Genomic DNA, 57,412 nt, shown 5'->3' with positions numbered 1-57,412 from the left:
CCGCATCCCCGCCCCCCACGAAGAAGGGGAGCCACTGGATCGAGGAGTGGGACCCGGAGAACGAGGCCTTCTGGAACGAGAAGGGCGAGAAGATCGCCCGCCGTAACCTCCTCTTCTCCGTCCTCTCCGAGCACATCGGGTTCTCGATCTGGACGATGTGGTCCGTGCTGGTGCTCTTCATGGGCCCGGAGTACGGCCTCACCCCGGCCGACAAGTTCCTGCTGACGTCGATGGTGACGCTGGTCGGTGCGGTCGTGCGGGTGCCCTACACCTTCGCTGTCGCGATCTTCGGCGGCCGGAACTGGACGATCATCTCGGCCGGCCTGCTGCTGATCCCCACGATCGCCGCGTTCACGGTGATGGAGCCGGGGACGTCCTTCAACACGTTCCTCCTGGTGGGCCTGATCGCGGGCATCGGCGGCGGCAACTTCGCCTCCTCGATGACCAACATCAACGCCTTCTTCCCCCTCCGTAAGAAGGGGTGGGCGCTCGGGCTCAACGCGGGCGGCGGCAACATCGGCGTGCCGGTCATCCAGCTGATCGCCCTGGCCGTCATCGGCGCGAGCGGCGGGCCGCGTGTGCTGCTGGGGATCTACATCCCGTTCATCGTCGTCGCCGCGACCCTCGCCTCGCTGTACATGGACAACCTGGCCTCCGTGAAGAACGACACGGGCGCCGCGATCGACTCCGCGAAGGACGCGCACACCTGGATCATGTCCTTCCTCTACGTCGGCACCTTCGGGTCGTTCATCGGCTACAGCTTCGCCTTCGGGCAGGTCCTGACGAACCAGTTCGGCCGGACGCCCCTCCAGGCGGCCTACCTCACCTTCATCGGCCCGCTGCTCGGCTCCCTCATCCGTCCCGTCGGCGGCTGGCTCGCCGACCGCTACGGCGGCGCCCGCATCACCCTGTACAACTACGTCGGCATGGCCGCCGCGACCGCCGTCCTGGTCTTCGCCAGCATGCAGAAGTCGCTGCCGCTCTTCGTCTGCGTCTTCGTGGTGCTGTTCGTGCTCAGCGGCCTCGGCAACGGGTCGACGTACAAGATGATCCCCGGCATCTTCCAGACGAAGGCCGTCGCCAAGGGGCTGACGGGCGAGGAGGCGGCCGCCTACGGCCGGCGTCTGTCCGGCGCCTCCATGGGACTGATCGGCGCGGTCGGCGCGCTCGGCGGCGTCGGGATCAACCTGGCCTTCCGGCAGTCCTTCCTCTCCTACGGTTCCGGAACCGGCGCCTTCGTCGCCTTCCTCGCCTTCTACGCGGCGTGCTTCGGGGTCACCTGGGCCGTATACCTTCGTCGTCCGTCCGGCAGGATCACCGCTGGAAGCACCGCTTCCGAGGCGAAGCAGCAGCTCAGCTACGCCGAGGTGTGACGTAACACCGGCGACATGTGGCCGAACCGAGCCTGTCACGCACCGTTGACAGGCTCGTCGGCATGTAGGTGCAAACGCGACTCGAGCGGGACGAGAGTGATGTACGAGCAACAGCAGCGATCCGACGCCGGTCCCCAGGATGCCGTCGAACACGGGCCCCTCGCGGGCTTCACCGTGGGCGTGACGGCCGCGCGCCGGGCCGAGGAACTCAGCGTGCTGCTCCAGCGGCGGGGTGCGGCGGTGCTGCACGCGCCCGCCCTGCGGATCGTGCCGCTCGCCGACGACGGTGAGCTGCTCGCCGCCACGAAGGAACTCATCGAGCAGGTGCCGGACGTCGTGGTCGCCACCACGGCCATCGGTTTCCGCGGCTGGATCGAGGCCGCCGACGGCTGGGGGCTCGGCGAGCAGCTGCTCGAGCGGCTCGGCGGCGTCGAACTGCTGGCCCGCGGCCCCAAGGTCAAGGGCGCCGTGCGGGCCGCCGGGCTGAAGGAGGACTGGTCGCCGTCCAGCGAGTCCATGGCCGAGGTGCTCGACCGGCTCCTGGAGGAGGGCGTCGAGGGGCGCCGGGTCGCCGTCCAACTGCACGGTGAGCCGCTGCCCGGGTTCGTGGAGTCGCTGCGGGTGGCGGGCGCGGAGGTCGTGGGGGTGCCGGTCTACCGGTGGATGCCGCCGGAGGACGTCTCGCCGCTCGACCGGCTCCTCGACGCCGCCGTCTCCCGTGGACTGGACGCGATCACCTTCACCAGCGCGCCCGCCGCCGCGTCCCTGCTGTCGCGTGCCGAGCAGCGCGGGCTGCTGCCCGAGCTGCTCGCCGCCCTCGCCCACGATGTGCTGCCCGCCTGCGTCGGGCCGGTCACCGCGCTGCCGCTCCAGGCGCGGGGCGTGGAAACCGTCCAGCCGGAGCGGTTCCGGCTCGGGCCGCTCGTGCAGTTGCTGTGCCAGGAGCTGCCGTCGCGGGCCCGGGCGCTGCCGATCGCCGGGTACCGGGTGGAGATCCGGGGGCACGCGGTGCTGGTGGACGGGTGTCTGAAGCCGGTGCCTCCGGCGGGGATGTCGTTGCTGCGGACGCTGTCCCGGCGGCCGGGATGGGTCGTGCCGCGCTCCGATCTGCTGCGGGCGTTGCCCGGCGCCGGGAAGGACGAGCACGCCGTCGAGACGGCGATGGCCAGGCTGCGGACGGCCCTCGGGGCGCCGAAGTTGATCCAGACGGTGGTGAAGCGGGGGTACCGGCTGGCGCTGGACCCGGCCGCGGACGCCAAGTACGCGGACGAGTAGGGGATCGCGTCCCCTGCGGGGGACCCCCCATCGTCGCGGGGGCCGCCGTCCCCGGACCTCCGCTTCGGCCCGAACGGCCTCGTCCTCGATCGCCGGACGGGCTGGTGGTCGGCACCCCGCGCTGGCACTGTGAGGGGACGGTTCCCCTAGCAGTGCCCCTCGGTTGGCGGTGACACACGCATGGACGAGCTCCGTTTCGACTCCGGGCGGATCTGTCTCGACCTGCTCGCGACCGCGCATCCCCTCGAACGGCTCGACGCCGTAGCGCCGTTGTGCGCGTGGATCCGCGGTTCCGGACTCGTCCCGCCGGACACCCCGCTCGCCCACGCCGACCCCTCCTGGCCGCCCGCCTTCCGCGAACTGCGGCGGAACACCGGACAATTGGTGCACGGGTGGCTCACCCGTAACGACCCCGGGTCGTACGACCTCGCCCTGAGCCGCGTCAACGACGCCGCCCGGGCCGTGCCCCCGGTCCCCCGTGCCGTGCGGGGCGAAGACGGCGGGCTCGTGCGCGAGTTGGCCGGGCCGCCGGCGTGTGTCGCGCTGCTGGCCGCCGTGGCCCGGGACGCGGTGGAGCTGCTCACCGATTCCGTCGCCCGGGCGGGGCTTCGGCAGTGCGCGGGGGACAACTGCCCGATCGTGTATGTCGACATGTCCCGGGGGCGCCGGCGGCGCTGGTGTTCCAGTGAGGTCTGCGGGAACCGGGAGCGGGTCGCGCGGCACCGTCGGCGGGCGGCGCTCGCCTCGCGGTCGTAACTCCCCTGCCTGGTATGCGGCTTTCGTGGAGGCGTCACCGACCGATCGTCGAAGTGATTTCGATTACACGCCGTTTACCCGCCCCGCGCGCCGGGCAGTCCGCGCGATCTTGTCGATGTGGCGAAAACGTAAAGAAAAAGCGGTGGGAATGTGCCGCCATGTCCCCGCTCGTCATGACACCCCGAAGAAAAGTGTCTCCCCGGTTTGAACGCTCAACACCCCGCTTGCGTACCCGTCGTCGAGCGACCGACTGGGGGATCCCCCGGACACCGGAGGTGGGCGTGCGCAAGGATGCGGCCGTGGCCAATGAACGTGGATCGAGGGCCCGACATCGCATGTCCCAGCCCTCGGAACCTGACGAGGAGCTGATGCGTGCTCTGTATCGGGAGCATGCCGGACCCCTGCTTGCGTATGTCCTGCGCCTGGTTGCCGGAGACCGGCAGCGCGCCGAGGACGTCGTGCAGGAGACGCTCATCCGTGCCTGGAAGAACGCCGGTCAGCTCAATCGTGCGACCGGATCTGTACGCCCCTGGCTGGTGACGGTCGCACGCCGCATCGTCATCGACGGCCACCGCAGCCGGCAGGCCCGGCCGCAGGAGGTCGACCCGTCGCCGCTGGAGGTCATTCCTGCGGAGGACGAGATCGACAAGGCGCTGTGGCTGATGACGCTGTCCGACGCGCTCGACGACCTGACCCCGGCCCACCGGGAGGTGCTCGTCGAGACGTACTTCAAGGGGCGTACCGTCAACGAGGCGGCCGAGACGCTGGGTATACCCAGTGGCACCGTGCGCTCACGGGTCTTCTATGCCCTGCGGTCGATGAAGCTGGCTCTGGAGGAGCGGGGGGTGACGGCGTGATGAGCGTTTACGGGGGATTCGGAGCAGGTGGTTCGGGTATGTCTGGACCCATGCAGGGATCTACGGGATCTCCGAGCCCGAGCGAACACGAGACCGTCGGCGCCTACGCCCTCGGGATTCTCGACGACGCCGAAGCAACCGCTTTCGAGATGCATCTCGCCGGCTGCGAGTGGTGCGCCCAGCAGCTCGACGAGCTCGCCGGCATGGAACCCATGCTGGCCGCCCTCGCGGACCTGCCGGGCACCGGCACCCCCGCGATCGGCGAGTCCCTGTCCGCCCGGCCCAGCCCGCGGCTCGCGGAACGGCTGGTCGACGAGGTGTCCGAGCGCCGCGCGGTCAAGCGCCGCCGCTCCTTCTTCCTGGTGGCGGCAGCGGCCGCGCTGATCATCGGCGGCCCGCTCACCGTGCTGGCGGCGACCGGCGGCGACAGCGGGACCAAGGGGACCGAGGCGAGCTCCCCCAAGTCCGCCAACTCCGCCAAGACCACCTTCGCGACGCTCACCGACCGGGTCTCCGCGACCGACTCGGCGAGCAAGGTCTCCGCGACCGTCGCCATGGGCGAGAAGGCGTGGGGCACGGAGATCGGCGTCGAGCTGAAGAACGTGACGGGCCCGGAGAAGTGCTCGCTCATCGCCGTCGGCAAGAACGGCGAGCGTGAGACGGTCTCGTCCTGGTCGGTCCCGGAGTGGGGCTACGGCATCGCGAACGCCAAGACCGAGCAGGCCAAGAACCCGCTCTACGTCGTGGGCGGCGCCGCCTTCAAGACCAATGAGATCGACCACTTCGAGGTCATGACCTTCGATGGCAAGAAGCTCGTCCAGATCGACGCGTAACTTCCTACAGCGGGTCCCCTTCGCGTACGGTTGACGGCTGCCCAGCACGTCAGAAGGGGGCCCGGTGGCCGTTCAGGCACAGCAGGAAACCGCGGTCGGATCGGTTCGGCATTCCGCGCCGGATTCGGTGCGGGACCGAGAGATCGGCATCGAACAGGAACACCTCGACCGGGTGTACCGGCGTCTCGAGGAGAAGATCCACGAGGCGGAGTTCCTCATGCACGACGCGGCCAAGCGCGGGCAGGTCGGCACGCCCGGCGCCCTCGCCGAGCGGGACGCCCAGGTGTTCCGCGCGGGCGTTCACCTCAACCGGCTCAACAACGAGTTCGAGGACTTCCTGTTCGGGCGGATCGACCTGCTCGCGGGGAAGGACGGCAAGAAGGGCCCGGACGGCGCCTACACCGCCGTGGAGCCCGCCGAGGGGGCCGTCCGCCCCGACAACACCGCCGACATCGCGGAAACGCTCCACATCGGCCGTATCGGCGTCCTCGACTCCGACTACGCGCCGCTGGTCATCGACTGGCGGGCACCGGCCGCGGCGCCCTTCTACCGGTCCACCCCGGTCGATCCGGGGCGCGTCGTACGGCGCCGGGTGATCCGCTCGAAGGGGCGCCGCGTCCTCGGCGTCGAGGACGACCTGATGCGTCCCGAGCTGAAGGCGGTCCTGGACGGCGACGAACTGCCCGTCATCGGCGACGGCGCCCTCATGGCCGCCCTCGGACAGGCCCGCAGCCACACGATGCGCGACATCGTCGCCTCCATCCAGGCCGAGCAGGACCTCGTCATCCGCGCTCCCGCCGCCTCCGTGACCTATGTCGAGGGCGGGCCGGGCACCGGAAAGACCGCCGTCGCGCTGCACCGGGCCGCCTATCTGCTCTACCAGGACCGGCGCCGGTACGCGGGCGGCATCCTGATCGTCTCGCCCACGCCGCTGCTGGTGGCGTACACCGAGGGCGTGCTGCCCTCGCTCGGCGAGGAGGGCCAGGTCGCCATCCGTGCCATCGGCTCCCTCGTCGACGGCGCCGAGGCCACCCTGTACGACTCCCCGGCGGTGGCCCGGGCCAAGGGGTCGTACCGGATGCTGAAGGTGCTGCGGAAGGCGGCGCGCGGCGCGCTGGAGAACGGCGGCCGGGCCGCGGCGCAGCTGGCCTTCGGCGACCCCGACGAGGAGGCCGGCGAGGCCCCCGCGCCCACCGGGACCCCCACCCGGCTGCGGGTCGTCGCCTTCGGCCGCCGGCTGGAGCTGGAGGCCGCCGACCTGGACCGCGTCCGGCAGAGCGCCCTCAGCGGCACCGCCCCGGTGAACCTCCTGCGCCCCCGCGCCCGCAAGCTGCTCCTGGACGCCCTGTGGGAGCGCTCCGGCGCGGCCGGCCGGCACAGCGACCCCGAGCTCGCCGCCGAGCTGCGCTCCTCCTTCGACGAGGACGTGACCACCGAGGACTCGTTCATCGCGTTCCTCGACGCCTGGTGGCCCGAGCTGACTCCGCAGGCCGTCCTCACGGCCATGGCCGACGAGCGGCGGCTCGGCCGCTGGGCCCGCCGCATCCTCAACCCGGGCGAGGTCCGCAAGGTCGCCCGGGCCCTCAAGCGGGACGGCCGCTCGGTGCACGACATCGCCATGCTCGACGAGCTCGAGGCGCTCCTCGGCGCGCCGTTCCGGCCGAAGAAGCGGCGCGAGTACGACCCGCTGGACCAGCTCACCGGGCTGGACGAGCTGATGCCGGTGCGCGAGGAGACGCAGCGCGAGCGCGCCGAGCGGCTCGCCCAGGAGCGCACCGAGTACGCGCACGTCATCGTGGACGAGGCGCAGGACCTCACCCCGATGCAGTGGCGCATGGTCGGCCGCCGCGGCCGGCACGCCACCTGGACGGTCGTCGGCGACCCGGCCCAGTCCTCCTGGTCCGACCCCGACGAGGCCGCCGAGGCCCGTGACGAGGCCCTCGGCACCCGCCCGCGCCGCCGCTTCCAGCTGACGGTGAACTACCGCAACCCGGCCGAGATCGCCGAGCTGGCCGCGAAGGTGCTGGCCCTGGCGATGCCGGGCGCCGAATCCCCGTCGGCGGTCAGGTCGACGGGGATCGTGCCGCGCTTCGAGGCGGTCACCGGCACCCTGGGCGCCACCGTCCGCGCGGAGGCCGGGCGGCTTCTGGAGCGGGTCGACGGCACCGTCGGCGTCGTGGTCGCCATGAACCGCCGCGAGGAGGCGAGACGCTGGCTCGCCGGGCTCGGCGAACGGGTGGTGGCCCTCGGCAGCCTCGAGGCCAAGGGCCTGGAGTACGACGCCACGGTCGTCGTCTCACCGGCGGAGATCGCGGACGAGAGCCCGGCCGGCCTGCGGGTGCTGTACGTGGCCCTCACCCGGGCCACGCAGCAGCTCACGGTCGTCTCCGGGGACCGTGACGAGCCGGACGCGAACGGCGTCCCGGACCTTCTGAGGGACTGAACAGCTGACGGTTTCCTGTGAACTGCCCGGACGGGAATGGTCTTCCGGCATCCGTTTGTTAGCCTGGTCGTGACACCGGCTCGATCCAAGCCCCCGGGCCCAACCTTCGTCGCTACGAGCGACCACTTGCCGCGAGGCGAGCATGGCGGGTCGGTGTCATGAACGCGAGAGAGGCCCACGTCACCTGTGATGTGGGCCTCTTTCGTCGCCTTCTTCCGCGCCTGTGGCGACTTGATTGAGAACAAAACGATCGCAATCCGGGGCGGCTTTCACGTACTCGTGGGTAGGTGCGACGATCGGACGGCAAACCCGCGACCCAGCAGTGCAGAGGAAGTCGGCCATGGCAACGGCGCCCAGCGTCTCCTACTCGATCACGGTCCGTCTGGAGGTGCCCGCGAGCGGAACGGCGGTCTCCCAGATCACCACGGCCGTGGAGTCCCACGGAGGCTCGGTGACCGGCCTCGACGTCACCGCGTCCGGCCACGAGAAGCTCCGCATCGACGTCACCATCGCCGCCACCTCCACCGCCCACGCCGACGAGATCGTCGTGCAGCTGCGCGGCATCGAGGGCGTCACCCTCGGCAAGGTCTCCGACCGTACGTTCCTGATGCACCTCGGCGGCAAGATCGAGATGGCGTCCAAGCACCCCATCCGCAACCGTGACGACCTCTCGATGATCTACACGCCGGGCGTGGCCCGCGTCTGCATGGCGATCGCCGAGAACCCCGAGGACGCCCGCCGCCTCACCATCAAGCGCAACTCCGTTGCGGTCGTGACGGACGGCTCGGCCGTGCTGGGCCTCGGCAACATCGGCCCGAAGGCCGCGCTGCCGGTCATGGAGGGCAAGGCGGCCCTCTTCAAGCGGTTCGCCGGCATCGACGCCTGGCCGCTGTGCCTGGACACCCAGGACACCGACGCGATCGTCGAGATCGTCAAGGCCATCGCCCCCGGCTTCGCGGGCATCAACCTCGAGGACATCTCCGCGCCCCGCTGCTTCGAGATCGAGGCCCGGCTGCGCGAGGCCCTCGACATCCCCGTCTTCCACGACGACCAGCACGGCACCGCGATCGTCGTCCTCGCCTCCCTCACGAACGCCCTGCGCGTCGTGAACAAGGGCATAGGGGACGTGCGGGTCGTCATGTCCGGCGCCGGCGCGGCCGGTACCGCCATCCTCAAGCTGCTGCTCGCGGCCGGCGTGAAGAACGCGGTCGTCGCCGACATCCACGGTGTCGTGCACGCGGACCGCGCGGACCTGGTCGACGCGGCCCCGGACTCGGCGCTGTGCTGGATCGCCGACAACACCAACCCCGAGGGCCTCACCGGCACCCTGAAGGAGGCCGTGCGCGGCGCGGACGTCTTCATCGGCGTCTCCGCCCCGAACGTCCTCGACGGCGACGACGTGGCCGCCATGGCCGACGACGCCATCGTGTTCGCGCTCGCGAATCCGGACCCCGAGGTCGACCCGGCCATCGCCCGCCAGACGGCCGCCGTCGTGGCCACCGGCCGCTCCGACTTCCCCAACCAGATCAACAACGTGCTGGTCTTCCCGGGCGTCTTCCGCGGCCTGCTGGACGCGCAGTCCCGCACCGTCAACACCGAGATGATGCTCGCGGCCGCGAAGGCCCTCGCGGACGTCGTGAGCGACGACGAGCTCAACCCGAACTACATCATCCCGAGCGTCTTCAACGACAAGGTCGCCGGCGCGGTCGCGGGTGCGGTGCGGGAGGCCGCGAAGGCGGCGGGAGCGTCGGCCTCGTAGGCTGCTCCACGTCGGCCCCATGGTTTGCGCGGTACCGGGTATGCGGGGCTGTGAGGATCGCCACGGCGGTCCTCACAACGGCGCGTCGTGGAACCTCGCGCCGTGGACGGCCCTCTAGGGTTGCGCCCGACCGATCGCCCCTCGTGTGACTCCCAAGGGTTGTCTCACGACTCCGAGCGGGTGCCGGATTGGCTTTCGCGCCGCTGGTAGGGGCAGGATGCGTCTCTGGGCGCGTGCACAACGACTTCGCTGTGCCCAACATGCGGCTCCGCCGCGTGGCACGCCGCAACGGCAAGAAGAACACGGGAGTAACAACATGAACCGCAGTGAGCTGGTGGCCGCGCTGGCCGACCGCGCCGAGGTGACCCGCAAGGACGCCGACGCAGTGCTGGCCGCGTTCGCCGAGGTCGTCGGCGACATCGTCTCCAAGGGCGACGAGAAGGTCACGATCCCCGGCTTCCTGACCTTCGAGCGCACCCACCGTGCCGCTCGCACCGCCCGCAACCCGCAGACCGGCGACCCGATCCAGATCCCGGCCGGCTACAGCGTCAAGGTCTCCGCGGGCTCGAAGCTCAAGGAAGCGGCAAAGGGCAAGTGACCTTGCCGTCTACGCCTCACCGGCCTCACGGGACGGTGTACGGCGCGTAGGCAACGTGATGGGGCGGCACCCGGTCTTCCGGGTGCCGCCCCATCGTTGTGCCCTGACAACGGCCTGGAACGTCGGCCGGGCCGGTGTGTGCCGGCCCGGCGCGGACGGGTGCTAGCCCAGTGCCTTCCCCGGCAGCTCGACCTTCGCGCCGAGCTCCACGAGCTTCTCCATGAAGTTCTCGTAGCCGCGGTTGATGAGGTCGATGCCGTGCACCCGGGAGGTGCCCTGGGCCGCGAGGGCGGCGATCAGGTACGAGAAGCCGCCGCGGAGGTCGGGGATGACCAGATCGGCGCCCTGGAGCTTCGTGGGGCCGGACACGACCGCCGAGTGCAGGAAGTTGCGCTGGCCGAAGCGGCAGTTCGAGCCGCCCAGGCACTCGCGGTACAGCTGGATGTGGGCGCCCATCTGGTTGAGCGCGGAGGTGAAGCCCAGGCGGGACTCGTAGACCGTCTCGTGGACGATCGAGAGGCCCGTGGCCTGGGTCAGGGCGACGACCAGCGGCTGCTGCCAGTCCGTCTGGAAACCGGGGTGGACGTCCGTCTCCAGCGCGATGGACTTCAGGTTGCCGCCCGGGTGCCAGAAGCGGATGCCCTCGTCGTCGATCTCGAAGGCGCCGCCCACCTTGCGGTAGGTGTTCAGGAACGTCATCATCGAGCGCTGCTGGGCGCCGCGGACGTAGATGTTGCCCTCGGTCGCCAGCGCCGCGGACGCCCAGGAGGCGGCCTCCAGACGGTCCGACAGGGCGGCGTGGTTGTAGCCGCCGAGCTTGTCGACGCCGGTGATGCGGATCGTGCGGTCGGTGTCCATCGCGATGATGGCGCCCATCTTCTGGAGCACGCAGATGAGATCCTCGATCTCCGGCTCCACCGCCGCGTTCGAGAGCTCGGTGACGCCCTCCGCCAGGACGGCCGTCAGCAGCACCTGCTCGGTCGCGCCGACCGACGGGTACGGCAGCACGATCTTCGTGCCGCGCAGCCGCTGCGGGGCCTCCAGGTACTGGCCGTCCTCGCGCTTCTCGATCTTCGCGCCGAACTGCCGCAGCACGTCGAAGTGGAAGTCGATGGGCCGGCCGCCGATGTCGCAGCCGCCCAGGCCCGGGATGAACGCGTGGCCGAGGCGGTGCAGGAGCGGGCCGCAGAAGAGGATCGGGATCCGGCTCGAGCCCGCGTGGGCGTCGATGTCGGCGACGTTGGCGCTCTCCACGTAGGTCGGGTCGAGCACCAGCTCGCCCGGCTCCTCGCCCGGCCGGACCGTCACACCGTGCAGCTGGAGCAGGCCGCGTACGACCCGCACGTCACGGATGTCCGGAACATTGCGCAGCCGACTCGGCTCACTGCCCAGCAGGGCGGCGACCATGGCCTTGGGTACGAGGTTCTTCGCACCGCGGACACGGATCTCGCCCTCGAGCGGGGTGCCGCCGTGGACAAGCAGTACGTCGTCAGAGCCGTTGACGGTCATGTATCTCGCGTTCCATGGATGGTGGATTGGGGCAAGGGCCGTTGGTGTCGGGGGCAAGGCCAGATGAGACAGAGTAATCGCCGTCGCCCCCTGTCCTGTAAGCCCAGGGACCACCCAGCTACGTCATAGCTGTGTCACAACACGAACGGTTTCCCACCGGGCACATGGGGTCACCGCCGGTCGCTCCCGCGAGCCCGTGCGCCCGGACCGCGCCCGTGCGCGTCCCGTGTGCCCGCATTGCCTCCCCACTTCGCGGGAAGATGCGGGATCATGTCTGGCATGACCGAGGTGTCCTCGCTCACGGGGCGGCTGCTCGTGGCAACCCCCGCCCTGGCGGACCCGAACTTCGACCGTGCGGTGGTGCTCCTTCTCGACCACGACGAGGAGGGCTCCCTCGGTGTCGTCCTCAACCGGCCCACGCCGGTGGGCGTGAGCGACATCCTGGAGGGCTGGGCGGATCTCACCGGTGAACCCGGCGTCGTCTTCCAGGGCGGCCCGGTGTCCCTCGACTCGGCCCTCGGGATCGCCGTCATCCCGGGCGGCGCGGCCGTCGACGGCACCCCGCTCGGCTGGCGCCGGGTGCACGGCGCGATCGGCCTCGTCGACCTGGAGGCCCCGCCGGAACTCCTGGCCTCGGCCCTCGGCTCCCTGAGGATCTTCGCCGGTTACGCCGGCTGGGGTCCGGGGCAGCTGGAGGACGAGCTGGGCGAGGGCGCCTGGTACGTCGTGGAGTCCGAACCGGGCGACGTCTCCTCGCCGTCCCCCGAGAGACTCTGGCGCGAGGTGCTGCGCCGCCAGCGCAGCGAACTCGCGATGGTGGCGACCTATCCGGACGACGCTTCGCTCAACTGACGGGTGTGAGCTTCGGGACCCGGCTTCAGTACCCTTGGCGCCATGAGCACTCTTGAGCCTGAGACCCAGCCCCAGCGAGGCACTGGGACGGGAACCCTCGTAGAGCCGACGCCGCAGGTGTCGCACGGCGACGGGGACCACGAGCGCTACGCCCACTACGTCCAGAAGGACAAGATCATGGCGAGCGCCCTCGACGGGACGCCCGTCGTGGCGCTGTGCGGCAAGGTCTGGGTGCCCGGCCGCGACCCGAAGAAGTACCCCGTCTGCCCCATGTGCAAGGAGATCTTCGAGTCCATGGCGGGCGGCGGGGACGACAAGGGCAAGGGCGGCGACAAGAAGTAGCCGTAGGGACCCGTAGGGGCCCGTAGGGACTTGCGAGGCCCCCGGGGCGCGATGAGCGCGCCTCGGGGGCCTTTGCCGTCTTGTGCGGCCTTTGTCGTTGCGCGGGGTGCGTCAGCTGGTCACAGAGTGGTTGAGACCTCTTGTCGGCGTGTTCATGTAGTCCCTAGCCTCCGTGGTGTTGTGCAGAGCGAAACACCCATTGCGTATGTTGCAACGCTCGGAGGATCGCGCCATGAAGCTCCCCACCCGGCTCGCCGCGCTCGCGGCCGCCGCCCTGGTCGTCACCGCCTGCGCCCCCCAGACATCCGACAACTCCTCTTCCGACACGGACGACAAGGCGGGCACCCTGCGCGTCTGGCTCTTCCAGGAGGTCGGCAACCAGCCCAAGGAGCGGGTCGTCGACTCGGTCGTCACCGCCTTCGAGAAGGCCCACAAGGGCGCGAAGGTCGACGTCGAGTACATCCCGGTCGACACCCGCGCCCAGCGCGTCAAGGCCGCGTTCAACGACCCCGGCTCCGCTCCCGACGTCATGGAGTACGGCAACACCGACACGGCCGGCTACGTCCACGACGGCGGACTCCTGGACGTCACCGAGGACTTCGGCGACTGGAGCGAGGCCAAGTCGACCGACCCCACCGCCAAGCAGTCCGTCACCGTCGACGGAAAGCTCTACGGCGCCCCCTTCTACGTCGGCGTCCGCGCCCTCTACTACCGCACGGACGTCTTCGAGGAACTCGGTCTGCGGGTCCCGAGGACCATGGCCGAGCTGGCGACCACCGCCCGGAGGATCCGCGCCGCGAAGCCCGATCTGTACGGCCTGGTCGTGGGCGGCGCCTACACCTACGGCGCGATGCCGTTCGTGTGGGCCAACGGCGGCGAACTCGCCACCGGCAAGAGCGGCTCGTACGCCTCCGGCATCGACAGCGCGGCCGCCCGGAAGGGCATCACCGCGTACACCTCCCTCTTCTCCGACGACAACTGTCCCGCCGCCAAGTGCGCGGGCATGGGCGGCAACGACACCATCACCGCGTTCGCCGCGGGCAAGGCGGGCATGGCGATCGGCGGCGACTTCAGCCACACGGCCGTGGAAGCAGGCAAGGTGAAGGGCGAGTACGCCGTCGTCCCGCTGCCGGGCGTGACGTCCGGCTCGATCGCCCCGGCCTTCGCGGGCGGCAACAACATCGGCGTCCTGAAGAGCACCTCGCACCGCACCCTCGCCGTCCAGCTGATGGAGGCCCTCGCCGCCAAGAAGACCCAGGCCGCGCTGTTCGACGCGATGGGCTTCCTGCCCACCTTCACGGACGTCCGGGACCAGGCCGCCACGAAGGAACCCTTCGTGAAGCCCTTCGTGCAGACCCTGACCGCCGGGACCAGGTTCGTGCCCGCGTCACCCGCGTGGTCGCAGATCGACTCGTCCCTCGTCCTGCCGACGATGTTCCAGGAGGTCGTCAGCGGCAAGAAGGACGTGGCCGCGGCTTCGGCGGAGGCGGCGAAGAAGATGGACGCCGCGTTCGGCAGCGTGGGCTGAACCGGTGACCGTGACCGACACGGCGGTCGTGGAGAAGCGCGCTACGCCCTCCGCGCCGCCGGTACGAAGGAGGCGGAGCCCGGCCGGCCCGACCCCCTGGCTCTACCTCGCGCCCGCACTCGTCGTGCTCGCCGCGCTGCTCGCCTACCCCGTCTACCAACTCGGCCTGATCTCGCTCTTCCGGTACACCCAGGCCCAGGTCAGCGGCGGGGAGCCGACCGCCTTCCGGGGCTTCGGCAACTACGCGGACGTCTTCTCCGACGACCAGTTCTGGCAGGTGCTCCTGTCGACGGTCGTCTTCGCGGCGGCCTGTGTGATCTCCACCCTCGCCGTCGGCTGCGCGCTCGCCGTCCTCCTCACGCGGGTGCGCGCCGTGCCCCGGCTCGCGCTGATGCTGGCCGCGATGGGCGCCTGGGCGACCCCCGCGGTCACCGGCTCCACGGTCTGGCTGTTCCTGTTCGACCCCGACTTCGGCCCCGTCAACGCGCTGTTGGGCCTCGGCGACCACTCGTGGACGTACGGCCGCTTCAGCGCCTTCTTCCTCGTCCTGCTCGAAGTGGTCTGGTGCTCCTTCCCGTTCGTGATGGTCACCGTCTACGCCGGGATCCGCTCCGTGCCGTCCGAGGTCCTGGAGGCGGCCGCCCTGGACGGCGCCTCGCAGTGGCGGATCTGGCGGTCCGTGCTGGCCCCGATGCTGCGGCCGATCCTCGTGGTCGTCACCATCCAGTCGGTCATCTGGGACTTCAAGGTCTTCACCCAGATCTACGTGATGACGAACGGGGGCGGCATCGCCGGGCAGAACCTCGTCCTGAACGTCTACGCCTACCAACAGGCGTTCGCGTCCTCGCAGTACGGCCTGGGCTCGGCGATCGGCGTCGTGATGCTGCTGATCCTGCTCGCCGTGACGCTGGTGTACCTGCGGCTGCTGCGCCGGCAGGGGGAGGAGCTGTGAAGGGGAGAAGCGTGGGTGCTGTGCGGGGTCCGGTGGCCCGTCCGTGGCGGTTCGCCGCCGAGGCCTGCGCGCTGCTGGTCGCGGTGGTCGTCGCCTTCCCGCTCTACTGGATGGTGCTGGGCGCCTTCAAACCGGCCGGGGAGGTCCGCTCGAGCGAGCCACGCCCGTGGACGCTCGCGCCCTCTCTGGATTCCTTCCGGCGCGTCTTCGGGCAGCAGGAATTCGGCCGCTACTTCCTCAACAGCCTCGTCGTGGCCGGCGCGGTCGTGATCGCCTCCGGGGTGATCGCGTTTCTCGCCGCGACCGCCGTGACCCGATTCCGGTTCCGCTTCCGGACCACTCTGCTGATCATGTTCCTGGTGGCCCAGATGGTGCCCGTGGAGGCGCTCACGATCCCCTTGTTCTTCCTCATGCGGGACTTCGGCCAGTTGAACACCCTGGGGTCCCTGATCCTGCCTCACATCGCCTTCTCGCTGCCCTTCGCGATCTGGATGCTGAGAGGGTTCGTGAAAGCGGTTCCGGAGGCGCTGGAGGAGGCCGCGTACCTCGACGGGGCGAGCCGTGCGCGCTTTCTGTGGCAGATCCTTTTCCCGCTCGTCCTGCCGGGTCTGGTGGTCACGAGCGCGTTTTCCTTCATCTCCGCCTGGAACGACTTCCTGTTCGCCAAGTCCTTCATCATCAGCGACACCTCGCAGTCGACCCTGCCGATGGCCCTGCTGGTCTTCTACAAGCCGGACGACCCCGACTGGGGCGGCGTGATGGCGGGCTCCACGGTCATGACGATTCCGGTTCTGGTGTTCTTCGTACTCGTACAGCGACGGCTGGTCTCCGGGCTGGGCGGAGCGGTAAAGGACTGACATGACCTCACTGATTCCCGTGCCGCGACGCGTCGTCGCCGGCTCCGGCGAGGTGCGGCTGACGGCGCGCTCCCGGCTCTACGCCGGTACCGCGACCGAGGGCGTCGGCCGGTGGCTGCGCGCCGTTCTCTGGCAGGCGACCGGCCTGCCGCTGCCCGAAGGGCGGGAGCTCGACGACACCGACGGGGACGGCATCGGGCTCCAACTGGACCCCGGGCTCGGCATCGAGGAGTACCGCCTCGTCAGCGACAGGACCGGCATCCTCATCGAGGGCGGCAGCGCGGCCGGGGTCTTCCGGGGCGCCCAGACGCTGCGGCAGCTCCTCGGCCCCGACGCGTACCGCAAGGCCCCGCTCGGCGACCGCATCTGGGCCGTGCCGCACGTCACGATCGAGGACGCCCCCCGCTTCCGCTGGCGCGGCCTCATGCTCGACGTCGCCCGGCACTTCATGCCCAAGGACGGCGTCCTGCGCTACCTGGACCTGATGGCGGCGCACAAACTCAACGTCTTCCACTTCCATCTGACGGACGACCAGGGCTGGCGCATCGAGATCGAGCGGTACCCCCGGCTGACCGAGGTCGGTTCCTGGCGGGCGCGCACGAAATTCGGCCACCGGGCCTCACCGCTGTGGGAGGAGAAGCCGCACGGCGGTTTCTACACGCGGGACGACATCCGGGAGATCGTCGCCTACGCCGCCGAGCGGCATATCACCGTGGTCCCCGAAATCGACGTCCCCGGCCACTCGCAGGCCGCGATCGCCGCGTATCCGGAACTCGGCAACACCGACGTCGTCGACACGACCGCCCTCTCCGTGTGGGACACCTGGGGGATCAATCCCAACGTACTCGCCCCCACCGACAACACCCTGCGCTTCTACGAGGGGGTCTTCGAGGAACTGCTGGAGCTGTTCCCCTCGGAGTTCATTCACGTCGGGGGCGACGAATGCCCCAAGGACCAGTGGCGGCGGTCGCCGGCCGCGCAGGCCCGCGTCGGGGAACTCGGACTCGCCGACGAGGACCAGCTCCAGTCCTGGTTCATCCGGCACTTCGACACGTGGCTCTCCGCGCGCGGGCGTCGGCTCATCGGCTGGGACGAGATCCTGGAGGGCGGGCTCGCGGAGGGTGCGGCGGTGTCGTCCTGGCGCGGCTACGCGGGCGGGATCGCCGCCGCGCGGGCCGGGCACGACGTCGTGATGTGCCCCGAGCAGCAGGTGTACCTGGACCATCGGCAGGACGGCGGCGCCGACGAGCCCGTGCCGATCGGGTTCGTGCGCACCCTGGAGGACGTCTACCGGTTCGAACCCGTTCCCTCGGAGCTGACGCCCGAGGAGGCGGAGCACGTGCTCGGCGCGCAGGCCAACCTGTGGACCGAGGTGATGGAGGACCACACGCGCGTGGACTACCAGGCCTTCCCCCGGCTCGCCGCCTTCGCCGAGGTCGCCTGGAGCGCCCTGCCCGACCCGCGGGAGCGGGACTTCGCCGACTTCGAGCGACGGATGGAGGCCCACTACGAGCGGCTCGACGCGCTGGGCGTCGGCTACCGCCCGCCCACCGGCCCCAGGCCGTGGCAGCGGCGGCCGGGCGTCCCGGGGCGCCCGATCGACGGCCCGCCCCCGAACCGGTGATACCGCACGACCTGGACAACCCCCGCCATGGTCACCGAAGAGTGGCAATTCGCCCGCACCGGTGATGCCGTACAAAACGGACCATCTCCTCGATGAGGTGGGCGAATGCCTCCTAGCGGACCCCCGCGTTCGGGTGTTGCGAAGATGTGCCAGAGTTGCCACGTCCGCCCTGTCAGCACGTACCGTACGGCAGCACAGGTGGGACCAGGTGGGGCAGCGGGAAGGGGCAGCCGGTTTTGACCACGCACGCACCGCAGGCGGGGCAGGCCGTCACGCTGCCCACGACGCTGGACGAGGCCGTGGCGGCGCTCGCCGCCATGCCCGCCGCCGTGCCCGTGGCCGGCGGCACCGATCTCATGGCCGCCGTCAACTCGGGACAGCTCAGGCCCACCGGACTGGTCGGCCTCGGCCGCATCAGCGAGATCCGCGGCTGGCAGTACCAGGACGGCCACGCGCTGCTCGGCGCCGGACTCACCCACGCGCGCATGGGCCGACCCGACTTCGCCGCCCTGATCCCGGCGCTCGCCGCGGCCGCCCGCGCCGCGGGCCCGCCGCAGATCCGCAACGCGGGCACCCTCGGCGGCAACATCGCCTCGGCCGCACCCACGGGCGACGCGCTGCCCGTGCTGGCCGCGCTGGAGGCGACCCTGATCATCGTGGGCCCGGGCGGAGCCCGCCGCGAGATGCCGGTGTCGCACCTGCTGGCCGGCATGGAGATGCTGCGCGGCGGCGAGCTCATCGGGTACGTGCGCGTGCCGCTGCTGCACGCGCCGCAGATCTTCCTGAAGGCGACCGGCCGCACCGGACCGGGCCGTGCGGTGGCCTCCGTGGCGCTGGTCCTCGACCCCGCCCGGCGGGGCGTCAGGTGCGCCGTCGGAGCCATAGCGCCGATGCCGCTGCGGCCGCTGGAGGCCGAGCAGTGGGTCGCCCGGCTCATCGACTGGGACAACAGCCGCACCATCGTCCCCGAGGCGCTGACCGCCTTCGGGGAGTACGTCGCCGCCGCCTGCATCCCCGACCCGGTGCCGGGCGTGGACGGCTCCGTACCGGAACTTCCGCCCGCCGTACTGCACCTGCGGCGCACTGTCGCCGCGCTGGCCCGACGAGCACTGGGGAGGGCGCTGTCGTGAGCGACGACCAGCACGGACCCGGACACGGACAGGAAGACGGGCAGGGCCAGGGCGCGCCGCAGGGCGGCGGCCGCTGGGACCCGCTGCCCCAAGGGGACTACGACGACGGCGCGACCGCCTTCGTCAAGCTCCCCGAGGGCGGCATCGACGCCTTCCTGGCCGCCCGCGGCGACAGTCCGCTCGCCGCGCCCGGCCACGGGTACGTGCCGCCGCAGATAGCGGTGGCGCCCCCCACGGACGGCACCGGAACCTGGGCGGCCCCGGCCGGCGGCTCCGACTGGCCCGCCCCGCAGGGCACCCCGCAGACGGTGGGCGACGACCGGTTCACGTACCACCCCGGCGCGACCGGCCAGTGGGCCTTCGAGGACACCTCCGGGTCGTCGGGCGCACCGCGGTCCGCGCCCGGCCACGACGTGACGGGCCAGTGGTCGATCCCCGTCGCGGGCGGCGACCTGCCCGACGAGTCGGGCGAGTTCACCACCTCGGCCCTGGTCGAGCAGTGGGGCGGCACGCCCCCGGCCACCCTGCCCGGCGGCGCGTCCGCGCCCTGGGCGACGGAACCGGCCGGTCCGGCGGACCACGGCGCGAGCGACCGGACGTGGGGGCGGCACCCCGACGAGGCCGACCAGGCCGCGCGGCCCGCGACGGACCTGCCCGCGTTCGGGCACGCGCCGGAGCACGGCCCGGGGGCCGTGGACCCCGACCGGCACCACCCCACCGCCGAGCACACCGGGCAGCACCCGCACCCGACCGGGACGTTCGCCCCGGAGATCTCCGCCGAGGCGTACACGGTGGCCCCGAACGGGCCCCTGGAAGCCGCCGAGCGAGCCGCTCAGCGGGCCGCTGAGGCCGAGCGGAGCGCCGAGGCGACCGAGGACGCCCACCGCGCCCACGAGGCCGCTCACGAGCCCGCTGAGGCCGCCCACGGCCCCGCGGAGCCGCCCGTCGAACCCGGCGCCCCGCACGGAGCCGCACGCGGCCCGGCCGAGGCGCCCGAGGACCGGTCCGCCACCGCGGACACCGCACACGATCCCGAGCCGGACGCGGCCCCCGACACCGCCCCCCCGCGGTCCACCGAGGCCGCCGAGTCCGACGGGCCCGTGGAGCAGGCGGAGGAGACGGACGAGACGGACGACGCCCCGGCGCCGTTCCACGAGGAACACCCCCTCGCCGCCTACACGCTGCGCGTCAACGGCTCCGACCGCCCCGTCACCGACGCCTGGATCGGCGAGTCGCTGCTCTACGTCCTGCGCGAGCGGCTCGGCCTCGCGGGCGCCAAGGACGGCTGCTCGCAGGGCGAGTGCGGGGCCTGCAACGTCCAGGTGGACGGGCGGCTCGTCGCCTCCTGTCTGGTCCCGGCCGTCACCACCGCCGGCAGCGAGATCCGCACCGTCGAGGGCCTGGCCGTCGACGGACAGCCCTCGGACGTGCAGCGGGCGCTCGCCCGGTGCGGCGCCGTGCAGTGCGGCTTCTGCGTGCCCGGCATGGCGATGACCGTGCACGACCTGCTGGAGGGCAACCCCGCCCCCACCGAACTGGAGGCCCGCCAGGCCCTGTGCGGCAACCTGTGCCGCTGCTCCGGCTACCGGGGCGTCCTGCGGGCCGTCAAGGACGTCGTCGCCGAACGCGAGGCGATCGCCGCCGCCGACGCCGAGTCGGACGGCGACGAGGCACGTATTCCGCACCAGGCGGGGCCGGGCGCCGGAGGCGTCCACCCGTCGGCGTTCGAGAACCCTGCACAGCCCCACCCGCATGACCCGGCATACGGGCAGGGCCAGGACGGAGGCCAGGCGTGAGCAACGAGACGGTCACCACGACGACCGCCGTGGACCCGACCCCGGCCTCCGAGCCGATCCCGCACGGCCTCGGCGCCTCCCTGCAGCCCGCCGACGCGCGCGCCAAGACGGAGGGCACCTTCCCGTACGCGGCCGACCTGTGGGCCGAGGGCCTGCTGTGGGCGGCCGTGCTGCGCTCGCCGCACCCGCACGCGCGCATCGTGTCCATCGACACGTCCCACGCGCGGGAGATGCCCGGCGTCCGGGCCGTCGTCACCCACGAGGACGTCCCCGGCCGCATCCTGCACGGCCGCGGCAAGGCCGACCGCCCGGTGTTCGCCTCCGACGTCGTACGCCACCACGGCGAGCCCATCGCGGCCGTCGCCGCCGACCACCCGGACACCGCGCGGATGGCCGCCGCGGCCGTCATCGTCGAGTACGAGGTGCTCGACCCGGTGATCGACCCCGAGCAGGCCTTCGAGGCGGAGGCGCTGCACCCCGACGGCAACCTGATCCGGCACATCCCGCTGCACCACGGCGACCCGTCCGCGTCCGGCGAGGTCGTCGTCGAGGGCCAATACCGCATCGGCCGCGCCGACCCGGCCCCCATCGGCGCCGAGGCCGGCCTCGCCGTGCCCCGTCCCGACGGCGGTGTGGAGCTCTACCTCGCCTCCACCGACCCGCACGCCGACCGGGACACCGCCGCCGCCTGCTACGGCCTCGAACCCGAGCGCGTGAAGATCGTCGTCACCGGGGTGCCCGGCGCCACCGCCGACCGTGAGGACCAGGGCTTCCAACTCCCGCTCGGCCTGCTCGCGCTGAAGACCGGCTGCCCGGTGAAACTCACGGCCACGCGCGAGGAGTCCTTCCTCGGCCACGCCCACAGACATCCGACGCTGCTGCGCTACCGCCACCACGCCGACGCCGACGGCCGGCTGGTGAAGGTCGAGGCGCAGATCCTGCTGGACGCGGGCGCGTACGCCGACACCTCCGCCGAGGCCCTGGCCGCCGCCGTCTCCTTCGCCTGCGGCCCCTACGTCGTCCCGAACGCCTTCATCGAGGGCTGGGCGGTACGCACGAACAACCCGCCGTCCGGCCATGTGCGCGGCGAGGGCGCGATGCAGGTCTGCGCCGCCTACGAGGCGCAGATGGACAAGCTGGCGAAGAAGCTCGGCGTCGACCCGGCGGAGCTGCGGCTGCGCAACGCCATGGCGACCGGGGACGTCCTGCCGACCGGCCAGACGGTGACCTGCCCGGCCCCGGTGGCCGAACTCCTCCAGGCCGTCCAGGAGTTCCCCCTCCCGGCGCTCCCCAAGGACACGCCCGAGGACGACTGGCTGCTGCCCGGCGGCCCCGAGGGCGCGGGCGAACCGGGCGCGGTGCGCCGGGGCGTCGGCTACGGCCTCGGCATGGTGCACATGCTGGGCGCGGAGGGCGCCGACGAGGTCTCCACGGCGACCGTGAAGGTCCAGGACGGTGTCGCCACGGTCCTGTGCGCCGCGGTGGAGACCGGCCAGGGCTTCACGACGCTGGCCCGCCAGATCGTCCAGGAGACGCTGGGCGTCGACGAGGTCCACGTGGCCCCCGTCGACACCGACCAGCCCCCCGCGGGCCCCGGCTGCCGCGGCCGCCACACATGGGTCTCGGGCGGCGCGGTGGAGCGCGCGGCGAAGATGGTCCGCACCCAGCTGCTCCAGCCCCTGGCGCACAAGTTCGGCATGTCCACGGAGCTGCTGCAGATCACGGACGGCAAGATCACCTCGTACGACGGCGTCCTGTCGACGACCGTCACCGAGGAGATGCAGGGCAAGGAACTCTGGGCGACGGCCCAGTGCCGCCCGCACCCGACCGAGCCGCTGGACGCGGCCGGCCAGGGCGACGCCTTCGTCGGCCTTGCCTTCTGCGCGATCCGCGCGGTCGTGGACGTCGACATCGAGCTCGGCTCGGTCCGGGTCGTCGAACTGGCGGTCGCCCAGGACGTCGGCCGGATCCTCAACCCGGCGCAGCTCACCGCCCGCATCGAGGCCGGTGTGACGCAGGGCGTCGGCATCGCGCTCACCGAGAACCTCCGCACGCCGAGGGGCCTGATCCGCCACCCCGACCTCACCGGCTACGCGCTGCCCACGGCCCTGGACGCCCCGGACATCCGGATCGTCAAGCTGGTCGAGGAACGCGATGTGGTCGCCCCGTTCGGGGCGAAGGCCGCCAGCGCGGTCCCGGTGGTGACCTCGCCCGCGGCGATCGCCTCCGCCGTGCGGGCCGCGACGGGCCGCCCGGTGAACCGGCTGCCGATAAGGCCGCAGGCGGCGGTGGTGACGGACCGGTGAGCGAGCCGGAGCCGGACTCCCCGTCGGACTCCCCGCGGTACGAACCCCCGCCCAGCGTGGGCAAGCTGCTGGGCTGGATCCTGCTGTTCGTGGTGGCGGCGCTGGTCGTGGTGCTCGGCGGCGTGTACCTCACCTGAGGGGCGATCGGGCCGGAAAGGGAACCCGCGAGGCCGCCCGGACGTCTGTCAGTGCGGACCGGTGTCGGGTGTGCTGGGTGCTTGTCAGGGTGCAGGGTGCTGTCGCTGGTCAGAGCCGTTGTCAGTGGTGCCGCATAGGCTGCGGAGCAGTGGGACGGCGCACGCAACTTCCGCACGGGGGACCCGATGGGCACGACCAGGACCAGGACCAGCACGACCACCACCGCCACTTCGACGATCGTCTTCACCGAGGACGAGCTGTACCCGTACGTCACGCACGCGCCGACGCGCCGCTGGCTCACCGGCCCCGGCCTGCCGGCGACCGCGGGTGACGGCGGCCTGCTGACGTTCGAGGCGCTGCGCACGGACGGCCTGCGCACGGTCGGGGACTCCACGGGCGACCCCGACGGCCGTCTGGCGGCGGAGCTGCGCGACCGGCTGGTGATAGGCGGGCTCCTGGGCGCCGACGGCCGGGAGACGGAGTCCGTCCTGCTCGACGGCATGACGGGCGAGATCTCCACGACGTACTTCCTGCACGACCGCCCCGACCTGATGGACCTCCGCCCGCTCGCGCCCTCCCTGGAGAAGCTGGTGCGCTTCGCGACCGCGGTGGACGAACTGGCGGCCCTGCGCGGCCAGTTCGCCTGCTACGCGAGCCGGCTCGGGCCGAAGGCGGTGGCGGAGGCGTCCCGGCAGCTGCTGGCCGTCTTCGAGGAGGGCGCGAAGGACACGGGCGGCGCGTCCGGCCCCTTCTGGAAGCTGGCCGCGGTGATCCGCCCGCTGGCCCTGGTCGCGGGCCCCGGCACGACGTCCGGGCTGGCCCTGGACCTGCCGGTCCGCCTCCTGGACGAGGAGTTCGGCTCGGGCGAGGTCGTCCGCTTCGAGGACGTCGACTGCCCGAGGGCGCTCACGCACGCCCCGACCCGCCGCTTCCTGCGCGAGGTGGGCCTGCCGGAGGAGGTCGTCTGGTTCTCGCTGGAGACGGACATGCCGCTCCAGACCCTCGCCGAGTACTACGCGGACGACCGCGGCGGCGCCCTCACCGAGGACCGGCTGCCCGCGAACGCCGACCGGCTGATCCGGCTGGGCCGTCTCCTGGAGGACACCAGCCTGGTCGTCGACGGCGCCACGGGCGCGGTGCTGAGCTGGAGCGAGCCGGACCTCGGCCTGCGCCCGCTCAACGCCGACACCTCGACGCTGGCGTTCACCCTGTGGCTGATACGCCGTGAGCGGGCCCTGGACGCGGTGCACCGGCTGACCGATGCCTACGACCAGCTCGCCGAGACGATGTCCCGCACCCTGGCCGCGGTCGACCCGGTCGCCTGCGACCCGACCCCGGTGGCCGCCGTCCCCACGGACGACGGCCTGCGGTACTGGCCGGGCGTCTTCGAGGACGAGGCGGGCGGAGGCCTGTACGCGTAGCCCCGCGCCCACATCGATCGTCCTGCTCCACGGTCAGCCCTAGCGGCACCGGCTGACGTCGATCCGTACGACCTGCGGGTCGTGATCGCTGGCCTGGTCGGCGAACTCGGCGTTGATGTGCACCACGTCGTAGTCGTAGTGCGTGACGGCCGGGCTCGTGAGGATGTGGTCCAGGGTCTGCGAGTTGCCGTCGTAGACGTAGGTGTACCGCTCGGCGGCGGGCAGGGTGGTGATCAGCGGCTTGAGGACCTTGCCGGCCGTGAGGGTGGTGACGGTCTGCGAGAACTCGTAGTCGTTGAGGTCGCCGAGCACCACGGTCTTGGCGTTCTTGTCGGCCGCGAGCAGGGACTTGACGAAGGAGTTCACCTCGGCCGCCTGCGCCTGGCGCTGCGTCTCGGAGCTGCGCGACGGCGGCTGGTAGCGGCCGTGCAGGGGCTGGTCGCCGCCCTTGGAGGTGAAGTGGTTGGCGATCACGAAGACCGTCTCACCGTGGAAGACGAACTCGCCGACCAGCGGCTTGCGGCTGTTGTCCCAGGCGTCGGAGGCCGGGTCGATGCGCCCGGGGGAGGCGGTGAGCCGCACGCCCTTCCTGGTCTTCACCACGCTGGTGGCCGTGACGGCGTCACCGCCGGCCCGGTCGGTGAAGGAGACCCGCTTGGGGTTGAAGAGGAAGACCTGACGGATGTTGCCGCCGGGCTCGCCGCCGTCCTGGTTGTCGGTGGGGGCGATGTAGCGCCACTGGTAGCGGGGGCCGCCGGCGGCGCGGATGGCGTCGGTGAACCGCTTGAGGGTGGCCTCGGAGGTGACGGTGCCGTCGCTGGTGGCGCCGTTGTCGTCCTGGATCTCCTCCAGGGCGACGACGTCGGGGGAGTTGAGATTGACGGCGACACCGTGCGCGAGCCGGTCGATCTTCTCCTGGGCGTCCAGCGCGTCCAGGTTCTCCACGTTGTACGTGGCGACCGCGAGCTCGTCGCTCTTCTGCCGACGCGTCACTTCCTGCTTCAGCCCGTTGTCGACCAGGGTGCCGAGCTGCGTGGCCTGGACGTTGTAGCCGCCGTAGGTGGAGTAGTCGAGCGGCCCGGTGGTGGTGCCGGACAGTTCGTCGCCGACGTCGGCCGAGGGGAAGGAGGCGGTGGCGTCGAGCGACATGACCTCCAGCCGACCGGTGTTCGGCTGGTCGTAGGAGGAGTAGAGCGTCCCGCCGCGGGTCGTGGCGTTCTCGTCCGGCTTGACGGTCACCCACAGCTCGCCGTACGCGTCGCTCGCGCCGACGACACGGGCGTCGGAGAACGCGACCCGCATCCCCTCCGTCGACTCGTAGAAGTCCTGGGCGTACACGCCCGGTTCGAGCGCGAGCGACTCGATGCTGCCGCCACCGGCGGTGGGGATGTACGCGGCGGGCACGTCGGCGGCGTTCAGGGCGACGGCGGCGGGCAGCGCGTTGCCGCCGGACAGCACGGTCACGGTGGGCGCGGTGAGCTCGGTGACCGACTGGCTGGTGCTGCTCGGGTAGTACTCGCTGACCTTGCCGCCGACCAGCACGGAGTCACCGACGGTGACGGTGGGCGTGACGGAGCCGGTGTACACGAACACGCCCTCGCTGGTGCGGGAGTCGGCGTCCGCCGCCGGATCCTGGATCCAGTACCCCTTGGACCCGGAGGTCCGCACCCCGGTGACGATGCCCGGCACCCGGCTGACGGTCTGCCCGGCGAGCGGGGAGAGCCGGGTGGTGCCCTGGATGTCGTGGACGCGGACGGTACCGGGCGTGGTCGGATCGCCGTCACCGCCCCCGCCGCCGTCCCCCGAACCGGGCGTCTGTCCGGCGGAGTTGACGGGCGAGGGGGTGCCGGCCGACAGATCGACGGCGTTGTCGTCGGTGTCGCCCAGCGCGGCGCCCCGCGCGACGGCGGCGGTGTTGGAGGCCCCGGTGGCAGGCCCGCTGCCCTCCCGTACGAGGGCGCTGCCGTAACCGACCAGGTCGACGATCCGCCCGTCGGCGGCGCAGTCGGCGGCGGTCTTGCATGTCAGGGCGGTGGTGCCGGAGACGAGCGCGATGGTGCCGCTGGTGGCGCTCATGGCGACCGACCCGGTGGCGTCGGCGGTGGGCAGCGCGGTGCTCCCCCCGGTCCCGGCGGCCTCGGCGACGAGGAAACGCCCGCCGGGCGCGACGGCCCCGCTCAGCGCCGTGACCTGCCACAGCGAGGACGCCGAGGGCGTACCCGGCAGGTACTGCACGCTGTACCCGCCCAGGTCATAGGCGGCCGACCCCGCGTTGCCCAGCTCGACGAAGTCCCGGGTCAGGGTCGCCCCCGAGTTCCCGCCGCCGCCGTACACCTCGGAGATCACCGCGGTGGCGGACGGCGTCGCGTAGGCGGCGGGCAGCGAGGTGATGGCGAACGCGCTCGCCACACCCACGGATATGAGCGCGTAGGCGGCACGGCGGGGTCTGTTCCCTACGGATCTGGACACGCTGGAGATCTCCTCGTACGTCGTCGTGTACGGCCGGTGGCGGTGTGGGGGAGTCGGCTCAAGTTACGCGCGTAGAGAGGGGCTTGTTAAGGGGTCGTAGGTTAAATCGGGGGAACGGAAAGGTGTGTTGCTCCGGTGGGGGAGTGTGCGCCGCCGAAACAGGGAGGCCTGCCTGATGCCGATGGATCCGGTCTCACATGAGGTCACTGTCCCGAGCGGGCCGGTGAGTCTGGCCGGTTCCCTGACGCCGCCGGGCCGCGACGCGGGGTGGCCGGGCGCGGCCACGCCGGATGCGGTTGGGGCGGATGCCGCCAGGGCGGATCGGACGGGGGCGGATGCGGCTATGGCCGATACGGCTACGGCGGGGCATGGCCTGGGCGGCATGACCATGGCGGGTGAGGTCATGGCGGGCGTGGTCATGGTCGGTGGGTCCGGGCCGTCGGACCGGCACAACGACACATACTTTCCGCCGATCCGCCGATACCTCGTGGACGCCGGTATCGCCGTGTTGTCCTACGACAAACGCGGTGTCGGCGGATCCTCGGGCGAGTGGCGCGACGCGACCCTGGACGACCTGGCGGCCGACGCGGTCGCCGCGCTGGACTTCCTCCGTGCGCAACCCGGCGTGCGGCCGGAAGCGGCGGGCCTGTTCGGCCACAGCGAGGGCGGCTGGGTCGTGCTGCGCGCGGCAACCACCGCCCGGGTCGGCCCGCCCTGGGTGATCACCAACAGCTGCCCGGGGGTGACTCCGGCCGCCCAGGAACGCCACGCGCTGTCCAGCGCCCTGCGTGAGCGGCGATCAGCGCGGCAGGACGTCGACATCGACGGCTCCCTGGCCCTCTTCGACCGCCTCGTCGAAGCGGGCCGCCGGGGCGCCGGCTTCACGGAGGTGCAGCGCCTCGTCGAATCCGCTGGGAAGGCGGCCTGGTTGGGCGACTACTGGGCCGAAGTGGACGACCGGCTCTGGGAGTTCCTCAAGCGCAAGCAGGACCACGACCCCGTCCCGGACACACTGCGTCTACGCTGCCCGCACCTGGCGATCTTCGGCGGCGCTGACCCGCTGGTACCCGTCGCCGAGAGCATCCACCGGTTCGGCACCGCGGCCTGCCGCCCCGACCGCCACCACCGGGCAACGCTGACCACAGAGGTGTTCCCCGGCGCCGACCACCGCATCCGCCCGGCCCACGGCACCCGCCCGGCACCCGGTTACCTCACCGGCCTGACCCGGTGGATCACAGGCCACGCGGGCGGCCGGCAGCTCCTGTAGCACCCACCCGAGGGGGCCAATAGGCTGGTCGTAGGGGGTCGGCATGGTTCGATTCGAGGAGCTTCCATGAGGAAGAACGGAAAGGGCGCCTGGCGTGCGGCGGGACTCGTCACCGCACTGGCCACGGCCGCCGCGATCGCCTCCGTCGCACCGGTTCAGGCTCAGTCCACCGCTCAACTGTCCGCGTGGGTCAGCGACGGCTGGGGCGGCGGCACCATCACCAGCCAGCCCGCCGGCATCCACTGCCACCAGTCGGCGTGGGACCCGTACGCGACCGACCCCGAACCCCAGCCCTACCCGACCGGCACCTGCACCGCGAGCTTCGAGGTCGGCACGACGGTCACCTTCACCGCCACCCCCGACTCGGGTTCGCACACCAACGACGGCCCCACGCCGAACCCCGTCACCATCCGCACCGGTTACAACTTCACCTGGGTGATGTTCTGCCCGGACGGCGGCCTCTGCTCCGCAGGCTGACAACAGGGAGGGCGGCACCCCCTTGGGGGTACCGCCCTTCGTTCCCGTACGCGCGCTGGACCAGGCATGGCTGAGCGAACGGCCCTGGACGCTCGGGCACGGCGATGAATGAGACGGAAACTGAGACGGCCCTTGGGTCCCAGGCGGGGCGCGTACGGCGGTGAACGGGGCGCTAAATGGGTTGGTCGACGACCGCAATGGCCGCTCGCTATCAGCACATGGTCGATGCCGTCCGAAAGGGCATCGCGAGGCAGGTTGATGTTCTTATTTGGCAGCCGAGTAAGAGCGGCTCAGGCGGCGAGGAGGAAGGGCCGGCCAATAGCAGTCGCTGGGTAATAGTGAAACAGGCACGAGAGGGGCTGCGGCGGTGGCCTCACTCCGACCCCGTCTCGGGCGGCCTCGTCAACCGGCAGGTCGCCCGAGACCCGTAAGGCGTGGCGTAGTCGTCGAAGTCCGTTGGTGACGTGTTCAACCAACGAGGCTGTAGCAGATCCTGTGCAGTGTGGGGCTCCAGGAAAACGCGACGTCACAGTAGTACCTCGTCAGCGTCTTTCCTTCATTGTGTGCCGTGCAGAGGATGGCCCCAATCGGGTCCCTTGCAGGATTGGGGCACGGGGCCTTCGCTGAAATGGTCGGTACGGACGCCGTTGGAGACGCTGTGGCTGCAGTGGATGGGACAAGCACCATCAGAGACGCTGCCGCCGCCAGACCGACAATCAGTGCGAGGAACTGTTTGACTCTCATGATCTGGCCTCCTTCTCTGGGAGTCTGGGTCAAGTCTTAGATCGAAGATGTGGCCCAGTTGGTCATTTATGTAATTTCATGGTAGGTACCGAATCAACGCCTGTCATCTCGGTAGCCCTTGTTCAAAATTCCATCTCTTATGGCTCAAGTTGCTGTACATGCGCAATTATGCCGGATGTTTTCCTTGTGACTTGGTGTCAGCTGAGCAGCTCAACGCACCTCCCCATGTAGCTTTCTGGGGCGTATGAGTGTCACGATCCTCGCGGACATCAGTGTCTGATGAGCATTCAGGAATCGTGCGGGTGGGCGGCTGTGAACTGGGCTCCCGCGGGAACTGAGACGGACCACCAAAAGGGCGGCACCCCCGAAGGAGTGCCGCCCTCTCGTTCTGTCTGGTCAGGCCAGTCAGAGGCCGTGGCGGGAATTGAACCCACGTGCCTCGCTTTGCAGGCGAGTCCCTAAGCCACTCGGGCACACGGCCAGGTCGGGTGTGGGGGTGTCAGGCCCCGTTCCGAACTTGGTACGTCGACCGTACGGGTGGGGCGGGAAAGGGATCAAGGGGGACGCGGGGGCTGCAATGGGACTGCCACACGCCGTTCATGAAACGGGGGTGCGGGACGGTGGTCGTAGGACCATCGTCCCGGGCGCGGACCGTCTTCCGACAGGGGTCAAACTCGGTCGTGGACCTTACGCTGGCGACCATGGCTGCCCTCGAACCCCGCGACACCGGTGTCGCCGACGACGTCCTGTCCTGCGCCGCCGCGGAGCGGGACGGTGAGACCGACGAGACCGTCCTCGGGCGTTCCCACCGGGCCCTGACCATCGGGATCGTCTCCGTGGTGCTGCTCATCGCCTTCGAGGCGACCGCCGTGGGGACCGCGATGCCGGTCGCGGCGCGGGAGCTCGACGGGGTGGCGTTGTACGCGTTCGCGTTCTCCGGCTACTTCACCACCAGCCTGTTCGGGATGGTGTTCGCCGGGCAGTGGTCGGACCGGCGGGGCCCGCTCGGGGCGCTGGGCGGCGGCATCGCGGCCTTCGCGGCCGGGCTGCTCCTCTCCGGGAGCGCCGGGGGCATGTGGGTGTTCATCCTCGGGCGGGCCGTGCAGGGGCTCGGCGGGGGGCTGGTGATCGTGGCCCTGTACGTCGTCGTCGGGCGGGCCTATCCGGAGCGGCTGCGGCCCGCGATCATGGCCGCGTTCGCCGCCTGCTGGGTCGTGCCGTCCGTGGTCGGGCCGCTGGCCGCCGGCGCGGTGACCGAGCGGCTGGGGTGGCGGTGGGTCTTCCTCGGGATACCCGCCCTCGTGGTGCTTCCGCTCGCGCTCGCGCTGCCCCAGATACGGCGGCGGGCGAGCGGGCCGGTGGCGGGCACGGCACCCGGCGCCTTCGACCGGCGGCGGATCCGGCTCGCCCTCGGGATCTCCCTCGGTGCCGGACTGCTCCAGTACGCCGCCCAGGATCTGCGGCCGGTCTCCCTCGTCCCCGGCGCCGCGGGACTCGCGCTGCTCGTGCCCGCCGTGCTCGGGCTGCTGCCGCGCGGCACCTGGCGGGCGGCCCGCGGGCTGCCGTCCGTCGTGCTGCTGCGCGGGGTGGCCGCGGGTTCCTTCATCGCCGCCGAGTCCTTCGTGCCGCTGATGCTCGTGACGCAGCGGGGGCTGAGCCCGACGCTTGCCGGGTTCTCGCTCGCGGCCGGCGGGGCGACCTGGGCGTTGGGGTCGTGGGTGCAGTCACGGCCGTGGGCGGTGCCGTACCGGGAGCGGCTGATGGCGCTCGGGATGGTGCTGGCGGCCGCCGCGATCGCCGCGGCGCCCAGTGTCCTGCTCCCTTCCGTGCCGGTCTGGACCGTGGCCGTCGCGTGGGGCTTCGGATGCCTGGGGATGGGGCTGGTGATCTCCTCCAGCAGCGTGCTGCTGTTGCAGCTGTCCGCCCCTGAGGAGGCCGGGGCGAACTCCGCCGCCCTGCAGATCTCGGACGGGCTGTCCAACGTCCTGCTGCTGGCCGCGGGAGGCGCCGCTTTCGCGGCGCTCGGCGGCGGGAGCGTGGCGCACGCGACGGCGGCCACGACGGCGGCCACGACGTCCGGTGGTTCACATCCGGCCGCCTTCGCCGCCGTCTTCCTGCCGATGGCGGCCGTCGCGCTGTTCGGGGCCTGGGTGACGACGCGGCTGCGGACGGAATCGCGCTGACACCACGTGGTACCGGGCGGAATCGCGATGACACCACGTGGTACCGGACGGTACCGTCGCGGCATGGCCGGACTGAACCTGCGCTTCACGGACGAGGAACTCGACGCCCTGCGTGAGCGCGCACAGGCGGAGGGACGCAGCATGCAGGCCTTCGCGCACGACGCGGTGATCAAGGCCGTGAACGAGCACGCGCGGCTCTTCGAAGAGGCCGCCGAGCACGTGCTGAAGGCCAGCGCCGAGTTGAACCGGAGGCTCGCCTGATGCACCACCTCACCCTGTCCGAGCTGCTGAACCTCACCCAGCGCCTCGGGGCGGACGAGGTGCGCGACTACGGACTGCTGGACTCCGCGCTGGCCCGCCCCCGGGCGAGTGTGTTCGGGCAGGACGCGTACCCGGACGTATGGCGCAAGGCCGCGGCGCTGATGGAGTCCCTGGCCCGCAACCACGGCCTCGTCGACGGCAACAAGCGCATCGCCTGGTACGCGACCTGGGTCTATCTGCACCTGGACGGTCATCCACTGGCTGTGGACTTCGATGTGGACGAGGCCGAGCGGTTCGTGCTGGACGTGTGCCAGGGCGCCCTCGACGTGCCCGGGATCGCGGCCCGGTTGCCGCGCTTCGCCCGCTGATCCGGCGCCGCCCGTCTTCTGTGACCTCGATCCCACCCGCACACGACCCGCCCTCGTTCGCTCGTTGACGGCGTCGGGCCGCCGGTAGGGTGGCCCGGTTGTCATACGTAGCCGACAGCCCCACCGCCCCGTCCGACGCGCTTCGCGCGGCCCCTCTGATTCGACCCCGAACCCGGAGACCGTGACTACCACCGCCGCTTCCTCCACCTCCCACTCCCACCACCTGTCACCGGCCTTCCCGGGCCGAGCCCCCTGGGGCACCGCGAGCAAGCTGCGGGCCTGGCAGCAGGGGGCGATGGAGAAGTACCTCCAGGAGCAGCCGCGCGACTTCCTCGCCGTCGCCACGCCCGGCGCCGGCAAGACGACCTTCGCGCTGACCCTCGCCTCCTGGCTGCTGCACCACCATGTCGTGCAGCAGGTGACCGTGGTCGCGCCGACCGAGCATCTGAAGAAGCAGTGGGCGGAGGCGGCCGCGCGGATAGGGATCCGGCTGGACCCCGAGTACAGCGCGGGCCCGCTCAGCAAGGACTACCACGGCGTCGCCGTGACGTACGCGGGTGTCGGCGTCCGCCCGATGCTGCACCGCAACCGGAGCGAACAGCGCAAGACCCTCGTCATCCTCGACGAGATCCACCACGCCGGTGACTCCAAGTCCTGGGGCGAGGCCTGCCTCGAGGCCTTCGAACCCGCGACCCGTCGCCTCGCGCTCACCGGCACGCCGTTCCGCTCCGACACCAATCCCATCCCCTTCGTGACGTACGAGGAGGGCAACGACGGGATCCGGCGCTCGGCCGCCGACTACACGTACGGCTACGGGTCCGCGCTCGCCGACCAGGTCGTCCGGCCCGTCATCTTCCTCTCCTACAGCGGCAACATGCGCTGGCGGACCAAGGCGGGCGACGAGATCGCGGCGCGGCTCGGCGAGCCGATGACCAAGGACGCGATCAGCCAGGCCTGGCGTACGGCGCTGGATCCGCGCGGCGAGTGGATGCCGAGCGTCCTGCGCGCCGCCGACCAGCGGCTCACCGAGGTCAGGAAGGCCATCCCGGACGCCGGCGCGCTCGTCATCGCCTCCGACCAGGACTCCGCCCGCGCCTACGCCAAGCTGATCCGGGAGATCACCGGGACGAAGGCGACGCTCGTCCTGTCCGACGACACCGGCGCGTCCAGCCGCATCGACGACTTCAGTGGCGGCAACGACCGCTGGATGGTCGCGGTGCGGATGGTGTCGGAAGGCGTCGACGTGCCGCGGCTCGCCGTCGGGGTGTACGCGACGACCATCTCCACGCCCCTCTTCTTCGCCCAGGCCGTAGGGCGCTTCGTGCGATCCAGGCGGCGCGGCGAGACCGCCTCCGTCTTCCTCCCGACCGTGCCCGACCTGCTCACCTTCGCCAACGAGATGGAGGTGGAGCGCGACCACGTCCTCGACAAGCCCAAGAAGGAGGGCGAGGAGGATCCGTACGCCGAGTCCGAGCAGGAGATGGACGAGGCGAACAAGGAGCAGGACGAGGACACCGGCGAGCAGGAGCAGTTCGCCTTCGAGGCGCTGGAGTCCGAGGCCGTCTTCGACCGGGTCATGTACAACGGCGCCGAGTTCGGCATGCAGGCCCACCCGGGAAGCGAGGAGGAGCAGGACTACCTCGGCATTCCGGGTCTGCTGGAGCCCGACCAGGTGCAGATGCTGCTCCAGAAGCGGCAGGCCAAGCAGATCGCGCACAGCCGCAAGAAGCCGGACACCGAGGCCGATCTGCTGGAGCTGCCCGCCGAGCGGCGGCCGGTCGTCTCGCACAAGGAGCTGATGGAGCTGCGCAAGCAGCTCAACACGATGGTCGGGGCGTACGTCCACCAGAGCGGCAAGCCGCACGGGGTGATCCACACCGAGCTGCGGCGGGTGTGCGGTGGTCCGCCGAGCGCGGAGGCGACGGCGGGACAGCTGCGCCAGCGCATCGCCAAGGTGCAGGAGTGGGCGACCCGGATGAAGTGAGGTCCTGGTCGGTGATCCGCGCCCCCTGGCCCCTGACAGGGGCGCGAGCCATGGCGTCACGCTCCGTACGTATCGGGATAAATGCAAGTAGTCCATCCCGGCCAATGACCGGATTCTGGACGGAGCCTTCCGCTCAGCGAACCTGCTTCGCTACTGTCCCGCTACGCACACGCCCCGTGGCAGCGCCGCCGCGGAGCGCAGCCGTGAAGCGACTGGGCCCGGACACGCCGGGCCCATTTGTCGATCGGCGGCCTCTGAAGCGCGTCACTGACGGGACTCGGTGACGCATCCGCCGCGACGGAGGTTGCCGACCTCACCACTTAAGGAGTGGGCGTCGTGACCGCGGAGACCTCCCAGACGCTCGATCGAGGGCTGAAGGTCCTCAAGCTGCTGGCCGATACCGACCACGGGCTGACCGTCACCGAACTTTCCAACAAACTGGGCGTCAACCGGACCGTTGTGTACCGGTTGCTCGCCACACTGGAGCAGCACGCACTCGTACGGCGTGACCTGGGCGGGCGAGCCAGGGTCGGCCTCGGGGTGCTGAGGCTCGGCCGCCAGGTGCATCCGCTGGTGCGGGAGGCCGCGCTGCCCGCACTGCGGTCGCTGGCCGAGGACATAGGCGCGACCGCGCATCTGACCCTGGTGGACGGGACGGAGGCGCTCGCCGTCGCCGTCGTCGAGCCGACCTGGACGGACTACCACGTGGCCTACCGGGCCGGGTTCCGCCACCCGCTGGACCGGGGCGCCGCCGGCCGGGCGATCCTCTTCGCACGGCAGAACCCGGCGCGTCCGGCGGACGAACCCGGCTACACGCTGACGCACGGAGAGCTGGAGGCCGGCGCGAGCGGAGCCGCGGCTCCGCTGCTGGGCGTGACCGGCGTCGAGGGCAGCGTGGGCGTGGTGATGCTGGCCGACGCGGTGCCCGAGCGGGTGGGGCCACGGGTCGTGGACGCGGCGCGGGAGGTGGCGGAGGCCCTGCGCTGACGACGCACCGCGCCGAAGCCCGGCGCTGACGCCGGGAGGGGCTCGCGGTCGGCCGGACGACATCCAGCCGCGAGCCGGAACACGTCGTCACGTTAGATTGACCTCGTGCTCTCACGCCTCTCGCGCCCCAAGGCCCTCACCGTCTGCGCTCTGCCGCTCGTGGCGCTGCTCGCGACGGCCGCGTTCGCGCCGCTGCCGTTCTCGGTGGCGCAGCCGGGCATGACGGCGAACGTCCTCGGCGAGAACAAGGGCACCCCGGTCATCACGATCACCGGCGCGCCCGTCCGGAGCACGAGCGGGCAGCTGCGGATGACGACGATCGAGGCGACCAACCCCGACACCGAGGTCAGGCTCTCCGACGTCGTCGACGGCTGGTTCCGTGCCGACCAGGCGATCATGCCGCGCGACTCCGTCTACCCCAGCGGGGAGAGCACCAAGGAGATCGAGCAGCACAACACCGAGCAGATGCGGCAGTCCCAGGACGCCGCGACCGAGGCCGCGCTGAAGTACCTCGACCGTACCGACGACGGCATCAAGGTCACGCTGAGGCTGTCCGACGTGGGCGGCCCCAGCGCCGGGCTGCTGTTCTCGCTCGGCATCGTCGACAAGCTGGACGGCGACGGCAGCGGCGGCGACCTCACCGGCGGTCGCACGATCGCCGGCACCGGGACCATCGAGGCCGACGGCACGGTCGGCGCGGTCGGCGGCGTGGCCCTGAAGACGCAGGCCGCCCGGCGCGACGGGGCGACCGTCTTCCTGGTGCCGAAGGCCGAGTGCGCCGACGCCAAGGCCGAACTGCCCAAGGGCCTCCGCCTGATCCCGGTCACCACCCTGAAGAGCACGGTGACCGCACTGACGGCCCTGGAGAAGGGGAAGGGCTCGGTCCCGAGCTGTTAGCGGCCACTACCAGGCGACGGCCGGGTGTTCGCGTCGACTGACCGGGCCGTAAGGCCCCCGTGGCTTCGCTACTTGACGAACCCTTCCTGCTTCATCCAGTCCAGGGCCACCTGGTGGGGGTCCTCGCCGTCGACGTCCACCTTGGCGTTGAGGTCCTGGGCCACCGTGTTGTCCAGCTTCTTCGTCACCGGGTCGATGACCTTCGCGATCGCCGGCCACTTCTTCAGCGTCTTGGAGTTGATCACCGGAGCCGCGTTGTAGTTGGGGAAGAACTTCTTGTCGTCGGCCATCACCACCAGGTTCATGGACTTGATGCGCCCGTCGGTCGTGAAGACCTCCCCGTAGGTGCAACTCCCCTTCTGGACCTGGGTGTAGATGATCCCGGTGTCCATCTGCGTGATCTGTGACGCCGACACGGACATCCCGTACGCCTTCTCCATGCCGGGCAGTCCGTCCGCGCGGTTGGCGAACTCGCTCTCCACGCAGAGCGTCACGGCCTTCGGTTCGGACTTCGACAGGGCGGCCACCTGCGACAGTGTCCTGGTGCCGTACTTCTTGAAGTTGGCCTGGTTCATGGCCAGCGCGTAGGTGTTGTTCAGCCGCGACGGAGGCAGCCAGGTGACGTTGTTCTTCAGGTCGGCGTCGTGCACGGCCTGCCACTGCTGCTGCGGATCGGGGATGGGCTTGCTGTTGCCCTGGTAGGTGATCCAGGCGGTGCCCGTGTACTCGTACATGCCGTCGGCGTCGCCGTTCCTGATCGCCTCGCGCGAGCCGATGGAGCCCTGGATGCCGGTGCGGTCCAGGACGTCCGCGCCGGCCGCCTGGAAGGCGATGCCCATCATCGCGCCGAGGATGAGGTTCTCGGTGAACGACTTGGACGTCACGGTGAGATGCGCGCCCTTGAGCGGCTCGCCCTGTCCGATCGACCCGGGTGAGACGTCGTCGACCATGGGGGAGCCGCTGGTGAGCCCGCACCCGGTCAGTCCGTAGCCGGTCAGCGCGCAGCCGGTCAGTGCCGCCAGGGCCCCGGCGGTCGCCAGGCGGTAACGCTTCACGAGTCCACCTCCAGCCCCCGCGGCCGCAGCAGCACTTCCGCCAGCGAGGCCAGCCAGTCGACGAGCAGCGCCAGCGAGACGGTGAGGATCGAGCCCAGCACCAGCACCGGCATGCGCTGGTTGGTGATGCCGGTGGTGATCAGCACGCCCAGGCCGCCGCCCCCGCCGAAGGTCGCCAGGGTCGCCGTGCCGACGTTGAGGACGAGGGCCGTCCGCACGCCGGCCAGGATCAGCGGGACGGCCAGCGGCAGCTCGACCTTGCGCAGCACGCCAACCGCGGACATCCCGATGCCGCGGGCCGCCTCCAGCAGCGTCGGGTCGTTCGACTTCAGGCCGGCGATGGTGTTGGCGAGCACCGGCAGGATGGCGTAGGCGATGATGCCGATCAGGGCGGCTTTCGTGCCCGTGCCCAGCCAGATCACCAGCAGGGCGAGCAGACCGATCGCGGGGGTCGCCTGTCCCATGTTGGCGATGGCCATCGCGAACGGCGTGGCTCTGCGCAGCGAACCCCGGGTCAGCAGGATGCCGAGCGGGATGGCGATGATCAGCACGAAGAAGGTGGAGATCACCGTGAGCTGCACCTGCTGCCACAGCGCCTTCGACACCTGCCCGTTCGACAGCGCGTTCTCGGAGATCGGGTCCAGGTCCGCCTGCTGGAACCACAGCCAGGTCGCGAGCAGCAGGGCGACGAGGAAGGCGGGCAGGAAGGTCAGCTTCTGCCAGGTGAGGCGGCGGCGGGGCGGCGCCGGGGGCGGGGTCCTGGCCTCCTTCGGCTCGTCCTCGGCCTCGCCCAGCGGCCCGGTTCTCCCGTCCGGGCCGCCGCTCTTGTCCAGGTCGGGAGTGCTCATGCCTTCGCCTCCCCGCCCGGGCCCTCCTGTTCCGCGTGCGTCTGCGCGGCCCGGGCCTCCTCCAGCTCGTGTTGCGCCTCCAGCGCCTCCAGCCGGTCGGCCTCCAGCAGCTCGTGCACGGAGTTCAGCAGCGTCTCCATGTCGACGACCCCGGTGTACTCGCCCCGCCGCCCGGTGACCACGACCCGCCCGGTGTTGTCCGTGAGCACCGCCTCCAGCGCGTCCCGCAGGGTGGCGTCCCGGGTCACGGTGTCGCTGACCAGGGTTCCGGCCCGCGCCAGGGAGCCTCTGGCCCGCATCAGGTCCCCGCGGCGCAGCCACTTGTAGGGCCGTCCGCGCTGGTCGAGGAGCAGGATCTCGTTCGTGCCGCTGGAGCGGAGCTTGTTGAAGATGGTCTGGAGCGGGTCGTCGACGGTCACCGTCGGGTAGTCGGTGATCTCCACGTCCCGTACCCGGCTCAGGTTGAGCCGCTTCAGCGCCGCCCCCGCCCCCACGAACCCGGACACGAAGTCGTCGGCGGGGTTGGTGAGGATCGCCTCCGGGGTGTCGAACTGGGCGATGTGCGAGCGTTCGCGCAGCACCGCGATCCGGTCGCCCAGTTTGATCGCCTCGTCGAAGTCGTGGGTGACGAACACGATCGTCTTGTGCAGCTCGTGCTGGAGCCGGATCAGCTCGTCCTGGAGGTGGTCGCGGGTGATCGGGTCGACCGCCCCGAACGGCTCGTCCATCAGCAGGACGGGCGGGTCCGCCGCCAACGCCCGTGCCACACCGACCCGTTGCTGCTGGCCGCCGGACAGTTGGCGCGGATAGCGGCCGTGGAACTCGCCGGGGTCGAGCCCGACCAGGTCGAGCATCTCCTCCACCCGGTCCCGGATCCGCCCCTTCGACCAGCCGATCATCTTCGGCACGAGCGCGATGTTCTGCGCGACCGTCATGTGCGGGAAGAGCCCGGACGACTGGATCGCGTACCCGACCTTGCGGCGCAGCTTCACCGGGTCGATGTCGGTGACGTCCTCGCCGTCGATCCGGATCCGGCCGCCGCTCGGCTCGATCAGTCGGTTGATCATCTTCAGCGTGGTCGACTTCCCGCAGCCCGACGGGCCGACGAAGATGACGGTCTCGCCCGCCTTGATCTCCATGGTGACGTTGTCGACGGCGGGGTGGGGACTGCCCGGATAGCGCTTGGTGAGATTCACCAGCTCGATCGTCGCGCCGTGGGCGTCACCCCCGGACTCGGTCTCGGACACGGATCCCCCTGGGAACTCAGACACGGATCCCCCTGGGAATCGTCAGCCGTCCGATGAGGACGTACGCGGCGTCGAACAGCAGGGCCAGGACGATGATCCCGAGCGTGCCCGCCAGGACCTGGTTGAGCGCGTTCTTGCTGCCGAGCGAGGCGATGCCCCGGAAGATCTCGTTGCCCAGGCCGGGCCCGGAGGCGTACGCGGCGATGGCGGCGATGCCCATCAGCATCTGTGTCGAGACCCGGATCCCGGTCAGGATCGGCGGCCAGGCCAGCGGCAGCTCGACCCGCAGGAGCCGCATCGCCGAGGACATCCCGATGCCCTTGGCCGCGTCCACGAGCGTGGGATCGACGCCGCGCAGCCCCACGATCGCGTTGCGCACCACCGGCAGCAGCCCGTACAGGGTCAGCGCGATGACCGTCGGCGGCACACCCAGCCCCACCAGCGGGATCAGCAGACCGATCATCGCGAGCGAGGGGACGGTGAGGATCGCGGAGGTGCCGACGGTGGCGAGGTTGCCCGCCCAGCCGCTGCGATAGGTGACCACCCCGATCACGACGCCCAGCAGGGTCGCCACGACCATGCACTGGAAGACGACGCTGGCGTGCTGGTAGGCGTCGGTGAGCAGCTGCTGATGACGGCTGCCGACGTACTCCCAGAAGCTCACACGCCCTCACCGCCCCATGTCCACCAGGTCCGGACCAGTTCCGGGTCAGCTCCGGGTCAGGTCCGCTGGGTCAGGGCCCGGCCCGGTCGTCCTCGGCGGCCTGCTCCACCAGCGGGATGATCCGCAGCGGAACGGGGTTCTCCATCACGATCGCGGTGGAGGCCCGGACAATGCCATCAAAACCGACGACCAGGTCGATCACCCGCTGGAGATCGGCGTTGGAACGGGCCACCAGCCGGCACAGCATGTCCCCGCCGCCGGTCGTGGTGTGCAGCTCCAGCACCTCCGGCACGGACCCCAAGTGGGCCCGCACGTCGGCTCCTTGCCCCTGCCGGATCTGGAGCGTGGCGAACGCCGTGACCGGGTAGCCGAGCGCCGCCGGATCGACCTCGGGGCCGAATCCCCGGATGACTCCATTCGACTGAAGCCGGTCGAGCCGCGCCTGCACCGTCCCCCGGGCCACCCCCAGCCGCCGGGACATCTCCAGCACCCCCAGGCGCGGTTCCCGGGCCAGCAGCACGATGATCCGGCCGTCCAGTCGGTCGATCGCCATACCCGCCCGCCTCCACGATGGTCACCCTGTACAGACAGCCCGCCGAAACCCTCGTACTGCTGAACACATTGCCCAGTGATGAAGCGAACTATTGCGCACCTTGCTGCCCGGCGCGAGGCTTCGACCATGACGCAGACCACACACCACACTCCCGACACCGCCCGGCAGGCCGACCCCTTCCCGGTCAAGGGAATGGACGCGGTCGTCTTCGCCGTGGGCAACGCCAAGCAGGCGGCGCACTACTACTCCACCGCCTTCGGCATGAAGCTGGTCGCCTACTCCGGACCGGAGAACGGCAGCCGCGAGACCGCCTCGTACGTGCTCACCAACGGCTCGGCCCGCTTCGTCCTGACCTCCGTCATCAAGGCCGCCACCGCCTGGGGCCACTTCCTCGAGCGGCATGTGTCCGAGCACGGCGACGGCGTCGTCGACCTCGCCATCGAGGTCCCCGACGCGCGGGCCGCGTACGCCTACGCGATCGAGCACGGCGCCCGCTCGGTCGCCGAGCCGTACGAGCTGAAGGACGAGCACGGCACCGTCGTCCTCGCCGCCATCGCCACCTACGGCGAGACCCGCCACACCCTCGTCGACCGCTCCGGCTACGACGGCCCCTACCTCCCCGGCTTCGCCGCCGCCGAGCCGATCGTCGAGCCGCCCGCCCACCGCACCTTCCAGGCGATCGACCACTGCGTCGGCAACGTGGAACTCGGCCGGATGAACGAGTGGGTCGGCTTCTACAACCAGGTCATGGGCTTCACGAACATGAAGGAGTTCGTGGGCGACGACATCGCCACCGAGTACAGCGCCCTGATGTCGAAGGTCGTCGCGGACGGCACGCTCAAGGTCAAGTTCCCGATCAACGAGCCCGCCATCGCCAAGAAGAAGTCCCAGATCGACGAGTACCTGGAGTTCTACGGCGGCGCCGGCGTCCAGCACATCGCGCTCAACACCAACGACATCGTGGAGACGGTACGGACGATGCGGGCGGCCGGGGTCCGGTTCCTCGACACCCCCGACTCCTACTACGACACCCTCGGCGAATGGGTCGGCGACACCCGCGTCCCCGTCGAGACCCTGCGCGAACTGAAGATCCTCGCCGACCGCGACGAGGACGGCTATCTGCTCCAGATCTTCACCAAGCCGGTCCAGGACAAGCCGACCGTCTTCTTCGAGATCATCGAACGGCACGGCTCGATGGGCTTCGGCAAGGGCAACTTCAAGGCCCTGTTCGAGGCGATCGAGCGCGAGCAGGAGAAGCGCGGCAACCTGTAGCGGCGCCGACCACGAGCGACGCGCCGACCGGGAGGGCGGCGGTGGGACCCCTACTCGGGCAGCTCGGCCGGGGCCGGCTCGTCGCCCAGCCGGGCCACCGCCGCCCGGGCCACCGGGCCGAGCAGCGGCGAGAAGTACGGGTTGATCTGCAAGGCCTCCCTCAGGTGACGCCGGGCCGGCCCCGCCATCTGCAACTGCCGCTCGATCATGGCCCGGTGGTACATGTACGGCGCGCTGTACATGGCGCCCCCGTGCACCCGGTCGGTGGCGATCATGGCGAACTTCAGCGCCTCCTTGTCGTCCCCGGCCCGGTGCAGCGCCCAGCCCAGCGCGTCCGCGACCGCGATGCCCGGCTGTTGCCGCCACTCGGCCCGCAGCCGCCGTACCGCCGAGGCCGGATCGCCGTGGTCCGCCTCGAACCGGCCGAGCACCAGCTCCCCGTCCACGCCGCCCGCCGCGTCCTGGCGGACCCGCGCCCGCAGCAGGTCGTACTGCACCCGTGCCGCCTGGGCGAGCCCCAGCGACTCGTACAGCTCGCCCAGTTCCAGCGCGTAACCCGGTGACGGCTGCTTGGCGAGCGCCACCTGGTACGCGTTCAGCGCCTCCGAGGTCCGCCCCAGAGCCGCCAGCGCCCGCCCCTGCCCGGCCTGCGCGGCCCGCTGGTCGGGGTCGATCCTGACCGCCTCCTGGAAGTGCCACAGGGCGTCCGCCCGCTCACCGCGCTCCCAGGCCAGCTGCCCCGCCCGCTCCAGCCAGGCCGCCTGCTCGGCGGGGGAGGAGGCACCGGCCGCCGCGTCGGCCAGCGCCGCCTGCGCGTCCTCGCGCCAGCCCCGGTCCCAGTAGACGCCCGCCGCCCGGGCCCGCACGGCGGGACCGGAGTGGAGCGCCGTCAGCGAGTCGAGTGCCTTGCGGGCCTTCTTGTAGTCGCCGAGCCCGGTGTACGCGTCGATGAGCTGCGCATACGTCGTCCAGCGCTTCGGCGCCAGCTTGCGTGCGGCCTCGCCCCAGGACTGCGCCCCCCGGAAGTCGTGGCGCGCGTTCGCCAGCGCGGCCAGACCGTCGAGAGCCTCGGCGTTGGCCTTCGGGCGCACCTTCAGCGAGGTCCGCAGCGCCTTCTCGGCCTTCGGGTACAGGACGGCGGCGTCGGCGGTGCGCCGGCCCTGCTCGACGTAGGCCGTGCCGAGCACCGCCCAGGACCGCGCGTCCCGTGGATGCGCCCGCACCCGGCTCTCGCGCTCGTCGATCAGCACCGCCAGATCCGGCAGCGCGGCCGGCACCCCGGCACGGACCGCGGTGCCCGCCTGCGCCCCGGGAGCCGGCGCGGGCGCCCGCCGCGCCGCGGGCTCCCCGCCGGGCAGGCACAGCAGCAACCCGCCGCCCAGCGCGAGGCACCCCACGAGCGAGCCGACGAGCAGCCGCCGACGCAGCCGGGAAACCTTGCCGGCGGCCGCGGGAGCCGCGTCGCCCGCGGCGGCCTCTTCGGGGGCGGTGCGCTCTTCGGCGGCGCGCTCCGCGTTCTCGATGGCGCTGTTCTCCATGGCGCTCACTGTGCGTCAGTACGACGACCGTACGACGTCGGCCCAAGGGCCGGGCGGACGGGGTTCACACCGATGGCCCCGGGTGCGAACCTGTGATCATGAGCCGTCACCTCGTCGACCGTCTGCTCGGCGGCCTGCCCGCCGAGGCCGTCCTCACCGACCCGGACATCACGGGTTCCTACGCCAACGACATGGCCAGTTTCTGTCCGGCCGGCACCCCCGCCGCGGTGGTGCTGCCGCGCACCGTCGAAGAGGTCCAGCACGTCATGCGCACGGCGACCGAGCTGCGCGTCCCGGTCGTTCCGCAGGGCGCCCGGACCGGTCTGTCCGGGGGCGCCAACGCCTCCGAGGGCTGCGTCGTCCTCTCCCTGACGAAGATGGACCGGATCATCGAGATCAACCCGGTCGACCGGATCGCCGTCGTCGAACCGGGCGTCGTCAACGCGACCCTCTCCCGCGCGGTGAACGAACTCGGCCTCTACTACCCGCCCGACCCCTCCAGCTGGGAGATGTGCACGATCGGCGGCAACATCGGCACCGCCTCGGGCGGCCTGTGCTGCGTCAAGTACGGGGTGACGGCCGAGTACGTCCTCGGCCTGGACGTCGTGCTCGCCGACGGCCGCCTGATGACCACCGGCCGCCGCACCGCGAAGGGCGTCGCCGGATACGACCTCACCCGGCTGTTCGTGGGCTCGGAGGGCTCGCTGGGGATCGTCGTCGGGGCGGTCCTCGCCCTCCGGCCGCAGCCGCCGCGGCAGCTGGTGCTGGCGGCCGAGTTCGCGTCCGGGGCCGCGGCCTGCGACGCGGTCTGCCGGATCATGGCCGGCGGTCACGTCCCGTCCCTCCTCGAACTCATGGACCGTACGACGGTCAGGGCCGTCAACGACCTGGCGCACATGGGCCTCCCCGAGACCACCGAAGCTCTGCTCCTTGCCGCCTTCGACACCCCCGACCCGGCCGCCGACCTGGCCGCCGTCGGCGCGCTGTGCGAGGCGGCCGGGGCCACCCAGGTGGTTCCCGCCGACGACTTCGCCGAGTCCGAACTCCTGCTCCAGGCGCGACGGTCGTCGCTCGTCGCCCTGGAGGCCGTCAAGGGCACGACGATGATCGACGACGTGTGCGTGCCCCGGTCCAGGCTCGGCGAGATGATCGAGGGCGTCGAGCGCATCGCGGAGAAGCACCGGCTGACCATCGGGGTCGTCGCCCACGCGGGCGACGGCAACACCCACCCCACGGTCTGCTTCGACGCGGCGGACCCCGACGAGTGCCGGCGCGCCCGCGACTCCTTCGACGAGATCATGGGCCTCGGCCTGGAACTCGGCGGCACGATCACCGGCGAGCACGGCGTGGGCGTGCTGAAGAAGGAGTGGCTGGCGCGCGAGATCGGCCCCGTGGGCGTGGAGATGCAGCGGGCGGTCAAGGCGGCCTTCGACCCGCTGGGCATCCTCAACCCGGGCAAACTGTTCTGACGCCGCACGGACCGGGACGGGGACCGAGGCGGGGGCCGAGGCGGGGGCCGGGACCGGGACGGGGGCCGGGGCCTAGACAGGGACAAGGGCCGGGTCCGGGGCCTCACTCCCCGTCCTTGGACTCGTCCGACGGCCACGGGTCGCACAGCCACAGATCGTCCGCGGGAGTCGGGGCGAGCAGCTCGGCCAAGCCGTCGTCGATGCCGAGCCGCTCACCCTCGGCCCCCGGGGGCACCACCCGCAGCGTCCGCTCCAGCCAGGCCGAGACCTGGGCCGCGGGCGCCTCGAGCAGGGCGTCCCCGTCGGGCGAGCTCAGCGCCATCAGCACGACGCCGCGCCCCTCCACCTTGGTCGGCCACACCCGCACGTCCCCGTGCCCGCACGGCCGGAACACGCCCTCCACGAGCAGCTCGCGGGCGAACGTCCAGTCGACCGGGTGCTCGGAGTTGATGTGGAAGGCGACGTGGACGGCGAACGGGTCGTCGCTGCGGTAGCCCAGCCGGGCCGGTACCGGGACGCTGCGCTCCGGCGACAGGATCAGCTTGAGCTCCAGCTCGCGTTCCACCACGGTGTGACGCATGTCGGTTCTCCTCTCGAGACGGACCTCGCGCGGGCCCGCGGCGGGCCCGTACGAGTGGAGAGGGGCTGGACCCGGAACCATTACGCGGGTTCGGAGGACTTTTTCCGGCGCGTTCCGGCCCCGGGCATCGGCGGGCGGTTCCGAACGTGTGAAGAGCGTGCACGGGGTTGCCCGGAAAGGGGCGGGTCCGACAGGACTGGCCATGGGGCTTGCGTCCGTCTGATAGATGTGGAGCCCCCCAACCCACCCCCGAGCAGATACGGGACGACGGACATGAGCGCCCCAACCCCGGCACCCGGCGACGACAGGCCCCGCGAGGGGTACTACCCGGACCCGTCCATCCCTGGATACGTCCGGTACTGGAACGGTGCCTCCTGGGTACCGGGCACCAGCCGGCCTGCGCCCTCCGACGGCCGGCCGCTCACCTCTCCGCCCGGCTCGCCGCCGGCCTCCGTGGAGGAGACCGGCCCGCACTTCTTCGACGAGGACCCGGCGCCGGCGGACCCGTACGGCGGCCGTCCCGAGCCCGCCTCCGCGTGGGGCGCCGACCGCGCCCACCAGTCCGGCTTCGGCGGCGACCAGGACCGCCGGGTCTCCTGGGGCGCGCCGCAGGGCGCCGACCCGAGGGCGCCCTCGCCCGCACCGGCCCAGCCCGAGGGCCTGTCGACGAGCACGGACGGCACGTCGACGATCCCGCCCGCGGAACCCGAGGACGGCGCCGGCGCGGGGGACGTGGTCTCCGGGGGCACGTTCGTCTTCCGCCGGCCGACGCCAGGCGCCGCCGCCCCCGCGTCCGGTCCCTCCGGTCCGCCGGGACTCGTCCCCGACGAGGGCACGGTGACCTTCCGTCCGCCGGCCCCGCGCGGCCACCAGGACGGCGCGTCCGGCGCGCGGCCCGCGGGCACGACCGGCCCGGCGGGCAACGCGGCCGCGTTCCCCGCCGCGGCGCAGGAGCCCGGCCCCACGGCGGGAACCGGCCCCGGCGCGGCCGCCTTCGGCGCTCAGGGTCCGGTCGGGGCGCCGGCCGGACCCGGTGCCGCCCCCGCCACGCCCGGTTTCGGCGCCGGCAAGGCGGCCGCCGAGCGTGCGGCGGTGGCTCAGCCCCCGGCCTTCCCGGCCCCCCAGGGCCCGGCACACGTCGCGGCTGCCCCACCGACGCCGACCCCTGCTCCCGCCCCTGCACCCGCCGCCCCCGCCGCCTCTGTTCCGGCTCCCGCCCCTGTTCCGGCTCCCGCCCCGCAGGGCCCCGCGGCGTTCCCGGCCGCGCCGTCCGGTGCTCAGCCCGGCGCTCAGCCCGGCGCCCAGGCGTCGGCGTCCGCCCTCTCCGGCCCCCGGCAGGACGCTCCGAGCGTGCCGCCGCAGGCCGCCGGCCCACAGCCGCAGCCCCCGCAGGCCGCCGCGCAGGCCGCTGTCCCGATGGCCGCGGGGCCCGGCGGTGGGCAGCCCTCGTGGGCCCAGCAGGTGCACCAGCTCGCGGGCGCCGAGGACGGCCCCGTCGCGCCCTGGAAGCCGCCGGTGGACGACATCTTCCAGGCGGCCGCACGGCGGGCGGCCTCGGCCCGTCCCGCGGGCCTCGGCAAGCGGCTGGCCGCCCGCTTCGTCGACACGCTCGTCCTGGCGGCCGTCACCTCCGCCGCCGCCGTGCCGCTGGGAGTGAAGGCCCTCGACCATGTGACCGCGAAGGTCGACGCCGCGAAGCTCACCGGAGAGACCGTCACCGTCTGGCTGATCGACGGCACGACGTCGGTGTACCTCGGGATCGTCCTCGCCGTGCTGCTGGTCTTCGGGATCGTCTACGAGGCCGTGCCGACCGCGAAGTGGGGCCGCACGCTGGGCAAGAAGCTGTTCGGCGTCGAGGTGCGGGACATCGAGGGCGGCGGGCCCCCGTCCTTCGGGGCGGCGCTGCGCCGCTGGCTCGTCTACAGCGTGCCCGGTCTGCTCGTCGTCGGTGTGGTGGGCGTCGTATGGGGCCTGTTCGACAAGCCCTGGCGGCAGTGCTGGCACGACAAGGCGGCGCACACGTTCGTCGCCGGCTGACCCGTACCCGCGTACTTCCGCACCTCCGTACCCGCGTCGCCGTACCGGCGCCCCCGTCCCCCGGACGGCCGCTCGCCGGATGCGGAGCCCGCGGGTTCGCGGTCGACTCGGGTGCATGACCACCGAACCGCCCTCCGGCTCCGGCGGCGGCGAGCCGCCGGAGGACGACCCGTTCAGGAAGCGGCCCCCGCGGCAGGAGCCCCCGCAGCCCCCGTACGGTCAGGGTCAGCCCCCGTCCGGTGCGGGGCAGGGCTCGCCGTACGACGCGTCGCGCGATCCGTACGGCGGTGGGTCGGGCCAACCCCCGCCCTACGGCGGCGGCCCGTACGGCGGGGGTCCGCAGGGCGGCGACCCCTACGGCGGCTACCCCGCCGACCCGCTCTCCGGGATGCCCCCGCTCGCCGACAGCGGCAAGCGCACGCTGGCCCGGATCATCGACATGATCCTCGTCTTCATCGTGGTGACCCTGCTGGCCTGGGCCTTCGGGGTCGCGCAGTACACGGTGGACGCGGACGAGATCGAGTTCGGCAAGACCTTCGGGCGGGAGCTCCTCGCCGCGATCCTGTACGTCGCGTACGACACGATCCTGACCGCCAAGTCCGGCCAGACGCTGGGCAAGAAGTGGCTCGGCCTGCGCGTGGCCAACCTCGACAACGGCTCCACGCCCTCCGCGCAGACCTCGCTGATCCGCGCCCTGGTGCTGTGGGTGCCGTTCGCGTTCTGCTGCGCCTGTGTGTGGACGGCGATCTGCGGCGGCTGGAGCTTCTTCGACAAGCCCTACAAGCAGGGTCTGCACGACAAGGCGGCCAAGACGGTGGTGGTCAGCACGCGGTGAGCCGGCCGCGCGCACGACGGAGGGCCCGCGCCACGAGGCGTGGGCCCTCCGTCGTGCGCGCGTGTGTCAGGGGGCCGTGGGCTCCCGGACGGGCTCGGGCGCCGAGCCGACCGAAGCCGGGACCGACGCGTGCACGGGGGCGCGCGCGGCGGGAACGGTGACGGGCTCGGGCCGGTTCGCGGGCACGCTCGCCGTGGAGCGGGCCGCGGGTCGGATCACGGAACGGGGCGTGGAGCGGGCCACGGGGGCGCGCGACGGCTTCGGTACCGGCACCGTCATGGCGACGAGCACGCCGAGTGCGACCGCGGCGACGACGACGACCGCGATCCCGGGGCCCGAACTCGTCTGTGACAGCAGCAGCATGGCGAGCGTCGAGCAGATGACGGTGCAGGAACCGTACGTGAGCTGTGCGACAGTCGGACGAGGCATGGCAATCGGTGTCCTCGGAAGCGGGGGCGGTCTCGACTCTATTCGCCTGCATGCCCGAGCGGGACGAGCGGTAAGCGTGACCTAACCCACGGTGCCGGTGCACAGGGGGCGCACGGAGTCATGACGTCCACCAAGTGGACTGTCCCGCGCGCCCGTCGCGGCCTCCGCCACGTTACCTTCACATGTCCGCAATACGAACACCCGCTCCCAATAATGCAGTTGACTTGTCCAAGTCAAGGTCTGTCTTTTCTCGTAAACCAGTAGTCAAATGGCGTCACTTGACTACACGCGTATAACAGCGCGCGGACCTTCCTTGACAGGGATCCCCCCTTTCCGCGCGTCCGGACGCGTGCCCGGGAGGACATCAAGTGACCAGTAGATCCTGGACGTTCAGGACGGCCGCCACCGTCGTCGCCCTTGCGGCGGCCTCGGCGACGTTCTCGACGTTCGCCGTGGCACAGGCCGCCGACAACACCTCGGCGAAGGCCCCGGCGGTGGACCGGCAGGACCCGCAGCCGGCCAAGGCCAAGGAGCACGACTTCGACGGCCCGCTCAGCAAGACCCAGGAGGCGCAGCGAGAGGAGGCTCTCCAGCAGGTCATATCCGGCGAGGCGTCGGTCAAGGACCGGGACGGCTCGAAGGTCGTCCAGCTCAAGAGCCGTAAGGGCGACAGCAAGTACGTCGAGCTCGGCCGCGAGAAGACCGACAAGATCTTCACGATCCTCGTCGAGTTCGGCGACCAGGTCGACAGCCGCTACGGCGGCACGGCCGGTCCGCTGCACAACCAGATAGCCGCGCCGGACCGCGGCAAGGACAACTCCACCGCCTGGCAGGCGGACTACAACCAGAAGCACTTCCAAGAGCTGTACTTCGGCACCGGCAAGAACACCGAGTCGCTGAAGAAGTACTACGAGAAGCAGTCCTCGGGCCGCTACTCGGTCGAGGGCGAGGTGACCGACTGGGTCAAGGTCCCCTACAACGAGGCCCGGTACGGCTCCAACGCCGCCTCCACCGGCGCCTGGTACGCCGTCCAGGACGGCGTCAACGCGTGGGTCGCCGAGCGTGAGGCGGCCGGCGCCACCGCCGCCGAGATCAAGGCGGAGCTGGCCGAGTTCGACCAGTGGGACCGCTACGACTACGACGGCGACGGCGACTTCAACGAGTCCGACGGCTACATCGACCACTTCCAGATCGTGCACGCCGGCGAGGACGAGTCCGCGGGCGGCGGCGCCCAGGGCGCGGACGCCATCTGGGCCCACCGCTGGTACGCCTTCGGCACCGACGCCGGCGCCACCGGCCCGGACACCAACAAGCTCGGCGGCACCCAGGTCGGCGACACCGGCATCTGGATCGGCGACTACACCATCCAGCCGGAGAACGGCGGACTCGGCGTCTACGCGCACGAGTACGGCCACGACCTCGGCCTGCCGGACGAGTACGACACCTCCGGCGGCGGCGAGAACTCCACCGGCTTCTGGACGCTGATGTCCTCCGGTTCCTGGCTCGGCACCGGCAAGGAGGCCATCGGCAACCTTCCCGGCGACATGAACGCCTGGGACAAGCTCCAGCTGGGCTGGCTGGACTACGACGTGGCCGCGGCGGGCAAGAAGTCCACCCACACCCTCGGCGTCGCGGAGTACAACACCAAGAACGCCCAGGCCCTCGTGGTCCAGTTGCCGGAGAAGAAGGTCACCACCGAGGTGGTCGCCCCGGCCCAGGGCGCCACGCAGTGGTGGAGCGGCAGCGGCGACGACCTGCGCAACACCCTGACCCGTGCGGTCGACCTGACCGGCAAGACGTCGGCCTCGCTGTCCCTGGACGGCTGGTGGGACATCGAGCAGGACTACGACTACCTGTACACCGAGGTCTCCACCGACGGCGCCAACTGGACGCCGGTCGACGGCACTCTGGCCGACGGCAGCGCCATCCCGCGCGACGGCAGCGGCAAGCCCGCCCTCACCGGCACGGTCGACGCCTACCAGAAGCTGACCTTCCCGCTGAACGCCTACGCGGGCCAGAAGATCAGCGTCCGCTTCCGTTACGCCACCGACGGCGGCGTGGCCCTGAAGGGCTTCGCGGCCGACGAGATCACGGTCACGGCGGACGGCGCCACGCTCTTCGCCGACAACGCGGAGACCGCGGACGCGGCTTGGACGGCGACCGGCTTCTCCCGCATCGGCGCGTCCATCACGGACGACTACGCCCAGTACTACATCGCCGAGAACCGCCAGTACGTGTCGTACGACAAGACCCTCAAGGTCGGCCCGTACAACTTCGGCTTCTCGACGACCCGTCCCGACTGGGTGGAGCACTACCCGTACCAGAACGGTCTGCTGATCTGGAAGTGGGACACCTCGCAGGCGGACGACAACACCAGCCAGCACCCGGGTGAGGGCCTGATCCTCCCGATCGACTCGCACCCGACCGCGCTGAAGTGGGCCGACGGCTCCGTGATGAACGCCCGTCTGCAGAGCTTCGACTCGCCCTTCAGTCAGTACCGCACCGACGCGATCACGCTGCACAGGGCGGACGTCGCGGTCAAGATCAAGTCGCGTCCGGGTGTCCCGGTCTTCGACGACGGCAAGTCGACGTACAGCGACGCGGCGACCCCGCTCGCGGGCGTCAAGGTCACTGACACCAACACCTCCATCAAGATCGTCAACGAGGCCCTCAACGGCTCGACGATCAAGGTGAAGGTGGGTCCGTCGGCTAAGTAGTCGACGTTTCAGCAGGTCAGACGCGTATCGGCGGCAACCCCTGGCGGGTTGCCGCCGATCGTGTTTAGGTGCCTCCTGTGCCCTTCTTATTGACACCGACAGTGACGCCGACCTCGACAGCGACCTCGGCGACGACCTCGATACCGACTCGCACGGGGGTGTGACCGCATGGCCGCAGGAGGCTTCTGCAAGCTGCCCGACGGCATGGTGGTGGTGGCGCTGAACCTGCCCAGCCCCACCGCCCGGGAGGGCCTGCCGGGCCCCTCCGCGGGCGTCCGCGTGCTGGTCCATGCCCACAACCGGGCACGGGCCCTGACCAGGCTCCGCAATCTCGGCCTGCGCGCCGTCTACCTGCGCGGCAACGCGGCGCCACCCACCCCGGACGAGGTCACGGCGGTGCTCCACCACCCGGACGGCCTGATCTGGCGCACGGCCCCTGACAACGGTGTCCCGATCGTCGGCGTCGTGGTCGTGCCGGAGCTGTGGCGCCCCATCCGGTCGCTGCTGCGGGGCGCGGCGGCGGCGTAGGCGGGGCGGCGACGCGGCGGCGGCCCGACGGCGGCTGGGCGTGGGCGTAGGCGTGCGCGCGGCGGTCGTGTGGGCGCGGTCGGCGCCTCAGTACGCCTCGACCACCCGCACGTCCTCCTCCGTGACCACCGTGTCCACGATGCGGAACGAGCGGAACTGGAACTCGCCCCCGCCGTCCGTGTCCGCCGTCGACACCAGCACGTAGTGCGCGCCCGGCTCGTTGGCGTACGAGATGTCCGTGCGGGACGGGTACGCCTCCGTGGCCGTGTGCGAGTGGTAGATGATCACCGGATCCTCGTCGCGGTCGTCCAGCTCGCGGTAGAGCTTGAACAGGTCGCCCGAGTCGAACTCGTAGAACGTGGGCGACATGGCCGCGTTCAGCATCGGGATGAAGCGTTCCGGGCGGTCCGTGCCCGCCGGACCCGCGACCACGCCGCACGCCTCGTCGGGGTGGTCCTTGCGCGCGTGGGCGACGATCTGGTCGTGCAGGGCCTGGGTGATGGTCAGCATGGTCGCCAGGATAAGCAAAGGGGCCGCCCCGTACCGGTGGGTGGTACGGAACGGCCCACATCGCGGACGTCCTGAGCGGCTGCCGCAGGGGGCGCCACGAGTGCTCCCTGCGGCGGGACGTCCCGGGGATGGTCGACGGGTCGGTCAGCCGACCTTCTCGAACTCCGGCTCGCGCCGGGCGGTGATCTCCGGGTTGCGGCCCTTCAGGACCACCCAGCCGATGCCGAGCGCGACCGCCCAGCCCGCCATCACGTACAGGCAGATCCGGGAGTCGGCGTCGTACGCGATCAGGCCGGTCACGAAGAGCAGGAAGACGATGGCCACCCAGCTGAACGCCGAGCCGCCCGGGGCGGGGAAGGACGAGGCGGGCAGCCGGCCCGCGACGACCGCGCGGCGGTAGAGGACGTGGCTGATCAGGATCATCAGCCAGGTCCAGATGCCGGCGGCGGTGGCCACCGAGGTGACGTAGCCGAAGGCCTTCTCGGGGACGACGTAGTTCAGGATCACGCCGATGCCCATGAACAGGACCGAGACCGTGATGCCGAAGGCCGGGGTCTTGGTCGACGACAGCTTCCGGAAGACCGCGGGGGCCTCACCGCTGTCGGCCAGGTTCCGCAGCATGCGGCCCGTGGAGTACATGCCCGAGTTGCAGGAGGACAGGGCCGCCGTCAGCACGACGAAGTTCACGATGCCGGCGCCCGCCGGGATGCCGATCTTCGCGAACGCCTCGACGAACGGGCTCACGCCCGGCGCGAACTCCGTCCACTTCACGACGCAGAGGATGACCGTGAGCGCGCCGACGTAGAACAGCGCGATGCGCCACGGCAGGGTGTTGATCGCCTTCGGGAGGGTCTTCTCCGGGTCCTGCGACTCGCCGGCCGTGACGCCGACCAGCTCGACCGCGAGGTAGGCGAACATGACGCCCTGGAGGGTCATCAGGGACGAGCCGACGCCCTTGGGGAAGAAGCCGTCGAAGGCCCACAGGTTGGAGACCGCGGCCGTGTCGCCGGCGCTGCTGAAGCCGAACGTGAGGACGCCGAGACCGATGACGATCATGCCGATCAGCGCGGTGACCTTCACCATCGAGAACCAGAACTCCAGCTCACCGAAGAGCTTCACGGAGATCAGGTTGACCCCGAACAGGATCACCAGGAAGACCAGCGCGGTCACCCACTGGGGGACGGCCGGGAACCAGTAGTTGACGTAGATCGCGGCGGCCGTCAGCTCGGCCATGCCGGTGACGACCCACATCAGCCAGTACGTCCAGCCGGTGAAGTAGCCGAAGAACGGGCCGAGGAACTCGCGGGAGTACTCCGCGAAGGAACCCGAGACCGGGCGGTAGAGCAGCAGCTCGCCCAGTGCCCGCATGATGAAGAAGATGATCCCGCCCGCGAGGGCGTACATCAGGATGAGGCTGGGACCGGCCTTGGCGATGTTCGCCCCGGCGCCCAGGAAGAGCCCGACGCCGATGGCGCCGCCGATCGCGATCATCTGGACCTGGCGGCTGCCGAGCCCGCGTTCGTACCCCTCTTCGGGAGTGTCAGTGACAGCGGTGTCAGTGACCTTCTCAGAGGTCATGTGTGGTGCGCCTTTCTCCATGCCGAACCGGGCCTCTCGTCGGCCTCGGATCGGGTTTCGATCCCCCCGGATTGATGGAGCGATGCCTGGCCGGCGATCAACCGGCTCGGTGGCGCACCCGGCCGAACATACGGGTGGTGTTCGCCGGGCGGTCGTGAAGATTTATCACGCCCGCAATATTGATCACCGGGGTGGCCTGTGGCGCACGACACAAGAAGAAGCGGATGAACGAGACACAAAGAGGACACTCCCGGCCGTCGCGTTGACGCGATCGTTATCCGGATTTGAGCGTCCTCTGAGCGAACGAAAAAGCGAAGGAATCAGGGCAGAAGGGTCGTCACGAGCGTCTCCTGGAGCCCGCCCAGCCACAGGTACGCCATCACCATCGGCTTGCGCGGGTCCTCGTCCGGCAGCCGGTAGAGGAGGTCGGTGTCGTCCTCGTCGGTGATCTCCAGACGGGAGCCGATCGCGAGGCGCAGGTCGTTCAGTGCGCGGAGCCACTGCTGGGACTCCTGCGGCGTCAGCTTCAGCACCGCCCCGCCCGCACCGGCCGCCTCGGAGGTCAGCGCGTCCAGCGAGCGGACCACCGCGAGGGCGTTCTCGCGCTTTCCGGCCCGCAGGTCGTTCTCGGTGAAGCGGCGGAACTCGGCGGAGTGCGCCTTCTGCTCGTCCGCCCGTGCGGCTCCCGGGGTGCCCTCCGGATCGGTGTAGGCGTCCGGGAAGAGACGGCGCAGCACCGGGTCGGCGGGGGGCTCGCTCGGCCCCTCGGCGAAGAGCTCGGCGAGCGGGTCGTCGGGGGCGTCCTCGGCGGGGCCGGGGCCGATGAGCTCCAGGAGCTGCACGGCCAGCGACCGGATGATGGAGATCTCGACGTCGTCGAGCGCGACGGCCGCGCCGCCGCCGGGGAGCGGTTCGAAGTGTCCAGGCATAGGAGGGCAGGCTACTTCCGGTCCTGCTGGAGGGTGGCCCACAGGCCGTACCCGTGCATGGCCTGCACGTCGCGCTCCATCTCCTCGCGCGAGCCGCTGGAGACGACCGCCCGGCCCTTGTGGTGGACGTCCATCATGAGCTTGGTGGCCTTGTCCTTGGTGTACCCGAAGTACGACTGGAAGACGTACGTCACGTAGCTCATGAGGTTGACCGGGTCGTTGTGGACGATCGTGACCCACGGGACGTCCGGCTCGGGTACGGCGAAGACCTCCTCCGCCGACTCGGTACGTTCGATCTCAAGGGGAGCGGGTGACGTCACAAGCCCATGCTGCCACGCATCCGGGAAATCGTCACACCGACGAAAAGGGAGTACTATCCGTTGCCAGGCTGCACACACCGGGGGACGGCCCCCGGGCCCCCGGCCGCGCCTGGGGTAGCCGGAGAGTCACGGACTGGGTGAGGTAAGTGGACGTTGCGGACCTTGGGCTGCCAGAAGAAGAAGGGCGCGAAGCGCTTCCTCGGAAGGGTGGTGGTGGGCGACGGGTGGGCGTTCCGTCGACGGCGCTCTTCACGGACCAGTACGAACTGACGATGCTCCAGGCCGCCCTGAAAGCGGGCACGGCCGAACGGCACAGCGTGTTCGAGGTCTTCACCCGGCGGCTGCCGGACGGCCGGCGCTACGGCGTCGTCGCGGGCACCGGGCGGGTCCTGGACGCCGTCGAGAACCTCCGCTTCGACGCGGACGTCCTCGGCTTCCTGCGGGAGCGGAACATCGTCGACGACGAGACCCTGCAATGGCTCGCCGGATACCGCTTCTCGGGTGACATCTGGGGCTACCCGGAGGGCGAGGTCTACTTCCCCGGCTCGCCGATCATGCGGGTCGAGGGCTCCTTCGCCGAGTGCGTGCTCCTCGAGACCGTGATCCTCTCCATCCTCAACCACGACTCCGCGATCGCGGCCGCCGCCTCCCGGATGTCCTCCGCCGCCGGCGAGCGCCCCCTGATCGAGATGGGCGCCCGCCGCACCCACGAACTGGCCGCGGTCGCCGCCTCCCGCGCCGCCTACATCGGCGGCTTCGCCACCACCTCCGACCTGGCCGCCGGTTTCCGCTACGGCATCCCCACCGTGGGCACCAGCGCCCACGCCTTCACCCTCCTGCACGACAGCGAGCGGGACGCCTTCCAGGCCCAGGTCGACTCGCTCGGCCGGGGCACCACCCTGCTCGTGGACACCTACGACGTCGCCGAGGCCGTCCGCACGGCCGTCGAGGTCGCCGGGCCCGAGCTCGGCGCGGTCCGCATCGACTCCGGCGACCTGCTCCTCGTCGCCCACCGGGTGCGCCAGCAGCTCGACGAGCTCGGCGCGACGAACACCCGGATCATCGTCACCTCCGACCTCGACGAGTACGCCATCGCCTCGCTGGCCGCGTCCCCCGTCGACGCGTACGGCGTCGGCACCCAGCTGGTGACCGGTTCCGGGCACCCGACCTCCTCGATGGTCTACAAGCTGGTCGCCCGCGCCGGATCCACCGACCCCGAGGCGCCACTGGTGCCGGTGGCGAAGAAGTCCACCGGCGGCAAGACCTCCATCGGCGGCCGCAAGTGGGCGGCGCGCCGGCCCGACGCGTACGGGGTGGCCGAGGCCGAGGTCGTCGGCACCGGGCCCGTCCCCGCCGCACTGGCCGACCACCAGCTGCTCCTCGAGCTGGTCAAGGGCGGCGAGGTCGTCGGCCGCGAGCCCCTGGACGCCGTCCGCGACCGCCACGCCGCGGTCCGCGCCGGCCTGCCCCTCTCCGCGACCCAGCTGTCGCGCGGGGAACCCGTCATTCCCACGGAGTATGTACAGGGCCTGTCGGGTAACTAGGGCGTGTGCCCGGCGCACACCGGGCGACGCCCCCTCCCGCGGGGCCGACAAAGTCTCTAGGCTCAATTACTTCACCCTCAGTCGAAGGACACCGCCCATGCGCCGCGCCTTGATCGTCGTAGACGTGCAGAACGACTTCTGCGAGGGAGGCAGCCTCGCGGTGACCGGCGGCGCCGACGTGGCCGCCGCCATCACCGAGCTGATCGGGCAGGCGCCCGCCGGATACCGGCATGTGGTGGCCACCCGCGACCACCACATCGCGCCCGGCGGCCACTTCGCCGACAACCCCGACTACATGCATTCCTGGCCCGCGCACTGCGTGGCGGGCACGGAGGGCGTCGGCTTCCACCCCAACTTCGCGCCCGCCGTCGCCTCCGGCGCCATCGACGCCGTCTTCGACAAGGGCGCCTACGCGGCCGCGTACAGCGGCTTCGAGGGCGCCGACGAGAACGGCGCCAGGCTGGGCGACTGGCTGCGGGACCGCCAGATCGACGAGGTGGACGTCGTCGGCATCGCGACCGACCACTGCGTACGCGCCACCGCCCTGGACGCCGCCCGCGAGGGCTTCCGCACCCAGGTCCTGCTGGACCTCACCGCCGGCGTCGCCAAGGAGAGCACCGACCGGGCCCTGGAGGAACTGCGCGCGGCCGGCGTGGAACTCACCGGGAAGCCGGTGGTCTAGGAGTTGTCTTCAAATGTCACGCCCACATCAGGAGCGATGCGAGGGTGACGGCTGCCTGGTAGGACTCGGCGGTCTTGTCGTAGCGGGTGGC

The 57,412-nt window shown here is 71.2% G+C and carries 49 protein-coding genes, 1 tRNA gene and 1 pseudogene (1 of these 51 cut by a window edge); 36 read left to right on the top strand and 15 right to left on the bottom strand.

What is annotated here, in order from left to right; all coding sequences use genetic code 11:
• The 8 genes from ACIRPU_RS36750 to ACIRPU_RS36715 all read left to right on the top strand — a co-directional run.
• On the top strand, positions 1-1,373 hold the 3' portion of the coding sequence (locus tag ACIRPU_RS36750; RefSeq protein ID WP_403875203.1) for a nitrate/nitrite transporter. It extends 22 nt beyond the left edge of the window; the window shows 1,373 of its 1,395 coding nt (coding positions 23-1,395); its start codon lies beyond the left edge, outside the window; its stop codon occupies positions 1,371-1,373.
• Between the two features lie 99 nt (positions 1,374-1,472).
• Positions 1,473-2,648, top strand: coding sequence for a uroporphyrinogen-III synthase (locus tag ACIRPU_RS36745; RefSeq protein WP_403875201.1), 1,176 nt, complete (start codon positions 1,473-1,475; stop codon positions 2,646-2,648).
• Positions 2,649-2,828: 180 nt separating this feature from the next.
• A complete protein-coding gene (locus tag ACIRPU_RS36740; RefSeq protein WP_403875199.1) occupies positions 2,829-3,404 on the top strand; it encodes a CGNR zinc finger domain-containing protein in 576 nt (191 codons plus the stop codon).
• A 335-nt stretch (positions 3,405-3,739) separates the two neighbouring features.
• Positions 3,740-4,261 carry a sigma-70 family RNA polymerase sigma factor gene (locus tag ACIRPU_RS36735; RefSeq protein ID WP_010039908.1) on the top strand — a complete coding sequence of 174 codons (522 nt, stop codon included), beginning with the start codon at positions 3,740-3,742 and terminating at the stop codon, positions 4,259-4,261.
• Positions 4,262-4,299: 38 nt separating this feature from the next.
• Complete coding sequence (locus tag ACIRPU_RS36730; RefSeq protein ID WP_403875198.1) at positions 4,300-5,094, top strand: anti-sigma factor family protein; 795 nt, start codon at positions 4,300-4,302, stop codon at positions 5,092-5,094.
• 64 nt (positions 5,095-5,158) lie between these two features.
• The gene (locus tag ACIRPU_RS36725; protein ID WP_403875196.1) at positions 5,159-7,537 is read left to right on the top strand and encodes a HelD family protein; all 2,379 of its coding nucleotides are present in this window, start codon (positions 5,159-5,161) and stop codon (positions 7,535-7,537) included.
• 340 nt (positions 7,538-7,877) lie between these two features.
• Positions 7,878-9,296 (top strand): NAD-dependent malic enzyme, encoded by a 1,419-nt coding sequence (locus ACIRPU_RS36720; protein ID WP_355701662.1) that lies wholly within the window; start codon positions 7,878-7,880, stop codon positions 9,294-9,296.
• A gap of 316 nt (positions 9,297-9,612) precedes the next feature.
• Positions 9,613-9,894: an HU family DNA-binding protein gene (locus tag ACIRPU_RS36715; protein ID WP_004000874.1), complete on the top strand. Its 282-nt coding sequence runs from the start codon at positions 9,613-9,615 to the stop codon at positions 9,892-9,894.
• A 162-nt stretch (positions 9,895-10,056) separates the two neighbouring features.
• Here ACIRPU_RS36715 and murA read toward each other — a convergent pair whose 3' ends face one another.
• Complete coding sequence (murA, locus tag ACIRPU_RS36710; protein ID WP_355701661.1) at positions 10,057-11,403, bottom strand: UDP-N-acetylglucosamine 1-carboxyvinyltransferase; 1,347 nt, start codon at positions 11,401-11,403, stop codon at positions 10,057-10,059.
• Positions 11,404-11,682: 279 nt separating this feature from the next.
• On the opposite strand from murA, the gene ACIRPU_RS36705 reads away from it, so the two are divergent.
• The 11 genes from ACIRPU_RS36705 (at position 11,683) to ACIRPU_RS36655 (ending at position 24,349) form a co-directional block, all read left to right on the top strand.
• Positions 11,683-12,255 carry a YqgE/AlgH family protein gene (locus ACIRPU_RS36705; protein ID WP_057600444.1) on the top strand — a complete coding sequence of 191 codons (573 nt, stop codon included), beginning with the start codon at positions 11,683-11,685 and terminating at the stop codon, positions 12,253-12,255.
• A 42-nt stretch (positions 12,256-12,297) separates the two neighbouring features.
• Positions 12,298-12,597 carry a DUF3039 domain-containing protein gene (locus ACIRPU_RS36700; protein WP_078616040.1) on the top strand — a complete coding sequence of 100 codons (300 nt, stop codon included), beginning with the start codon at positions 12,298-12,300 and terminating at the stop codon, positions 12,595-12,597.
• A 232-nt stretch (positions 12,598-12,829) separates the two neighbouring features.
• Positions 12,830-14,125, top strand: a complete 1,296-nt coding sequence (locus ACIRPU_RS36695; RefSeq protein ID WP_403875192.1) for an extracellular solute-binding protein — start codon at positions 12,830-12,832, stop codon at positions 14,123-14,125.
• 28 nt (positions 14,126-14,153) lie between these two features.
• The gene (locus ACIRPU_RS36690) at positions 14,154-15,077 is read left to right on the top strand and encodes a carbohydrate ABC transporter permease (protein WP_403875276.1); all 924 of its coding nucleotides are present in this window, start codon (positions 14,154-14,156) and stop codon (positions 15,075-15,077) included.
• An 11-nt stretch (positions 15,078-15,088) separates the two neighbouring features.
• Positions 15,089-15,934, top strand: a complete 846-nt coding sequence (locus tag ACIRPU_RS36685) for a carbohydrate ABC transporter permease (protein WP_403875190.1) — start codon at positions 15,089-15,091, stop codon at positions 15,932-15,934.
• Between the two features lies 1 nt (position 15,935).
• Entirely contained in the window at positions 15,936-17,558 is a 1,623-nt protein-coding gene (locus ACIRPU_RS36680) for a beta-N-acetylhexosaminidase (RefSeq protein ID WP_403875188.1), read from the top strand.
• Positions 17,559-17,794: 236 nt separating this feature from the next.
• Positions 17,795-18,688: an FAD binding domain-containing protein gene (locus tag ACIRPU_RS36675; RefSeq protein WP_355701659.1), complete on the top strand. Its 894-nt coding sequence runs from the start codon at positions 17,795-17,797 to the stop codon at positions 18,686-18,688.
• Positions 18,685-20,484: a 2Fe-2S iron-sulfur cluster-binding protein gene (locus ACIRPU_RS36670; RefSeq protein WP_403875186.1), complete on the top strand. Its 1,800-nt coding sequence runs from the start codon at positions 18,685-18,687 to the stop codon at positions 20,482-20,484. Before ACIRPU_RS36675 ends, ACIRPU_RS36670 begins: the two co-directional genes overlap by 4 nt.
• Positions 20,481-22,790, top strand: a complete 2,310-nt coding sequence (locus tag ACIRPU_RS36665) for a xanthine dehydrogenase family protein molybdopterin-binding subunit (RefSeq protein ID WP_403875184.1) — start codon at positions 20,481-20,483, stop codon at positions 22,788-22,790. Before ACIRPU_RS36670 ends, ACIRPU_RS36665 begins: the two co-directional genes overlap by 4 nt.
• Positions 22,787-22,927: a hypothetical protein gene (locus tag ACIRPU_RS36660; protein ID WP_403875182.1), complete on the top strand. Its 141-nt coding sequence runs from the start codon at positions 22,787-22,789 to the stop codon at positions 22,925-22,927. The genes ACIRPU_RS36665 and ACIRPU_RS36660 overlap by 4 nt, the downstream gene beginning before the upstream one ends.
• A 186-nt stretch (positions 22,928-23,113) precedes the next feature.
• Positions 23,114-24,349 carry an SUKH-4 family immunity protein gene (locus ACIRPU_RS36655; protein ID WP_403875180.1) on the top strand — a complete coding sequence of 412 codons (1,236 nt, stop codon included), beginning with the start codon at positions 23,114-23,116 and terminating at the stop codon, positions 24,347-24,349.
• 39 nt (positions 24,350-24,388) lie between these two features.
• Here ACIRPU_RS36655 and ACIRPU_RS36650 read toward each other — a convergent pair whose 3' ends face one another.
• On the bottom strand, positions 24,389-26,764 hold the full coding sequence (locus ACIRPU_RS36650; RefSeq protein ID WP_403875274.1) for a lamin tail domain-containing protein: 2,376 nt from the start codon (positions 26,762-26,764) through the stop codon (positions 24,389-24,391).
• A 397-nt stretch (positions 26,765-27,161) separates the two neighbouring features.
• Between ACIRPU_RS36650 and ACIRPU_RS36645 the strand changes: the two genes are divergently transcribed.
• The 3 genes and pseudogenes from ACIRPU_RS36645 to ACIRPU_RS36635 all read left to right on the top strand — a co-directional run.
• Entirely contained in the window at positions 27,162-28,085 is a 924-nt protein-coding gene (locus ACIRPU_RS36645; protein WP_403875178.1) for an alpha/beta hydrolase family protein, read from the top strand.
• Between the two features lie 66 nt (positions 28,086-28,151).
• Positions 28,152-28,562: a hypothetical protein gene (locus ACIRPU_RS36640; protein ID WP_403875176.1), complete on the top strand. Its 411-nt coding sequence runs from the start codon at positions 28,152-28,154 to the stop codon at positions 28,560-28,562.
• 176 nt (positions 28,563-28,738) lie between these two features.
• Positions 28,739-28,873 (top strand): annotated as a pseudogene (locus ACIRPU_RS36635) (site-specific integrase); the annotation flags it as partial.
• An 842-nt stretch (positions 28,874-29,715) separates the two neighbouring features.
• Here ACIRPU_RS36635 and ACIRPU_RS36630 read toward each other — a convergent pair.
• Positions 29,716-29,787, bottom strand: a tRNA-Cys gene (locus ACIRPU_RS36630).
• A 220-nt stretch (positions 29,788-30,007) separates the two neighbouring features.
• Between ACIRPU_RS36630 and ACIRPU_RS36625 the strand changes: the two genes are divergently transcribed.
• The 6 genes from ACIRPU_RS36625 (at position 30,008) to ACIRPU_RS36600 (ending at position 35,986) form a co-directional block, all read left to right on the top strand.
• Entirely contained in the window at positions 30,008-31,489 is a 1,482-nt protein-coding gene (locus ACIRPU_RS36625) for an MFS transporter (RefSeq protein WP_403875174.1), read from the top strand.
• A gap of 63 nt (positions 31,490-31,552) precedes the next feature.
• Complete coding sequence (locus ACIRPU_RS36620) at positions 31,553-31,750, top strand: hypothetical protein (protein ID WP_384120081.1); 198 nt, start codon at positions 31,553-31,555, stop codon at positions 31,748-31,750.
• Positions 31,750-32,118, top strand: coding sequence for a type II toxin-antitoxin system death-on-curing family toxin (locus ACIRPU_RS36615; RefSeq protein WP_384120079.1), 369 nt, complete (start codon positions 31,750-31,752; stop codon positions 32,116-32,118). Before ACIRPU_RS36620 ends, ACIRPU_RS36615 begins: the two co-directional genes overlap by 1 nt.
• A 181-nt stretch (positions 32,119-32,299) precedes the next feature.
• The gene (locus ACIRPU_RS36610) at positions 32,300-34,102 is read left to right on the top strand and encodes a DEAD/DEAH box helicase (RefSeq protein WP_403875173.1); all 1,803 of its coding nucleotides are present in this window, start codon (positions 32,300-32,302) and stop codon (positions 34,100-34,102) included.
• Between the two features lie 336 nt (positions 34,103-34,438).
• Positions 34,439-35,089, top strand: a complete 651-nt coding sequence (locus ACIRPU_RS36605; protein ID WP_020132430.1) for an IclR family transcriptional regulator — start codon at positions 34,439-34,441, stop codon at positions 35,087-35,089.
• Positions 35,090-35,194: 105 nt separating this feature from the next.
• Positions 35,195-35,986, top strand: a complete 792-nt coding sequence (locus ACIRPU_RS36600) for a S16 family serine protease (protein WP_403875171.1) — start codon at positions 35,195-35,197, stop codon at positions 35,984-35,986.
• Between the two features lie 68 nt (positions 35,987-36,054).
• Here ACIRPU_RS36600 and ACIRPU_RS36595 read toward each other — a convergent pair whose 3' ends face one another.
• From ACIRPU_RS36595 to ACIRPU_RS36575, 5 genes are all read right to left on the bottom strand, one after another.
• Positions 36,055-37,041 carry a glycine betaine ABC transporter substrate-binding protein gene (locus ACIRPU_RS36595; protein WP_403875169.1) on the bottom strand — a complete coding sequence of 329 codons (987 nt, stop codon included), beginning with the start codon at positions 37,039-37,041 and terminating at the stop codon, positions 36,055-36,057.
• Positions 37,038-37,889 carry an ABC transporter permease gene (locus ACIRPU_RS36590; RefSeq protein WP_403875167.1) on the bottom strand — a complete coding sequence of 284 codons (852 nt, stop codon included), beginning with the start codon at positions 37,887-37,889 and terminating at the stop codon, positions 37,038-37,040. Before ACIRPU_RS36590 ends, ACIRPU_RS36595 begins: the two co-directional genes overlap by 4 nt.
• Positions 37,886-39,136 (bottom strand): betaine/proline/choline family ABC transporter ATP-binding protein, encoded by a 1,251-nt coding sequence (locus tag ACIRPU_RS36585; RefSeq protein ID WP_403875165.1) that lies wholly within the window; start codon positions 39,134-39,136, stop codon positions 37,886-37,888. Before ACIRPU_RS36585 ends, ACIRPU_RS36590 begins: the two co-directional genes overlap by 4 nt.
• 16 nt (positions 39,137-39,152) lie before the next feature.
• On the bottom strand, positions 39,153-39,800 hold the full coding sequence (locus ACIRPU_RS36580) for an ABC transporter permease (protein WP_385559404.1): 648 nt from the start codon (positions 39,798-39,800) through the stop codon (positions 39,153-39,155).
• Between the two features lie 70 nt (positions 39,801-39,870).
• Positions 39,871-40,353, bottom strand: a complete 483-nt coding sequence (locus ACIRPU_RS36575) for an Lrp/AsnC family transcriptional regulator (protein WP_355701646.1) — start codon at positions 40,351-40,353, stop codon at positions 39,871-39,873.
• Positions 40,354-40,479: 126 nt separating this feature from the next.
• On the opposite strand from ACIRPU_RS36575, the gene hppD reads away from it, so the two are divergent.
• Positions 40,480-41,625: a 4-hydroxyphenylpyruvate dioxygenase gene (hppD, locus tag ACIRPU_RS36570; RefSeq protein ID WP_403875162.1), complete on the top strand. Its 1,146-nt coding sequence runs from the start codon at positions 40,480-40,482 to the stop codon at positions 41,623-41,625.
• A 50-nt stretch (positions 41,626-41,675) separates the two neighbouring features.
• Here the strand turns inward: hppD and ACIRPU_RS36565 are convergent, their stop codons facing one another.
• A complete protein-coding gene (locus ACIRPU_RS36565; protein WP_403875160.1) occupies positions 41,676-43,163 on the bottom strand; it encodes a hypothetical protein in 1,488 nt (495 codons plus the stop codon).
• A 98-nt stretch (positions 43,164-43,261) separates the two neighbouring features.
• Here ACIRPU_RS36565 and ACIRPU_RS36560 point away from each other — a divergent pair, with 98 nt between their 5' ends.
• Entirely contained in the window at positions 43,262-44,632 is a 1,371-nt protein-coding gene (locus ACIRPU_RS36560; protein ID WP_403875158.1) for an FAD-binding oxidoreductase, read from the top strand.
• 103 nt (positions 44,633-44,735) lie between these two features.
• On the opposite strand, the gene ACIRPU_RS36555 is transcribed toward ACIRPU_RS36560, so the two are convergent.
• Complete coding sequence (locus ACIRPU_RS36555; protein ID WP_355701642.1) at positions 44,736-45,212, bottom strand: SsgA family sporulation/cell division regulator; 477 nt, start codon at positions 45,210-45,212, stop codon at positions 44,736-44,738.
• 273 nt (positions 45,213-45,485) lie between these two features.
• Here ACIRPU_RS36555 and ACIRPU_RS36550 point away from each other — a divergent pair, with 273 nt between their 5' ends.
• Together ACIRPU_RS36550 and ACIRPU_RS36545 are read left to right on the top strand one after the other, a co-directional pair.
• The gene (locus ACIRPU_RS36550) at positions 45,486-47,249 is read left to right on the top strand and encodes an RDD family protein (RefSeq protein WP_403875156.1); all 1,764 of its coding nucleotides are present in this window, start codon (positions 45,486-45,488) and stop codon (positions 47,247-47,249) included.
• A 115-nt stretch (positions 47,250-47,364) separates the two neighbouring features.
• Entirely contained in the window at positions 47,365-48,084 is a 720-nt protein-coding gene (locus ACIRPU_RS36545) for an RDD family protein (RefSeq protein ID WP_355701640.1), read from the top strand.
• 66 nt (positions 48,085-48,150) lie between these two features.
• Here ACIRPU_RS36545 and ACIRPU_RS36540 read toward each other — a convergent pair whose 3' ends face one another.
• Positions 48,151-48,513: a hypothetical protein gene (locus ACIRPU_RS36540; RefSeq protein ID WP_384120043.1), complete on the bottom strand. Its 363-nt coding sequence runs from the start codon at positions 48,511-48,513 to the stop codon at positions 48,151-48,153.
• Between the two features lie 368 nt (positions 48,514-48,881).
• Between ACIRPU_RS36540 and ACIRPU_RS36535 the strand changes: the two genes are divergently transcribed.
• The gene (locus tag ACIRPU_RS36535) at positions 48,882-51,230 is read left to right on the top strand and encodes an immune inhibitor A domain-containing protein (RefSeq protein ID WP_403875154.1); all 2,349 of its coding nucleotides are present in this window, start codon (positions 48,882-48,884) and stop codon (positions 51,228-51,230) included.
• Between the two features lie 168 nt (positions 51,231-51,398).
• The gene (locus tag ACIRPU_RS36530) at positions 51,399-51,758 is read left to right on the top strand and encodes a hypothetical protein (protein WP_403875152.1); all 360 of its coding nucleotides are present in this window, start codon (positions 51,399-51,401) and stop codon (positions 51,756-51,758) included.
• Between the two features lie 87 nt (positions 51,759-51,845).
• On the opposite strand, the gene ACIRPU_RS36525 is transcribed toward ACIRPU_RS36530, so the two are convergent.
• From ACIRPU_RS36525 to clpS, 4 genes are all read right to left on the bottom strand, one after another.
• Positions 51,846-52,268 (bottom strand): Mov34/MPN/PAD-1 family protein, encoded by a 423-nt coding sequence (locus tag ACIRPU_RS36525; protein ID WP_403875150.1) that lies wholly within the window; start codon positions 52,266-52,268, stop codon positions 51,846-51,848.
• A gap of 144 nt (positions 52,269-52,412) precedes the next feature.
• The gene (locus tag ACIRPU_RS36520; protein WP_403875148.1) at positions 52,413-53,846 is read right to left on the bottom strand and encodes an amino acid permease; all 1,434 of its coding nucleotides are present in this window, start codon (positions 53,844-53,846) and stop codon (positions 52,413-52,415) included.
• Positions 53,847-54,166: 320 nt separating this feature from the next.
• The gene (locus tag ACIRPU_RS36515) at positions 54,167-54,775 is read right to left on the bottom strand and encodes a DUF2017 domain-containing protein (RefSeq protein WP_403875146.1); all 609 of its coding nucleotides are present in this window, start codon (positions 54,773-54,775) and stop codon (positions 54,167-54,169) included.
• Between the two features lie 11 nt (positions 54,776-54,786).
• Entirely contained in the window at positions 54,787-55,095 is a 309-nt protein-coding gene (gene clpS / locus ACIRPU_RS36510) for an ATP-dependent Clp protease adapter ClpS (protein WP_355701634.1), read from the bottom strand.
• 146 nt (positions 55,096-55,241) lie between these two features.
• Between clpS and ACIRPU_RS36505 the strand changes: the two genes are divergently transcribed.
• Both ACIRPU_RS36505 and ACIRPU_RS36500 read left to right on the top strand, forming a co-directional pair.
• Positions 55,242-56,639, top strand: coding sequence for a nicotinate phosphoribosyltransferase (locus ACIRPU_RS36505; protein ID WP_403875144.1), 1,398 nt, complete (start codon positions 55,242-55,244; stop codon positions 56,637-56,639).
• A gap of 97 nt (positions 56,640-56,736) precedes the next feature.
• Positions 56,737-57,321 (top strand): nicotinamidase, encoded by a 585-nt coding sequence (locus ACIRPU_RS36500; protein ID WP_403875142.1) that lies wholly within the window; start codon positions 56,737-56,739, stop codon positions 57,319-57,321.
• The last annotated feature ends 91 nt before the right edge of the window (positions 57,322-57,412 follow it).

The organism is Streptomyces sp. NPDC102259, from assembly GCF_044766465.1.
Classification (GTDB): domain Bacteria; phylum Actinomycetota; class Actinomycetes; order Streptomycetales; family Streptomycetaceae; genus Streptomyces.
The sequence above is the reverse complement of the archived record's forward strand: the minus strand, read 5'-3'. Positions and strand labels throughout refer to the sequence as shown.

Excerpts from the sequence above, each read along its gene's own strand:
- murA (WP_355701661.1), bottom strand. The coding sequence starts at position 11,403 with ATGACCGTCAACGGCTCTGACGACGTACTGCTTGTCCACGGCGGCACC.
- ACIRPU_RS36680 (WP_403875188.1), top strand. The coding sequence starts at position 15,936 with ATGACCTCACTGATTCCCGTGCCGCGACGCGTCGTCGCCGGCTCCGGC.
- ACIRPU_RS36530 (WP_403875152.1), top strand. The coding sequence starts at position 51,399 with ATGGCCGCAGGAGGCTTCTGCAAGCTGCCCGACGGCATGGTGGTGGTG.
- ACIRPU_RS36715 (WP_004000874.1), top strand. The coding sequence starts at position 9,613 with ATGAACCGCAGTGAGCTGGTGGCCGCGCTGGCCGACCGCGCCGAGGTG.
- ACIRPU_RS36560 (WP_403875158.1), top strand. The coding sequence starts at position 43,262 with ATGAGCCGTCACCTCGTCGACCGTCTGCTCGGCGGCCTGCCCGCCGAG.
- ACIRPU_RS36740 (WP_403875199.1), top strand. The coding sequence starts at position 2,829 with ATGGACGAGCTCCGTTTCGACTCCGGGCGGATCTGTCTCGACCTGCTC.
- ACIRPU_RS36550 (WP_403875156.1), top strand. The coding sequence starts at position 45,486 with ATGAGCGCCCCAACCCCGGCACCCGGCGACGACAGGCCCCGCGAGGGG.
- ACIRPU_RS36615 (WP_384120079.1), top strand. The coding sequence starts at position 31,750 with ATGCACCACCTCACCCTGTCCGAGCTGCTGAACCTCACCCAGCGCCTC.
- ACIRPU_RS36545 (WP_355701640.1), top strand. The coding sequence starts at position 47,365 with ATGACCACCGAACCGCCCTCCGGCTCCGGCGGCGGCGAGCCGCCGGAG.
- ACIRPU_RS36700 (WP_078616040.1), top strand. The coding sequence starts at position 12,298 with ATGAGCACTCTTGAGCCTGAGACCCAGCCCCAGCGAGGCACTGGGACG.
- ACIRPU_RS36500 (WP_403875142.1), top strand. The coding sequence starts at position 56,737 with ATGCGCCGCGCCTTGATCGTCGTAGACGTGCAGAACGACTTCTGCGAG.
- ACIRPU_RS36590 (WP_403875167.1), bottom strand. The coding sequence starts at position 37,889 with ATGAGCACTCCCGACCTGGACAAGAGCGGCGGCCCGGACGGGAGAACC.
- ACIRPU_RS36705 (WP_057600444.1), top strand. The coding sequence starts at position 11,683 with ATGACCGAGGTGTCCTCGCTCACGGGGCGGCTGCTCGTGGCAACCCCC.
- ACIRPU_RS36620 (WP_384120081.1), top strand. The coding sequence starts at position 31,553 with ATGGCCGGACTGAACCTGCGCTTCACGGACGAGGAACTCGACGCCCTG.
- ACIRPU_RS36625 (WP_403875174.1), top strand. The coding sequence starts at position 30,008 with ATGGCTGCCCTCGAACCCCGCGACACCGGTGTCGCCGACGACGTCCTG.
- ACIRPU_RS36645 (WP_403875178.1), top strand. The coding sequence starts at position 27,162 with ATGGCCGATACGGCTACGGCGGGGCATGGCCTGGGCGGCATGACCATG.
- ACIRPU_RS36745 (WP_403875201.1), top strand. The coding sequence starts at position 1,473 with ATGTACGAGCAACAGCAGCGATCCGACGCCGGTCCCCAGGATGCCGTC.
- ACIRPU_RS36555 (WP_355701642.1), bottom strand. The coding sequence starts at position 45,212 with ATGCGTCACACCGTGGTGGAACGCGAGCTGGAGCTCAAGCTGATCCTG.
- ACIRPU_RS36515 (WP_403875146.1), bottom strand. The coding sequence starts at position 54,775 with ATGCCTGGACACTTCGAACCGCTCCCCGGCGGCGGCGCGGCCGTCGCG.
- ACIRPU_RS36655 (WP_403875180.1), top strand. The coding sequence starts at position 23,114 with ATGGGCACGACCAGGACCAGGACCAGCACGACCACCACCGCCACTTCG.
- ACIRPU_RS36640 (WP_403875176.1), top strand. The coding sequence starts at position 28,152 with ATGAGGAAGAACGGAAAGGGCGCCTGGCGTGCGGCGGGACTCGTCACC.
- ACIRPU_RS36720 (WP_355701662.1), top strand. The coding sequence starts at position 7,878 with ATGGCAACGGCGCCCAGCGTCTCCTACTCGATCACGGTCCGTCTGGAG.
- ACIRPU_RS36525 (WP_403875150.1), bottom strand. The coding sequence starts at position 52,268 with ATGCTGACCATCACCCAGGCCCTGCACGACCAGATCGTCGCCCACGCG.
- ACIRPU_RS36735 (WP_010039908.1), top strand. The coding sequence starts at position 3,740 with ATGTCCCAGCCCTCGGAACCTGACGAGGAGCTGATGCGTGCTCTGTAT.
- ACIRPU_RS36695 (WP_403875192.1), top strand. The coding sequence starts at position 12,830 with ATGAAGCTCCCCACCCGGCTCGCCGCGCTCGCGGCCGCCGCCCTGGTC.
- ACIRPU_RS36540 (WP_384120043.1), bottom strand. The coding sequence starts at position 48,513 with ATGCCTCGTCCGACTGTCGCACAGCTCACGTACGGTTCCTGCACCGTC.
- ACIRPU_RS36575 (WP_355701646.1), bottom strand. The coding sequence starts at position 40,353 with ATGGCGATCGACCGACTGGACGGCCGGATCATCGTGCTGCTGGCCCGG.
- hppD (WP_403875162.1), top strand. The coding sequence starts at position 40,480 with ATGACGCAGACCACACACCACACTCCCGACACCGCCCGGCAGGCCGAC.
- ACIRPU_RS36565 (WP_403875160.1), bottom strand. The coding sequence starts at position 43,163 with ATGGAGAACAGCGCCATCGAGAACGCGGAGCGCGCCGCCGAAGAGCGC.
- ACIRPU_RS36730 (WP_403875198.1), top strand. The coding sequence starts at position 4,300 with ATGTCTGGACCCATGCAGGGATCTACGGGATCTCCGAGCCCGAGCGAA.
- ACIRPU_RS36520 (WP_403875148.1), bottom strand. The coding sequence starts at position 53,846 with ATGACCTCTGAGAAGGTCACTGACACCGCTGTCACTGACACTCCCGAA.